34 protein-coding genes and 6 tRNA genes (1 of these 40 cut by a window edge) are annotated in these 41,180 nt (G+C 38.7%); 22 read left to right on the top strand and 18 right to left on the bottom strand.

Annotated elements, in window-relative coordinates; all coding sequences use genetic code 11:
* Positions 1-591: IS5 family transposase (locus ACINWC743_RS09505; protein ID WP_009584009.1), on the top strand; the 591-nt coding region annotated here is incomplete at its 5' end.
* Positions 592-762: 171 nt separating this feature from the next.
* Positions 763-2,976: a TonB-dependent receptor gene (locus ACINWC743_RS09500; protein ID WP_009585246.1), complete on the top strand. Its 2,214-nt coding sequence runs from the start codon at positions 763-765 to the stop codon at positions 2,974-2,976.
* 142 nt (positions 2,977-3,118) lie between these two features.
* Here ACINWC743_RS09500 and pta read toward each other — a convergent pair whose 3' ends face one another.
* The 3 genes from pta to ACINWC743_RS09485 form a co-directional block, all read right to left on the bottom strand.
* Positions 3,119-5,260 carry a phosphate acetyltransferase gene (gene pta / locus ACINWC743_RS09495; RefSeq protein WP_009585236.1) on the bottom strand — a complete coding sequence of 714 codons (2,142 nt, stop codon included), beginning with the start codon at positions 5,258-5,260 and terminating at the stop codon, positions 3,119-3,121.
* Between the two features lie 274 nt (positions 5,261-5,534).
* A complete protein-coding gene (locus tag ACINWC743_RS09490; RefSeq protein WP_004830154.1) occupies positions 5,535-6,752 on the bottom strand; it encodes an acetate/propionate family kinase in 1,218 nt (405 codons plus the stop codon).
* 695 nt (positions 6,753-7,447) lie between these two features.
* Positions 7,448-8,713, bottom strand: a complete 1,266-nt coding sequence (locus tag ACINWC743_RS09485; protein WP_005033719.1) for a glutamate-5-semialdehyde dehydrogenase — start codon at positions 8,711-8,713, stop codon at positions 7,448-7,450.
* 304 nt (positions 8,714-9,017) lie between these two features.
* Here ACINWC743_RS09485 and ACINWC743_RS09480 point away from each other — a divergent pair, with 304 nt between their 5' ends.
* The gene (locus ACINWC743_RS09480; protein ID WP_004830150.1) at positions 9,018-10,361 is read left to right on the top strand and encodes an alpha/beta fold hydrolase; all 1,344 of its coding nucleotides are present in this window, start codon (positions 9,018-9,020) and stop codon (positions 10,359-10,361) included.
* A gap of 59 nt (positions 10,362-10,420) precedes the next feature.
* Here ACINWC743_RS09480 and ACINWC743_RS09475 read toward each other — a convergent pair whose 3' ends face one another.
* Together ACINWC743_RS09475 and nagZ are read right to left on the bottom strand one after the other, a co-directional pair.
* Entirely contained in the window at positions 10,421-11,263 is an 843-nt protein-coding gene (locus ACINWC743_RS09475; protein WP_009585204.1) for a class I SAM-dependent methyltransferase, read from the bottom strand.
* A 255-nt stretch (positions 11,264-11,518) separates the two neighbouring features.
* A complete protein-coding gene (gene nagZ, locus ACINWC743_RS09470) occupies positions 11,519-12,538 on the bottom strand; it encodes a beta-N-acetylhexosaminidase (RefSeq protein ID WP_005033716.1) in 1,020 nt (339 codons plus the stop codon).
* Positions 12,539-12,734: 196 nt separating this feature from the next.
* Here nagZ and ACINWC743_RS09465 point away from each other — a divergent pair, with 196 nt between their 5' ends.
* Positions 12,735-14,918 carry a carboxy terminal-processing peptidase gene (locus tag ACINWC743_RS09465; protein ID WP_004830147.1) on the top strand — a complete coding sequence of 728 codons (2,184 nt, stop codon included), beginning with the start codon at positions 12,735-12,737 and terminating at the stop codon, positions 14,916-14,918.
* Between the two features lie 861 nt (positions 14,919-15,779).
* Here the strand turns inward: ACINWC743_RS09465 and dapE are convergent.
* The 3 genes from dapE to ACINWC743_RS09450 form a co-directional block, all read right to left on the bottom strand.
* Positions 15,780-16,913, bottom strand: coding sequence for a succinyl-diaminopimelate desuccinylase (gene dapE, locus ACINWC743_RS09460; protein ID WP_004830145.1), 1,134 nt, complete (start codon positions 16,911-16,913; stop codon positions 15,780-15,782).
* A 161-nt stretch (positions 16,914-17,074) separates the two neighbouring features.
* Complete coding sequence (locus ACINWC743_RS09455) at positions 17,075-17,215, bottom strand: entericidin A/B family lipoprotein (protein ID WP_004830144.1); 141 nt, start codon at positions 17,213-17,215, stop codon at positions 17,075-17,077.
* Positions 17,216-17,330: 115 nt separating this feature from the next.
* The gene (locus ACINWC743_RS09450; RefSeq protein ID WP_009585210.1) at positions 17,331-18,176 is read right to left on the bottom strand and encodes a DUF1853 family protein; all 846 of its coding nucleotides are present in this window, start codon (positions 18,174-18,176) and stop codon (positions 17,331-17,333) included.
* A 214-nt stretch (positions 18,177-18,390) separates the two neighbouring features.
* Here ACINWC743_RS09450 and ACINWC743_RS09445 point away from each other — a divergent pair, with 214 nt between their 5' ends.
* From ACINWC743_RS09445 to ACINWC743_RS09410, 8 genes are all read left to right on the top strand, one after another.
* Positions 18,391-18,783 (top strand): YbaN family protein, encoded by a 393-nt coding sequence (locus tag ACINWC743_RS09445; RefSeq protein WP_004830140.1) that lies wholly within the window; start codon positions 18,391-18,393, stop codon positions 18,781-18,783.
* A gap of 284 nt (positions 18,784-19,067) precedes the next feature.
* Positions 19,068-19,143 (top strand) — tRNA-Val (locus tag ACINWC743_RS09440).
* Positions 19,144-19,164: 21 nt separating this feature from the next.
* Positions 19,165-19,241, top strand: a tRNA-Asp gene (locus tag ACINWC743_RS09435).
* A gap of 42 nt (positions 19,242-19,283) precedes the next feature.
* A tRNA-Asp gene (locus ACINWC743_RS09430) sits at positions 19,284-19,360 on the top strand.
* A gap of 75 nt (positions 19,361-19,435) precedes the next feature.
* A tRNA-Val gene (locus ACINWC743_RS09425) sits at positions 19,436-19,511 on the top strand.
* An 8-nt stretch (positions 19,512-19,519) separates the two neighbouring features.
* Positions 19,520-19,596: transfer RNA gene (locus tag ACINWC743_RS09420), tRNA-Asp, on the top strand.
* A gap of 100 nt (positions 19,597-19,696) precedes the next feature.
* Positions 19,697-19,772, top strand: a tRNA-Val gene (locus ACINWC743_RS09415).
* 77 nt (positions 19,773-19,849) lie between these two features.
* Positions 19,850-20,317, top strand: a complete 468-nt coding sequence (locus tag ACINWC743_RS09410) for a DUF2750 domain-containing protein (protein WP_009585222.1) — start codon at positions 19,850-19,852, stop codon at positions 20,315-20,317.
* 29 nt (positions 20,318-20,346) lie between these two features.
* On the opposite strand, the gene ACINWC743_RS09405 is transcribed toward ACINWC743_RS09410, so the two are convergent.
* From ACINWC743_RS09405 to yccS, 4 genes are all read right to left on the bottom strand, one after another.
* Positions 20,347-21,132 carry a YdcF family protein gene (locus ACINWC743_RS09405; protein WP_009585257.1) on the bottom strand — a complete coding sequence of 262 codons (786 nt, stop codon included), beginning with the start codon at positions 21,130-21,132 and terminating at the stop codon, positions 20,347-20,349.
* 133 nt (positions 21,133-21,265) lie between these two features.
* Positions 21,266-23,908, bottom strand: a complete 2,643-nt coding sequence (locus ACINWC743_RS09400) for a PepSY domain-containing protein (RefSeq protein ID WP_035300840.1) — start codon at positions 23,906-23,908, stop codon at positions 21,266-21,268.
* A 166-nt stretch (positions 23,909-24,074) separates the two neighbouring features.
* Positions 24,075-24,635: a YcxB family protein gene (locus tag ACINWC743_RS09395; RefSeq protein ID WP_004830134.1), complete on the bottom strand. Its 561-nt coding sequence runs from the start codon at positions 24,633-24,635 to the stop codon at positions 24,075-24,077.
* Between the two features lie 99 nt (positions 24,636-24,734).
* Positions 24,735-26,909, bottom strand: coding sequence for a YccS family putative transporter (gene yccS, locus ACINWC743_RS09390; protein WP_080633136.1), 2,175 nt, complete (start codon positions 26,907-26,909; stop codon positions 24,735-24,737).
* A 146-nt stretch (positions 26,910-27,055) separates the two neighbouring features.
* On the opposite strand from yccS, the gene ACINWC743_RS09385 reads away from it, so the two are divergent.
* Together ACINWC743_RS09385 and ACINWC743_RS09380 are read left to right on the top strand one after the other, a co-directional pair.
* Entirely contained in the window at positions 27,056-28,270 is a 1,215-nt protein-coding gene (locus tag ACINWC743_RS09385) for a multidrug effflux MFS transporter (protein WP_005033703.1), read from the top strand.
* Positions 28,271-28,598: 328 nt separating this feature from the next.
* The gene (locus tag ACINWC743_RS09380) at positions 28,599-29,054 is read left to right on the top strand and encodes an ABZJ_00895 family protein (protein WP_009585254.1); all 456 of its coding nucleotides are present in this window, start codon (positions 28,599-28,601) and stop codon (positions 29,052-29,054) included.
* Positions 29,055-29,078: 24 nt separating this feature from the next.
* Here the strand turns inward: ACINWC743_RS09380 and ACINWC743_RS09375 are convergent, their stop codons facing one another.
* Positions 29,079-29,501, bottom strand: coding sequence for a hypothetical protein (locus ACINWC743_RS09375; protein WP_004830127.1), 423 nt, complete (start codon positions 29,499-29,501; stop codon positions 29,079-29,081).
* A gap of 551 nt (positions 29,502-30,052) precedes the next feature.
* Here ACINWC743_RS09375 and ACINWC743_RS09370 point away from each other — a divergent pair.
* From ACINWC743_RS09370 to ACINWC743_RS24465, 3 genes are all read left to right on the top strand, one after another.
* Positions 30,053-31,675 carry a mechanosensitive ion channel gene (locus ACINWC743_RS09370; RefSeq protein WP_009585211.1) on the top strand — a complete coding sequence of 541 codons (1,623 nt, stop codon included), beginning with the start codon at positions 30,053-30,055 and terminating at the stop codon, positions 31,673-31,675.
* Positions 31,676-31,756: 81 nt separating this feature from the next.
* Positions 31,757-31,921, top strand: coding sequence for a hypothetical protein (locus ACINWC743_RS24470; protein ID WP_009585208.1), 165 nt, complete (start codon positions 31,757-31,759; stop codon positions 31,919-31,921).
* Positions 31,922-32,071: 150 nt separating this feature from the next.
* Positions 32,072-32,224 (top strand): hypothetical protein, encoded by a 153-nt coding sequence (locus tag ACINWC743_RS24465; RefSeq protein ID WP_009585221.1) that lies wholly within the window; start codon positions 32,072-32,074, stop codon positions 32,222-32,224.
* An 18-nt stretch (positions 32,225-32,242) separates the two neighbouring features.
* Here the strand turns inward: ACINWC743_RS24465 and ACINWC743_RS09365 are convergent, their stop codons facing one another.
* From ACINWC743_RS09365 to ACINWC743_RS09345, 5 genes are all read right to left on the bottom strand, one after another.
* Complete coding sequence (locus ACINWC743_RS09365) at positions 32,243-33,442, bottom strand: NAD(P)/FAD-dependent oxidoreductase (protein WP_009585227.1); 1,200 nt, start codon at positions 33,440-33,442, stop codon at positions 32,243-32,245.
* A 74-nt stretch (positions 33,443-33,516) separates the two neighbouring features.
* Entirely contained in the window at positions 33,517-34,386 is an 870-nt protein-coding gene (locus ACINWC743_RS09360; RefSeq protein ID WP_009585206.1) for a 1-aminocyclopropane-1-carboxylate deaminase/D-cysteine desulfhydrase, read from the bottom strand.
* Positions 34,387-34,501: 115 nt separating this feature from the next.
* The gene (locus ACINWC743_RS09355) at positions 34,502-35,629 is read right to left on the bottom strand and encodes an HlyD family secretion protein (RefSeq protein WP_009585241.1); all 1,128 of its coding nucleotides are present in this window, start codon (positions 35,627-35,629) and stop codon (positions 34,502-34,504) included.
* Between the two features lie 74 nt (positions 35,630-35,703).
* Positions 35,704-37,356 (bottom strand): MFS transporter, encoded by a 1,653-nt coding sequence (locus ACINWC743_RS09350; protein WP_009585237.1) that lies wholly within the window; start codon positions 37,354-37,356, stop codon positions 35,704-35,706.
* Between the two features lie 11 nt (positions 37,357-37,367).
* Positions 37,368-37,916: a TetR/AcrR family transcriptional regulator gene (locus tag ACINWC743_RS09345; RefSeq protein ID WP_009585243.1), complete on the bottom strand. Its 549-nt coding sequence runs from the start codon at positions 37,914-37,916 to the stop codon at positions 37,368-37,370.
* 235 nt (positions 37,917-38,151) lie between these two features.
* Between ACINWC743_RS09345 and ACINWC743_RS09340 the strand changes: the two genes are divergently transcribed.
* The 5 genes from ACINWC743_RS09340 to ACINWC743_RS09320 form a co-directional block, all read left to right on the top strand.
* The gene (locus ACINWC743_RS09340; RefSeq protein ID WP_009585226.1) at positions 38,152-38,793 is read left to right on the top strand and encodes a D-Ala-D-Ala carboxypeptidase family metallohydrolase; all 642 of its coding nucleotides are present in this window, start codon (positions 38,152-38,154) and stop codon (positions 38,791-38,793) included.
* A gap of 70 nt (positions 38,794-38,863) precedes the next feature.
* Positions 38,864-39,502, top strand: a complete 639-nt coding sequence (locus ACINWC743_RS09335; protein ID WP_009585218.1) for a hypothetical protein — start codon at positions 38,864-38,866, stop codon at positions 39,500-39,502.
* A gap of 99 nt (positions 39,503-39,601) precedes the next feature.
* Positions 39,602-40,363 (top strand): class I SAM-dependent methyltransferase, encoded by a 762-nt coding sequence (locus ACINWC743_RS09330; RefSeq protein WP_009585230.1) that lies wholly within the window; start codon positions 39,602-39,604, stop codon positions 40,361-40,363.
* A gap of 58 nt (positions 40,364-40,421) precedes the next feature.
* On the top strand, positions 40,422-40,982 hold the full coding sequence (locus ACINWC743_RS09325) for a hypothetical protein (RefSeq protein ID WP_009585214.1): 561 nt from the start codon (positions 40,422-40,424) through the stop codon (positions 40,980-40,982).
* Between the two features lie 103 nt (positions 40,983-41,085).
* On the top strand, positions 41,086-41,180 hold the 5' portion of the coding sequence (locus ACINWC743_RS09320; protein ID WP_005033683.1) for an NF038215 family lipoprotein. It continues 85 nt past the right edge of the window; 95 of the gene's 180 nt are visible here — the first part of the coding sequence; the start codon lies at positions 41,086-41,088; the stop codon falls past the right edge of the window.

Raw genomic sequence — 41,180 nt, 5'->3', positions numbered from 1 at the left:
TTTGGACAACCGAACTCTATTTTTAAACGTTTTAATCGCTGGTCAAGTAGTGGTAAGTTACTCACTATATTCAAATTATTATCACTGAATACCGATATGGAATGGCTATTCATCGATGGTTCCCATATTCGTGCTCATCAACATTCTGCGGGTATTGCTGATCAGGCAATCTCTAAAAGTGCAGGAGGAAACTCCTCCAAAATACATTTAGTTGTAGATTCAAATGGGAATCCTATAGATTTCATTATTACTGATGGAACCACACATGATGTTAAGGTCGCACCTGATTTAATTTCAAAACTCGATTTAAATGAGGTAGAGGTTGTATGTGCAGATAAAGGTTACGATTCAGAGCCATTAAGACAGCAGATTAGAGCAACTGGAACAAAAGCGAATATACCTAAAAAATCCAATAGCCAATCAAACAATGACCATATGGATTGGTATTTATATAAAATCAGGCACTTAGTAGAAAACATGTTCTGTAGATTAAAGCAATTTCGAGGAATAGCCACACGATATGACAAGTTAAAACGGAACTATGAAAGTTCTGTTGCATTAGCTTGCATATTTTTATGGCTCCCCTTGTAGGTTAAATTATGGACCATAAATGTCAACAGACCCTAGTTTATTTCAAGAAAAATATGTTCAAATAAAGAGGAAATGGTCATTTATGTGCAGAGATTGATATATTTATGTAAAAAATTATGAAGAATTGTATTATAATGATAATTATTATCATTACGATTTTTTGAGGATGCAATGCGTTTTGTCAAAAAAAGCTTAACACTCATGATGCTATCAACGGGATGCCTGTTTGTTTCCACTCAGGCATTTTCTGATTCTGATACAGTTAAACAAGAACAAAAAACCAATACAGCAACACTTCCCACCATTGTGATTGAAGCAATGGCAGATGGTGACCCCATTAAAACCTATGTGGACTATAAACAGGCCAGTGTGACGCGAAATGGTTTGGATAAGAAAGATATTCCTCAAACTGTAGATACGATTGATGTGTCTAAATATAAGTTGTATGGCGCAAATGATTTAAGCGTGATGTTACAGGGAACACCTGGTGTTTCGACCAGTTATGACACGAGAAATGATGGAATCACTATTCGTGGATTCAATGCCGATGAGAATGATATCTATCGTGATGGGATTCGTGAAAGCGGACAATACCGACGCAGTACCGCCAATGTTGAACGTATTGAAATACTCAAAGGACCAGCTTCTGTGCTCTATGGACGAAGTTCAGGCGGTGGCGTGATTAATATGGTGACCAAGGTTGCCAATTTTGACTCAAAAAGTTCAATTGGTGCTTATGTTGGGTCTTATGATAACGTTGGTGGTGTCATTGATTTCAATAAGGTACTTAATGACAACTGGGCTGTGCGTTTAGTCGGTGAAAAGTCAGATACCAATAGCTTCCGCTCGGGAATAGGTTTTAATCAGGAAATGTTATCTCCAAGTTTGACCTATCGTAGTGATGACGAGAAATTACTTTGGACGACTGAATATACTTATGACAGTTTAAACAGAACGCCTGATCGTGGTCCAGTCTATAATGAGTTGCCATCAGGGGTTTCAATTAAAACGGGCTTTGCAGGTACAAATGATAATATTGTTGATGAAACCAAGTCATTTAGAACTGATCTGAAATATGAATTTGCACCAAATTGGAAATTTCATTGGGCATTGAGTCATCGTGAATCTTTTCAAGATTTTGATAACTTCTTTAGCGGTACATGGTGTTCAGCAGCAGGGTTACAAAATGATGGAAAAAAATGCGACTGGCAAGGAAAAATCCGTCAAAACTATGCTTGGCAGCAAACCACCAATAAAACATTGATGAATACCTTTGACATTACAGGTCAATTCAAAACAGGTTTTTTAGATCATAAAATTATGTTTGGTAGTGATTGGTCAAATGAAAAACGAGAACCAATTTTAGGGAATTATTCAAGTGGTAGCAGTGCTGGACTCTATTATCGTTATGTCAATCCATTTGATACGTCTGATAGTTATTTATCTGATGGTTGGTCTAAGCTCAATGGTTCCCGTCCAGCAGAAACTTCTCACAGTAAAACTGATGCAAGCTCTTTAAGCTTCTTCTTACAAGATCTAATTTCATTTAATGAAAAATATAAAATGATGTTAGGTGTTCGTTATGATAGTTATGATTTTGCGACCAATGATGTTCGTAATCAGCGTAAACGTTCGTATCGGGATGATAGTTTAAGCCCTAATATTGGTTTTGTTTGGCAACCAGTTGAAAGTCAAAGCTTTTATACCTCTTATAGTAAAAGTTTCTCTCCTTATGGTGGTCGAGGTTTGTTAGGAGTAAGTACGACCATCAATCCAAGCTTATACGATGCTGAACCGCAATATAATGAGCAATATGAGATTGGGGTAAAAAGTGATTGGTTGGATGGTCGTTTAAATACCCAGCTTTCTGTGTTCGATATTACTAAAAATAACATACGTTACCAGCCTGACTCTATGAACAGACCAAATGATTGGGAAGTAGGGCAGAAGCAACAATCGCAAGGTGTAGAGTTTAGTTTTATTGGTCAAGTCTTGGATAATCTTTATGTACGAGGTGGCTATGGTTATACCGATGCTAAATGGAAAAATGATAGCCGAACTACAGTGAAGGAAGAAGACAGACTTAAAGGTAAAAAGCTCGCAAAAATTTCTGAAAATACGGGCAACCTATTTGTACGTTATTTACCAACAGAGAAATGGTATGGTGAAGTGGGTGCGACTTATGTTGGCTCGTATTATACTACTGATAAAAATTTAATAAAAATGCCAGACTGGACTCGTGTCGATGCAGCAGTAGGCTATAAAGATGATAAATGGGGTGCAACACTTGCTGTGAATAATCTCACTGATAAAGAATATTGGCGTTCAAACTCTATGCCAGGGACACCAAGAAACTATCTGTTTCGTGTGAATTACTATTTCTAAGTCCTGTGAAATAACCATTGTTACGTGCCTTATATTGATTTGAATTATGGTGTTGGGCACAGAGCAGGGTGAGTTATAGGTACAACATAATAAAAAAACCCACGCAAATAATTTGAGTGGGTTTTTTATCTGTATAAAAAGCTTATTGCGTTGCTTGTTGTTCTGATTGAATCGCCGTCAATGCAATGGTAAAGACAATATCATCCACCAATGCACCACGAGACAAATCATTCACAGGTTTGTTTAAACCTTGCAACATAGGGCCAACACTCACCACATTGGCTGAGCGCTGAACTGCTTTATAGGTGGTATTTCCTGTATTGAGGTCAGGGAAAATAAAGACATTGGCACGACCTGCAACCTGAGAGTCTGGTGCTTTAGAACGCCCCACACTTTCCACAGACGCAGCATCATATTGTAATGGTCCATCAATCAACAAATCTGGGCGACATTGTTTGGCAATTTCGGTTGCTTTAGCCACTTTCTCCACTTCTGCACCAGCGCCTGAAGTCCCAGTCGAATAGGAAATCATCGCAATACGTGGGTCAATACCAAAAGCTTTTGCTGAATCTGCTGACTGAATCGCAATCTCTGCCAGTTGTTCAGCATCTGGATCTGGATTAATCGCACAATCTCCGTACACATACACTTCATCAGGCAAGAGCATAAAGAAGATTGAGGATACTAAAGAGTATTCAGGGGCTGTTTTAATCAGTTGGAAAGCGGGGCGAACAGTATTGGCTGTAGTATGTACTGCACCTGATACCAAGCCATCCACTTGATCTAATGCCAACATCATCGTCCCTAACACTACAGTGTCTTGAAGTTGTTCACGTGCCTGCAATTCATTGAGTTTACCTTTACGCAGTTCAACCATTTGCGCGACATAGTTTTCACGAATAAGGTCAGGGTCAATAATTTCTAAATCAGCGGGTAATTCGATGTTGCGGGCTTTGGCCACATCAAAAACAGCTTCAGGTTTTGCTAACAATACACATTGTGCAATTCCACGAGATTGGCAAATGGCTGCTGCCTGAATGGTACGTGGTTCATCACCCTCTGGAAGTACAATACGTTTTTTTGCTGCAATTGATTTTTGCACCAATTCATGACGGAATGCAGAAGGAGAGAGGCGAGGTTTATAATCACCATTGAGGATTTGAAGTAACCAGTCTTGATCGATATGACTAGAAACGAAACGAGTAACTTGATCTGCTCGCTCTGTATCATCTACAGGAATTTCATTCCCTAGATTTGCCAATTGTTGCGCAGTTTCAAAGGTACTGAGTGGTGTGTGTAAAATCGGTAAGCCATTTTTAATTGCAGATTGGCAGAACTCTAAAACCAATGGATTAGGTTCATGATGTTCAGTAAGAACTAAACCTGCAAGTGGAATACCATTGCTGGTGGCTAAGCTACTTGCCAACAGGACATCAATACGATCAGATGCACTGATAATTAATTCACCAGCAACAAACTTTTGTAATTCATGTTCAATGTTTGAAGCAATCAAACTGCTGTGCAAAACACGGCGTGTGTTGGCTTTACCTTGATTAATCCATGTTGCCTGAATCTGTTTTGCCAGATCAGAGATGCGGGGTACACTCAAGGTATCACTGAAAGGCACCAATCCAATGATTGGGAAAGCTGCTGAGCCAATGTGAGCATGTGTTTTCTGAATTTCAGTTTTGAATTTTTCGGTATCAGAGATTAAACGTAGACTTGGGTCAATGGTCACTGGAATTTGAGCAGATTCCTCTGGTAAGCCACGTGTACGCATAAACAATACACCTGCATTACGCGTAGATGAAGCACCTCCAAAGTTACGTAATTGTGCTTCGACTTTTTCAGCAGTATATTCAGGTCGATTGATGTCGGCATTGCTGACAAAGATAACTTTTGCATCTAGTGCTTGTGCCAAAGAAGCATTCAGATCACTTGCAAAAGCATCATGCGCTGTCGGGACTAAACCTTCGACAATAATAATATCATGTGATTTAGCCACTTGACGCTGTAAACTCACTGCTTCTTCTAAAAGCTCATCAGTTTCGCCATCATTTAACTGTTGAGTAATTTTTGCATAAGTAATCGGTTCAACAGTGTCTAATTTTGAAATATGACGATACAGAGCTGTTGTGCGATCTGGTTCTGCTTGTAATTCTTGTGAAAATGGCTTGACGAAGCCTGCTTTAACACCTTGGCATTCCAAAGCATAAACTAAGCCTAGGCATGCAGAAGTTAATCCGACACCTTCCCCAGTTGGAACCAACAGAATTGTTTTCATAGACTATTCTTTAATAAATTAAAAGATTGAAATTTGTATATACAGAGAAGATCACAAAGCAGAATACACTATTTGACGCAAAATCTTTATTCATCGATACATTTGAGTCAAATACTTAGAGTTTCTGTAATTAGCGACATGATTGTATGACTTTTATTCAAAGATTACAGGAACTCTAAAATGTATAATTTTTTGCTTTGTTGTAGATCATGCTTTTAAGAGTTTCATGATCTTACAATGGATCATCTTGGCTCAGATTATTGTTAACGACAGCTTAAGCTGTCGCAACATCTGATTCAGGCTTTTTTGCAGCCTGTTGTACCTCATGCTCAACCACATGCACTGTTTCTTTGGCAATACGACCTTCTTCATCCGTAGGAACAACCCAAATTTGCGGACCTGTTCCTGCATCGATACGACCTTCAGTACCACGTTTTAGACCATCATTTTGTTCTTTGCTTAAGTTAAAACCGAAGTGTGGTAGGTATGACACGGTTTTTTCACGAATATATGCTGAATTCTCACCAATACCACCTGTGAAGAATAAACCATCGATACGCGGTAAGCCACAGCTTAATGCCGCGAGTGATTTTGCTAAACGATAACAGAATACTTCTATGGCTAAAGTGGCATCTTCGTTGCCTTGTTCTGAAGCTTCAATCAAAGTACGCATATCGTTAGAAAGATCAGATAAGCCGAGCAAACCTGATTGGCTATTCAGCATTTTATCAATTTTATAAATATCCCAGCCTAGATTAGACGCGAGGAAGCTATGAATACTTGGATCTACATCACCACTACGTGTCCCCATCACCACACCTTCAAGTGGCGTAAGTCCCATTGAAGTATCTACACTTTGACCATTCCAAATTGCGCATGTCGAGCTACCATTACCCAAATGTGCAGTTAACCAACCACCATGTTTATAGCTACCAGCAAGTTCAGAACCACGTTCAGAAACATAAGCATGGCTAGTACCGTGAAAACCATAACGACGAACATTGTGTTGGGTATAAAGAAATTTTGGCAATGCATAACGATAAGCATGTGCAGGCATGGTTTGATGGAATGCAGTATCAAATACAGCCACCTGCGGTAGTTCTGGGAATAGACGCATTGTGGCATCAATACCGACTAGGTGAGCAGGGTTATGCAGTGGAGCTAAAGGTGTTGCTTCACGAATTTTTTCTACAATTTCAGGTGTAAGCAATTCTGCTTTGGTCAATGTACCACCGTGAACAACACGATGACCAATTGCCTTCGGTTGATATTGTGATAAACGACTCAAGATGGTTTCAAGAGCTTTTTCATGGTCTGCATGTGGAATGGAGAGTTCAAGTGGCTGATTGCCCGCAGTGATCCCTTTAATACGTGCATCAGCAGAGCCAAGGTTTTCTGCTAAACCAAAGATCCGATCTTCACGACGTTCAGAAACAAGCGCATATTTGATTGATGAAGATCCGCAGTTAATTACTAATACTGATGTAGACACGTTTTAATACCCGAAATTGTAATTTGAAAAAGTCATCCTGATTGATCTGATTACGCTTTATTTATAGGGCCAATTAGATCAGTAGTGATGTTGTACCATGTGTAGTTTTTTTGTCCTAGATAGACTTTAGGTGATTAGACTTTCGGACTATCGACCTGATATTGATTAATATTTAATATTTATCAGTTGATTATTAAAAACTATCATTCATCTTTATTTTAATCTATCTGCATTGTGCAGTTTCTTGTAAACAAACTTATATCCTTGTCTAGCAATTAATCTGTCTGGGCATAAAGCGGATCTGTTGGTTTTGTCATTATTATTGATGGTAGGCTTTCTTGCGAAACAAAGCTTAGGGATGTTTTTTTAAAGATTCAGCTTGATCATTTATAAAACGTTTATCGAACTCAGATTAAACAGGTTTGTGATGACGATACCTCACGATAGCAAGACCATCTATGATTCAATGAGCAAAATAAACGAATCACCTAAAGCTTATAAAAATTGGTATATAAAGATATAAGTTTTACTGGGGAATAAATGATTGAAATCATATCACTTGTATAAATAATCAGACGGTTTGGCTATAGAGATGTTACTGCACAAGAAGTTGTCCCTAATCTTCAGACAAAACTTATAAAAAAACTCAGCGCTGTAGGACACAACGCTGAGTGTTTAAAGTTTCAAAAATTCGATTAATGACGAATTTGACCGTCACCCAATACAATCCATTTTTGCGAAGTTAAGCCTTCGAGCCCAACTGGACCGCGAGCATGGATTTTATCGGTTGAAATACCGATTTCAGCGCCTAAACCATATTCAAAACCATCTGCAAAACGGGTAGAGGCATTGACCATTACTGAACTTGAGTCTACACGAGTTAAGAATTGGCGTGCTAAACTAAAGTTTTCAGTGATGATCGCATCGGTATGATGGGAACCATATTTATTGATATGTTGAATGGCTTCTTCAATCCCTGTCACAATTTTTACTGCCAAAATTGGACCAAGATATTCTTCATACCAATCTTCTTCACTTGCCGGTTTTACGATATTGCCTAAGATCTTTTGAACTTTGATACAACCGCGTAATTCAACCTGTTTTTCTGCATAGAGCTCGGCAATACGAGGTAAAAATTCTTCCGCGATGTTTTCATCGACCAATAAAGTTTCCATGGCATTGCATACACCATAACGATGTGTTTTCGCATTTAATGCGATTGGCAGTGCTTTATGAAGGTCTGCCTGAGCTTCAACAAACACGTGACAATTACCATCCAAGTGTTTAATCACAGGGATTGTTGCTTCATTGCTAATACGTTCAATCAGACCTTTCCCACCACGTGGTACGATGACATCGACATATTCAGACATCGTGATCAACTGACCAACTGCTGCACGATCAGATGTATTGATGACCTGTACACACGTTTCAGGTAATCCTGCTGCTTTTAAGCCGTGTTGAATGGCTTGAGCAATTGCCTGATTTGAATTCAGTGCTTCAGAACCGCCGCGTAGAATGATGGCATTGCCTGATTTAAGTGCTAATGACGCTGCTTCAAGGGTTACATTTGGACGTGATTCATAGATCATACCAACGACACCTAAAGGCACGCGCATTTTACCGATTTGAATTCCTGTTGGACGAAAAGCCAAATCAGTAATTTCACCAATTGGATCTACAAGACCTATTACATCTTTTAAGCCTTGTAACATGCCTTTGAAGCGTGTGGGGTTAAGTTCTAAACGATCAAGTAAAGCGCTATCTAAATTGTTGTCACGACCTTTGGTCATGTCAATTTGGTTAGCAGCTAAGATTTGCGGTTCACTATTTTCCAAAGCAGTATAAATAGCAGATAAGGCATTATTTTTTACAAGTGTAGTCGCACCTGCCAAAGCACCAGCGGCTTGACGGGCTTGAATTCCTACAGTTTGCATATACTGTTCAATTGAATCTTGCATAGCAGTTTATTTGATCGTTTAAAAATTTCCCTTTGATAGTAGCAGTCTAAGCAAAGGCAAGGAAGTATTTCATTGAAATAAACTTATTTACCCCGCGCATAGCCACTAAATATCTTGCAATGTTTTTGCCATTTAAACTGGACAGACGGTCAATTTAGCGATTGCGTATAAATCACACATCTGTAAGAATGAAACAATAAGGACATTGATGTGATACAGAACATATACGTATCACAAATTTGAAAGAATAATGCGGGTCGAAATCTTGCATATTAAAAGAATAAAGCAAGGATGGAGGAAGGATATGAATTCCATTATCCAAATGGACACAGAATCACACCAATCTTTATCAAGCTTTGGTTTTTTCGACATATACCATAAAAATAGTTTCAAACAGGAACCCAGGACAACTTGGATCGATGGTTGGAAAGTTGAGTATATGGCGATTGCTGATGCACGAACTATTCACAATACCCCGATTGTGATTGTAGGAGGGGCATTTCAAAATTTTAACTCCTATAAATATTGTGTTGAACAATTTTTTGAAAGTGGTCCAGTCATTCTCATTGATCTACCCTCTATGGGAGCGAATCAGCAAATTACCAATATCGATTCTGGTCTATCTGCGGGTACTTTGGAACTGCCTGATCTTTCACGTATGTTGGGTCAGTGGCTAGATATCGTGAATATTCAAAAAGTTGCTGTTGTTGGTATTTCCCTAGGATCGGTGATCGCCTCCTTTTTTGTTGACCAACGTCCAGAACTTGTTGAAAAGATGATCTTAATGGGCGTCATGCAGGAAACTCGTAAGAGCTGGCGCATGTTATTGGAAGAGTCTTTAATGTTGATGAAAGAGCAACGGATGGACGAATTTGGTCAAGCCGTTATTCTTTATTTGGTCAATCATGCCAAACTCGATAAAACTCGAATGTCGCCTACCGCGAAAAGATTGTTCTTTAAGCAAATGGCTGAGTTTTCAAATACAGAACAAGAACGTTATGAAATCAACTGCAATCGTTTATTACGTTTGAGCCACGTTCCTGTTCCACGTGTAAATACACTGGTGGCATGCGGTCAGTATGACAGTTTTACATTGCCCCATGAAAATGCTCATTTTGCTTTGCAATGCCCAGATATGCAATTTGCCATGATTGCCAATGCGGATCATGTGCCTCAATTACAACGCCGTAAAGAAACCATGAATTTATTTACGACCTATTTGCAAGGGAAATCTATTCAGGGATTGGATGGAATTATCAATTTAACACGCGAGCAAATGCACAATATTGAACGTCGTGGTGAGGCTCGGATTCATGTGCTTGATCCACAACGTCAATTAACGCATCGTCATTCTAATAAAGTGATTCCCGTTCACATTGTTGATTTAAATTATTTTGGACTTTTAATGGATCTTGATCATCTGCCTGATTTGAGTTTTGTGAATGAACATACTCGAGATTTGGCATTGAATCTGAGTGATGATGAGGGCGAATTTGCAATTGAGTGTCTAATTTTTGAAACTTGTGAAGATGGTGTTCGTGCACTATTTAAACATGGTAGTTTTGAAAATGCAGATCGTTTGTTACGCTTTATCACTCGCCAAACTCAAGCCCAAACCTATAGGGTTGAAGATACCGCTTTAGCTTAATGAGGCAATAAAAAACCAGTTGAATGTGAACTGGTTTTTTTTATTTTATTTCACACTTTTTATAATTGTGCATCAATCACCCACACTAAGTCGCCATGATGTTCTTCAGGATTTTGTTGATGATCTGGATTGAAATAAAGGCGAGGTTGAATCACTTCAACCTTTTTAAAACCTGCTTCAGAGATAAAATGTCTGACTTGTTCTGGAGAGATAAAATGAAAAGTAAAGGCACTTCTAGACATCAATTTCAGTAGTTTGCTGCTGTTCCAGATAACGGCAGCCAATTTGTTTTTGACAGGTTCAGGATATAGGTCGGTGAGATAGTGTAAAGCTTTAAAGCCTTGCCCATAATTTGCTATGGATTGGATCAATTGTTTTAAAAGGTCTTTGTTAAAGTAATTGATTAAACCTTCACTGATCACAACGAGGGGTTTCTGAGGATCAAAAACTTTGAAGGCATTTTGAAAGTCTTGGGTAAATAAGTCGACTGATAAAACCGCTGGGCTGGCGGGATCTATCTGTTTTAATGCTGCTTGTTTGGTTGTTGCCATCTCAGGCAAATCTAATTCACGATAATCAATTTGAGCATATTGTTGTCTAAACCACCATCCACGTGGAGATAATCCAGCAGCAATTTCAAGTACTTGTAAATCAGGGAGTTGTTCAATCAATTGATGTAAACGATTATCCAAGATGGTGTGGCGTTGTTTTAACGTAGTGCGCATACTGCCACCAACAAATTTTTCGCCCCAACTTTCGATGGGATGCGCAATCATAGCCAGTCTTTTGCCTTTCGCTGTTGCAAGCAAAGGATGGGAAATCCCCATTTGATACCAAATATAGCCTGTATAATGTGCGGTAAATGAAATATGACGATGTTTTGAAAGTTGTTGGTCTGACATAGTTTTCCTTAACTATTATTTTTTTAATTGGGACATCAAATATGGCAACACAAATCATAAATTCAACGGTTGCCTGATGCGTTCTTCCTGATTTCCATATAGGACTTTACAGTGCCTTTTAAGCCACACGAATAATGAAAAATATTTGCACACTATTCATCGTGTTATCTTAGCGAGCATAACGCAAGACTAATAAACTTAAAATGCCCTCCCTACAATCTGCTATGCGTTGTGGGAGGAACTTTATCTATCTTTTTAAAGAGAATTTCTAAATTCTTCAATGACTTTTTTGACAGTTTTCCATTCATCACCTAAATCAAATGATTCACCGATGATGATATTGGGAATTTTGCCGCGCATACGTGCTAAACGTGTTTGGTTTGGTAATGGTAAGTTCTCAATACCTGCCAAAGCAATACATGCGGATTCACGATTATTACAAACGAGTCCCATATCACAGCCCGCTTCGAGTGCTGCACGAATACGAGCATCTGCACCTCCAGCAACACAAGCAGCCTGCATACTCAAGTCATCTGAAAAGAGAACACCATCAAATTTTAAAGTTTGACGTAATACTTTTTGAATCCAATAAGCGGAGAATCCAGCAGGGTTTGGGTCAACTTTTTCATAAATCACATGAGCAGGCATGAGGGCATCCAATTGCCCCTGAAGTTGGATGAAACTCTGCATGTCATTGTCATAAATGTCTTGGTAATCTCGTTGATCAATTGCCGCAGCCACATGTGAATCTGCCTTGACCGAACCATGACCAGGGAAGTGTTTACCCGTGGTTGCCATACCAGCACGTTGCATCCCTTTCATAAAAGCACTTGCCAATGGAACAATATCTTGCACATTTTCAGCAAAAGCACGGTCACCAATCACATCACTGATGTCATTGATATCCAAGACTGGAGCGAAACTAAAGTCAATCCCAACAGCAAGCACTTCAATTGCCATCAACCAGCCACATTGCTCAGCCAATGCTATAGCTTTTTCAGGTTGGCTTAAGTAAAGTTGACCAAAATGCCCCATGGCTGGAAGCAAAGTAAAACCATTTTTTAAGCGTTGTACACGACCACCTTCTTGATCAACTGCAATTAAAATGTCTGGGCGAATTTTACGCATATGGTCAGTCAAGGCACGGACCTGAGCAGGAGATTCTATATTTCTTGAAAATAAAATCATGCCACCGACTTGCGGAGCGCGTAATAGTTCAATATCTTCTTGAGTAAGTTCTGTGCCTGCAATATCAAGCATCAATGCGCCGATCATAGGAATCCACGGTTGTATTTATATAAACTTGGAAACAATACCCGATTTCTGCAATGATTTGCTACATTTACTCAGTACAGATTATGCTAAAACTACACAACACACACAGATAAAATCGTTTAAGATGTTGAAACTGTTGAGTTCAGATTGAAAAACGATAGAGAAATTGGAAAACCCAAGGAAATATTAAGAATTTATGAAAATTCAAACTCTCGCTTGCGCTATAGCACTTGCAACAGGTGGTTTGTTCTTCACACATACCATCAATCAAGCAATGGCGGAAACCAATGCTACAAACGTTGCTCAATCGCTTCATCCTTCACAAGAACAAGCACTTGTGACTCGTCAATTGGCAACATTAATTGATCGTCAGCATTATTTAAACATGCGTTTAGATGCCAATACATCCAATCGTATTTTAGATATGTATATTGATAGTCTTGATCCTGAACATACGTTATTTTTAGCTTCAGAAATTGAACAATATAAAAAGCAATATGGCGCAACATTAGGTGCAAAACTAAAAGCGGGTGATTTGTCTGGACCTTTTGCCATTCATGCACATTATCGTGCACGTTTAAAAGAGTTTTATGAATTTGAATTGGCTGAACTGAAAAAAACACAAAACTTAAATCAGCCGAATGAATTTATCGATACAGACCGTGAAAAAGCTGCATTTTTTGGTAGTAAAGCTGAATTACAGAATTATTGGCGCAAAATGCTGGTTTCGCAGTTGATTAATCTCACTATTGCAAAACAAGAAGATCAAGCTAAACAAAAAGCATTGAAAGACGATCCAACGCTTGCCAACGGGCAAGATTTAGCTGCATCTGAAGATCTAACGCCTGTTCAGACCTTAACTAAACGTTATACACGTCAATTGGAACGAATCGGTCGGACTAAGAGCGATGATGTGCTTGAACGTATCCTCAATGCAATGACATTAACCTATGATCCACATAGTAATTATTTCCCGCCTGTTGATGCGATGGAGTTGAATCGCCAAACGACCTTACAACTTGAGGGGATTGGTGTGTCCATTCGCCCTGAACGTGGCAATGAAGACTATACGAAGATTGAAACCATCGTAGATGGCGGACCTGCAAGCAAAACAGGACAAGTGAAGTCGGGTGATCGGATTATTGGTGTTGCCCAAGATGGCGACAAAATGGTTGATGTGATTGGCTGGCCAAGTTCTGAAATTGTTGGTTTGATTCGTGGTAAACGTGGAACTAAAGTTTCTGTGAAATTACTCGGCGCTGGTGCTTCGATGAGCCAAGCTCGCGTTGTGACCATTACTCGTGATGTTATCCAAGAAGAGGATGCAGGTGTACGTTCACGTACAGTTGAAATCAACCGTGATGGGCAAAAACATAAATTTGGTGTGTTAGAAATTCCATCATTCTACTTGAACTATCGTGCTCGTCGTGCAGGTACAGAATATCGTTCTGTATCTGAAGATACCAACAAAGCATTAAAAGCACTGGCTGCTCAAAATGTAGAAGGGATTATCATCGACTTGCGTAATAACCCAGGTGGTTCTTTAGAAGAAGTTGCCAAAATGATTGGGCAAGTGATTAAAGAAGGACCTGTCGTCCAAATTCGTGATGGTAATGGCAATGTCAGCGTGTTTGAAGACACAGATGGTGGTGCACAAACCTATGCGGGTCCTTTGGCTGTATTGGTGAATTTAGCTTCTGCATCCGCAAGTGAAATTTATTCTGCCGCACTTCAGGATTATGACCGCGCCGTGATTCTGGGAAGTACCACCACAGGCAAGGGAACTGCACAAGTTCAGTTGGATAGTTTGGCTTATGGTCAAGCAACATTGACGCAACGTAAGTTCTACCGTGTTACGGGGGGAAGTACACAAAATAAAGGTGTGATTCCTGACATCAAACTGGTTGACATCTATGATGAAGAGTTCGGCGAGCGTAAAGCGAAGAATGCTTTGAAATGGGATACCATTCCAACAGCACCATTTAAGCGTGAAGGTTCAATTCAACCTTATGTGGCGCAACTCGATCAAAAATCTAAGGTGCGTGTAAGTCAGGACCCTCAATTTCAATATCTAGAAACACGTAAAGCAATTGCTCAAGAAACCAAAGATCAAAAACGTATTTCTTTGGATATTGATAAACGTAAAGCAGAGTTGGTTGCGCTTGAAATGAAAACTTTAGCTGCTGAAAACAAACGTCGTGCTGCGACAGGCTTGAAACCTTATTCGAATTGGGAAAGCTATCAAGCCAGTTTAGATGCATTGGCAGAGTCCAGAGCTAAAATGAAAGCAAATCAACGTCCAGCGCTGCCTGAAGAAGAGACTTTTGTGAATGAGGCTGCTAATGTGTTGCTCGATATGTCACATTTGAAAAGTAAATAATGAATGACCTTAAAATAGGTTGACAGTGATGTTATATAAACGCCCGATGAGCTTCATAGGGCGTTTATATTTTTAGAAGAATCTAATTTTTATATAGTCTAAATTGATGTTTTTATAATATTTTTAAATATCTGGTAGTTTGATTGATGGGCTAAATTTTATTTTTCAAAATATAGCAAAACCACCTGATTATTCATATAAAGATAAAGATTTTGATTTCTATCCTTGCAAATCTATTTAACCTTTAGGCGTAGAATATGACATTGAAAGCTTATATCATCTAGCAACGTATTCTTAACGTTCATTTTATTGATTAAGAGAAATGATATTTTGTTGTATGCATTTTTCAACAGATTGACTAAAGCATTCGTTTTACTGTCCAAGCATTTTATCTATATTATTTTGAAATAGTCTATCTGCCAAATAACATCAATTGTGATATTTCTGGTATAGCACCAGATATGGCTTAAACAGGATTCTAGATTTTGATCAACATGATCAATGAAAGGGCAGGATTTTGATATTTGGAGAAGCACTTTATTCAACATATGAGATCATGGTTTTTTTGACGATGTGCCTATTAGCCAGTTCTCGGTTTAGATTGTTTGTTACTTTATAGGTTGAGGGGCAGTTATACCATCCATCTGGAGTCATTCTGTTTTGATCAACATCATGACTCTCTGCTTTAGGATCGCTTGTTTTAGGATGTGGGTTTTTGATGTTACCAGTCATGATGGTCTATGGGTCAATCGAATAATCAAACTTTGCGCATCATGTTCAATGAATGATTCTATGATCTACACATACCCTCTTGTTACAAGCTGAAATGGTTTAAAATCTTGATCAAACAGTTTGAATGCGTTACGCAAGCAACTCAACCAAAATTTGTTCATAAATTTCAGCCAATGGCTCTAGTTCATCAATATTCACGTGTTCATTAACTTGGTGGATGGTTGCATTAAGTACGCCCAGTTCAAGTACTTGTGCACCAGTGGGAGCGATAAAACGTCCATCAGAAGTACCGCCGCTAGTGGAAAGCTCGGTGTCGGTACCTGTTACGTTTTTAATGGCAGTTCGTGCGGCATTCACCAATTCACCTACAGGTGTCAAAAATGGTAAACCTGAAAGTGTCCATTCAATATCATAGCTCACTTGATGGCGATCAAGTATCTCTAGCACACGAGCTTTGAGTTGATCTGCTGTGACTTCAGTGGAGTAACGGAAATTAAAGGTTACTGTCATTGTACCTGGAACAACATTGGTTGCGCCTGTACCTGCTTGAATATTAGATACTTGGAACGAGGTTGCTGGGAAGTATTCATTGCCGTTGTCCCAAACAGTATCGCAAAGTTCTGCTAAGGCTTTGGATGCGGTATGAATCGGATTAATTGCCAAATGAGGATAGGCAACATGACCTTGTTTACCTTTTACTGTCAAGACGGCATTCAATGAACCACGACGTCCATTTTTAACGATGTCACCAAGGGTAGAGGTGCTTGAAGGTTCACCAACCAGACACCATGTCATTTTTTCATTACGGGCTTCTAATGTTTCGACCACTTTGACAGTACCATTGATTGAAGGACCTTCTTCATCAGAGGTAATCAAAAAAGCAATAGAACCCTTATGGTCAGGGTGGTTTTTAACAAAACGTTCAGAGGCAACCACCATTGCTGCCAAGGCTGTTTTCATGTCGGCACTACCGCGACCATAGAGCTTACCATCGCGGATTTCTGGTAAAAATGGATCTGATTGCCAAGCATCTAAATGACCTGTTGGAACAACATCGGTATGACCTGCAAAGCAGAAAACTGGCGAGCTAGTTCCACGTCTTGCCCAAAGATTGTCTACATCTTCAAAACGCATATTTTCAATATTAAAACCAATTGCAGACAAACGATCTGCCATGATATTTTGGCAATTGTGATCTACAGGTGTCACAGAGGGTTGACGAAGAAGCTGTAAACTGAGTTCTAAGGTATCCGAACGATTCATGGACATTGATCAAGTAAGAAAATTGAACAATATAATAGAGGAAGATAAAACTGAATGAAAACCCAAAAGCAGAGAAAGTCTAAAAGCTTTTAAATAAGCATGAAAAAGCCTTATCTGTGGCAGATAAGGCTTTCCAAAAATCAAATTTTGGTGGTTGTGAATTACATCTTATTTTCAACTTTTTCTGCAGAATTCGTAACCGCATCCCCCGCTTTAGACACATCCTTACCAACACCTTTAAAAGTGTTACAGCCAGACAAAACAAAAGCGAATAACATTGAAACTGCTAAAATTTTTTTCATTACTATCTCCGTGTTTCACGCGTTAATTACATTTATACTATACGAAATTATTTGAAATATATCGTTATGCTTTTATGAGTGGATTCGTAAAGCACTGTATGAAAAACGTGAATAATTAAGTCTTTGTGTCAAGAGAAGACAATAAAGGTGCTTGGCGATACATATAAAATTGCTGGGTATGATGGTCATGGTACAAGCCATTGCACCACCATTGAGCAGTTGTTGAACTTTGTTTTAAATCTGGACAAATCCATTCATGTCGCTGTAAGCGATATAAACCTTGTTCAATGTGCTGTCCCCATTGTCCCAATCTACGTTGTTGATTAATCCATGAAGGGAGTGGGGCGGTGTGTCTAAAATAGGGGATATACAATTGTCCTTTGAGTACAGCGCATTTTTTTTCGATGTTTCGATCTAAAACTTGGCTAAATTGAAATTGTTTTTCAGAGAAATGATTTAATTTACGAAATAAAGTATCACTACGATTTAAGCCATACCAACGTGCTAAATGTAAATCTGCTTCACCTAAATAGTATTTTAAAGCAACTTCCCAATGCTCAATTTGTTGGGTTAGACGATTTAACACCAAAAAATCAATTTCTCCTTTTGTATGTTTCCCCTCAATGATTTGAATACTATGTTGAATGAGTTGGTAATGTGGATTGGCTTCATCTTGTAACCAAAACCAGAACAAATATTCAAAACGTAAACCTAAACGCGTACTTTTGAGTTGTTGAACAAACTCAATTAATGTTGTTGGATTTTGGTCCAATTCATCTAAACGTGTTTGATAGGCGAGAAATTGTTGTTGCCAAAACTCAGTATTATGTAATTCAAAATGATGGTGAATCTGCAATTCATCAGGGAGTGCTTGAATAATATTTGGACTGGCAATGCAAAAAGCCAATTGGCGGACAATCGGATGCTGATATTTCAACCAGGGTTCAAAATAATCTGTCATTGCATCACATCTCAGGTTGAAACTTAGGATTAAATAAAGAGAGCATAATGTGGTGATTCAAGCAAAGAAGCTTATCGAGATGCAAGTTTAATTTGTTGAGTATCGGAAATAATGAACAACATGATTCTAAAATAAAATGAGCAGTGCCGTTTGAAAATATACAGCGTATATCATTTGAACGTTATACTGGGTTGTGCGTAGATTGAGTGAAGCTATGAAAATTTTGTTTTGGCGAACATTGGTGGTGTTATTTATTGTGCTTGGATTTATTGGCGCATTATTACCTGGAATGCCAACCACAGTTTTTCTGATTTTAGCTGCATGGGCAGCCTCAAAAGGTTGGCCTCAAGTTGATGCATGGTTAATGAATCATCCTAAATATGGTGCAACACTTCGAGCATGGCGAGAGAATGGTACTGTGCCACGTAAAGCGAAATGGATTGCCAGTATCATGATGTTGATCAGTGGCATTATCATGCTCTTTACCAATGCACCTTTGGCCGTTAAAATTTTCACTGATCTCACGATGTTTATTGTCGCAGTCTGGTTGTGGTTACGTCCTGAACCTCGTTCTGTTTTAACGGGCAAGCAGCAGGACCAGCAGTGATTGGGTAGATTTTAAATATACCCAATCCTCTAAAAGAGTTTTTAAAGTTGTCATACAATAAAGCTGTAATACTGGAAATATCACTTAACCTACGAATCAAAGACAATAATAGTTGTTGAATGGATATTTGATAAATAGATAAATAATAAACAAAAAAGAATAAATTAAATTAAAATGATCTATTTTTTAATCACTCACGCCTAAAATACTTAAAACATAGAGAAAAGCGTTTGACACACAGTAAAGATTCTCTATAATGCACCTCACAAACGATGAAGTCGTTAGGGCGCTTAGCTCAGTTGGTAGAGCGTCTGCCTTACAAGCAGAATGTCGGCGGTTCGATCCCGTCAGCGCCCACCAAGCTTTAACGTTGAATTTAGTGCAGCGGTAGTTCAGTTGGTTAGAATATCGGCCTGTCACGCCGAGGGTCGCGGGTTCGAGTCCCGTCCGCTGCGCCATTAAATTCAAGAATCGTTTGTATCGCAATAATATGTTGAAGTGCAGCGGTAGTTCAGTTGGTTAGAATATCGGCCTGTCACGCCGAGGGTCGCGGGTTCGAGTCCCGTCCGCTGCGCCACTTTACAGAAAAATTGTGAACAGGTGTAATAACCTAATTAGAGTGTAGATAGATTTTTATTTATTGACTCGTTTAGGGCGCTTAGCTCAGTTGGTAGAGCGTCTGCCTTACAAGCAGAATGTCGGCGGTTCGATCCCGTCAGCGCCCACCATATAAAACGCAGCGGTAGTTCAGTTGGTTAGAATATCGGCCTGTCACGCCGAGGGTCGCGGGTTCGAGTCCCGTCCGCTGCGCCATTTATCTTGATATCCTGAGATTAAGATATCCAAATGTAAAATGATTGTTCTTTTTACATCTCATTTAGTTTAAGCAGTGCAACATTGTTTATTCTCCTCAGGGCGCTTAGCTCAGTTGGTAGAGCGTCTGCCTTACAAGCAGAATGTCGGCGGTTCGATCCCGTCAGCGCCCACCAAGTTTTCTTTCTTCTATTTATTTATTTTAAAATTTTGTGTAGAATATCTATATAATTATTTTAAAAATAAGTATCTTATGCGAAATCCATATCAACGCAAGGCTGCGTCTTCGGTACAGAAAAATACTGCTCAAGCGACAGATCAATATAAGGCATTTATCGAAAAAATAGTGTCTGATGCTAAAGTTTTTGCACTTTATGATGAAGGTTGGGCTTTATGTGCAACTCCTACAGGACAACAAGCTGTAGCAGTATGGCACAGTAAGAGTCTGGCGCAATTATTGGTCAAAGACAACTGGAGCCGTTTCGATGTTCAGGAAGTCAATTTTATTTCTTTTATCGAGCAAATGATTCCTTTTATTCAACAAAATGATACTTTGCTGTCAATCAATTTAACCCCTGAAGGGCAGAATATTTTGGTGTCAGGACGTAAGTTCTTGTTGGACATAAAAAGTTATTTATATCAGCTTTACATAGCTCAACCTGAGCTTTTTCGAGATCAAACCCGAATCCCTTTACCACGCAAGATTCGGATACATCCTTGATAGATGGAGTGAATGGCGTTGTATTTAATTTAATACTCTCCAAGTACCCAACCGCTGATATATGCAAAATATTCTCTTAACCATGCGTTATATCGAGTACTCAAGGGTGTTTCGGCCCCAATCGTGATGAAGTTGCGATAACCTTGTTTTTTTGCGATCGCCGCTGCACGTAGCGTATGGAAATCACTGGTGACAATTGCAATTTTTGAATTTAAAGACAAATCATGCTGCTGCAAAATAGCTTGGCTGTTCTTGAGGTTTAAATCTGTACTGGTACTTTTATTTTCTTGAAGAATTCTATAGGGTTGAATCTTATAATTTTCCTCTAAGTAGTTGGACATAATTTCAGCCTCAGTTTTAATCTCACCAAAATCTTTCCCACCACTTACAATAATCGATGTTTGTGGTTGTTGTTGTGCAATATTCCCTGCGCGATCTAAGCGCTTGGCGAGTGTAGGTGACGCTTTACCTTGTGTTATTCCACTACCTAAAACAATGATTGCATCTAAACCATTCTCAGCATGATTTTGTTGTGTTTTAAAATGGATATAGCCAAAAAAGCCAATGAGACTGATCAACCAAATTCCAAACACAGACCAGCCTAAACGCCAGAGTTTTTTAAGTTTGCTGTGATGTACCAGATATTGTTGGATTACCTTTCCCCATATGGCGGTGCAGATAAAGCCCAAACCAATCAATAAGGGTAAGAGAGTGCCTAAATGAATTTTTTTATACAGCAGCAAAATAAAGCCATCAAGAAATAATAATAAGCCGATAATGAATAGGCTTAAACGCAATAATTTATTTTTGTTCATGGTCTGTGATAAATAATGTCATCCAGCGTACATTGTAAACGATCTATAGCAATTGAGGTTAGTGAAAAACAAACCGAGCAATTATGCTCGGTTTGATGGGCTTATTTAGAACTGTTTAGATGCTATAAGTAGCTTAGTAAACATCACGTCGATAACGTCCATCTAGGCGTAATTGTTCAACTGTATCTTGCCCTAGAATATCAATCAAAGCTTGATCAACATCGCTTGCCATACCTTCAATGCTTCCGCAAACATAGATCACGGCATCATTGGCAATCCATTTCCGAACTTCATCAGCATGATCACGCAGTTTATGGTGAACATAGACTTTTTCTGCTTGATCACGGGAAAAAGCCAAGTCGATTCGTTGTAGCATTGCTGTATTTTGCCAAGCTTGAATAGTCTCTTTGAAGAAGAAATCATGTGCTTGCTGACGTTCACCAAAAATTAACCAGTTTTCCGTATAATCCAAGCGAACACGGGCATGGATTAAACTCATTAAACCTGCAATCCCTGTTCCATTTCCAATACAGATAATCGGGCGATTATCCGTGATTAGATGGAATGAATCATTATTGCGAATTCTTAACGCAACTTTGTCACGCAATTTTAAGTGTGAGGTCAACCAGCCTGAACCTAAACCAAGTTCACCTTGAGCATCACGTTGTTGACGAACCACTAAACGTAATACCTGCTGACTTGGAATACTGGCAATGGAGTACTCACGAGTAGGCAGGGTAGGCAACTGCTCAAGTAAATGCTCCATATTGGCAAAAGGCTCAACTTCGACAGTTAAGTCCCGATCCCAAAGGATATTTTTAATCGATTGTTGCTCATGTGAATCGACAGCTGTATCTGGATTAATTTGGTATTTATCTAAAAATTGTTGAATACGCTCAAGGCTATTTCCAGTTTGTATTTCTGCAATATCACCGGCTTGCCAGACTGTTTCATGACAGGCATGAAGTTCAATGTTGAAAGCTGGTGCGCCCAAGCTCTCTGGATTGAGTAATTCTCGTTTGCTCAAATGCCATTGATCAAACACTTTATCAATCGACATGGTTTGCAGGTCAAGTTTGGTGGCTTGAATTAAAGCTTTATTCCATTGTTGAATATCGCTATTGCTGCCATTATTCACTTCGATGGTCGTAAATAATTGCTGTGCGCCAGATTGTTTTAACCAGTGATCTATACGATGACCAAAACTACAGTAAGTTTCAGGATAGTCTTGCGAGCCTAAGGCTAAAACGGCATATTTGAGATGAGACAGATCTAATGATTTACTCATTAACTTCTTCTCAAAATGTGATGCTAAATCAGGTGCTTCACCAGTACCATAAGTGCTGGCAATCCATAAAACTTGTTTTGCTTGTTTTAAATCTTCTTCAGAAAGCTGTTGAGCAGATTTTACTGTAGTGGGTTGATGTGCTTCTTGTAGACTGATAGAAGTACGCCATGCCAATTGTTCAGATACACCTGTCTGTGAAGCATAAACAATTAACCACGGAGTTGCATCCGGATCAATTTGAATTGCTGAGCCAGATTGTTTTGCCGCAAGGGTTAATTTCTTTTGTTTACGACGTTTTAAGTACAACATCCATCCCGTGATAAAGAACAACGGCATTGCCAATGCGGCAAGCATAATGATGAATTGGAACACTGGACCAAAAAAGCTACCGCGATGAACAGGTAACATACTGCTCATGATTTTTTCATTCAGCGGTTTAACTTCATATAAATCAACTTTTTCAATTTGAGCTTTTTGATAATCATAAATCGCTTTGTTTCGTGCGCGCTCGTGTTGAGGAATTGCATCAACAAATGTCAGTTCGACCTTACCATCAGCTTTTTTAGGAATCGAAATTGTTAGGGTCGAATAATCACGTTTGATTTGTGAGTTAAAACCATTCCATGTTTGTATTAGGACTTGTTGAATCTGTTCAGGTTTTAGCCCTTCATTCGCTTCTCGATGACCACCACGCGGATGTTGATCACGTCCTTGCGCTGAAAGATTGGACGGTGTACGTGTTGGTTGCGGGTCTGCGGTATTGCTTTGGCGCCCTTTGCCTTCACCCATGCGAGGTGCTTGCATTTCGGGTTGAGGTCTTTCAACGCCCATCACCTTGAACATCCCGTCACGCCACCAGTCATATGACCAATACAACCCTGTACATGCTAGAAGTAAATAGAAAATAACAACCCAAGTTCCAACCACTGCATGCAAATCCCAAAGGAAATTACGACCTTTGAGTTTAGGCTTTATTGCAAACCATTGTTTGAAAGAATGTTTTTTTGGCCAGCGAAGATATAAGCCACTGAGTACAAAGAAGATCAGCATCAATGTACTTGCACCAGTAATCTGTTTGCCGACTTCGCCTACAGTGAGATTACGGTGAAGTTGCTGGATAAATTGGAAAAAATCTTTGCCTTTAACTTCAGGCAAGATTTCTGCTGTATAGGGGTTAACCATGATGGTATACCCTCTACGTGCACCTTCTTTAACAATATTAATATTTGACGCTTCTTCAGGTGCTTTGGCGACAGTGATACTGTTAATCTTCATTTCAGGATTTTGAACTTGAAAATGTTGATAAATTTCAGCAGGAGTTAACTTTGCATGATTTTCAACTTTTACAGTAAAACTGTCTGGATTTAACCATCTTTGAATCGGTTGTTCATAAGAATAGATTGCACCAGTAACCCCCATAATCGAAAGGATCAAGCCCGCTGTAATGCCTAAAAACCAGTGTATTTGGAAAAAAGTCTTTTTAAACATGGTGATGGAAAGGGAAGAATTGTTTGATCACAGATTATAGCTGAATATCTAGGAGAGATAATGAATTTTGCAGATAATATTTATTCTCATTATCATTTTTATTAAAATAGTCATCATAAATGTAAAAAAACCTCCAACGATGGAGGTTTTGTGAAGTTTTTACTGTTTACAGTGTTTTTGCTTCACCGACTGATTCTTTAAGATGTTTGCGTAAAGTCTCGAATGGAAAATTTTTGCTGTCCATACGCTTAGGTAAAATATACGCACCTTGCTGACCTTTTACTTTAAAATTCACAAGTAAAAATTCTGGTGTGTTATACCATTCATAAACATCTTTCCAGCCAATCGTACCGACACCTTCTTGTACGCCCATTTGCTGACGCATTACGATACCGCTTGGCTGTACACCGAGTTTGACACCTTTGATTTCTTGAACTGGAAACTCATTCATCTTACGTTTTACATACCATTCAAGCCCAAATTTGCGCACTAAAAGATAAATCGCCACACAGGCAAGAATGACCCAAAAAATAATGGTCGAGTAGTTTTTAATTAACGCAATACCCAAGATTGAAAGGACAACAGCGACACCCATGATTGCCCAAGCTTTAGTCCCAATTTTATTGGTACTGCGCCAAATCGCAAGTTGAGCACTACGTTGTTCGGCTTCCGATACTTCGTATGGAACTGGTTGTAAGGTATAAGCGTAAATATTCTTGGCAGTCATAGTGTCAGTAATGTATGTAAATCTAGTCAGAGTTTAGCACTAAATCCCAAGATTTAGTGCGCCTATTGTACCAAATATCTAGGCAAATTTTACGCTCTTTTATAAAGAAGCTAATTCTGTAGATTGATCGTCACGGGCATGGCTTAAATTTTGTTTGAGGCTACTCAATTGTTTGAGGATACTAAACATTAATGAAAGTTGTTGAAGAATAATCAATGACTTAGAGTCATCTGCTTCTGACTGCCCCAAACGGGTACGAATCGCTTGCAGCATATTATGTGCTGTTAAATCAGGCATTTCATCCCGTAACAAGGCACCACGGATATCATCCAAAGCTTGATCCAGTAGATTTAAAACTTGCTGATCCTGGATTTTTTCACGATGTGCACCCAATGCAGCGATATAACTAAGGAAGGTATGATTTAAGCATAAAAACTCAAAAGCCAATGTTTTTTGACTTTGGTCAAAATCTGGTTCCGTTGCTAAAGTTGAAATCAATGATGCAACTTCAGCATCCGTATTGTGGGCTGCTCGACGAACAATTCGATAGTTCAAACTGTTATTACGTCCCTGATGATATTGAGTAACAACATCAGCCAAATAATTACATTGCGCTTCCAGAGAACGTTGAATGGTTCTTGGCAAACGACGGAATCTCCAATCTGGAAAAATAAAGCTCACGCCAAACCATGCCAAGGCACACCCAATCACCGTATCAATCATACGGGGTAGAGCTGCTTCAAAGCCCAGCCCATCTAAGTTAAAGTTGATCAGTGCCATGATGGTAATGAACGCTGTAGCTTGTGCGTATTGTTTACTGCGGAGGTCGAAAAATAACACACCACTTATCACAAGCAACAACAGTTGCCCTTCGATGGAAGGTACAAAGAATAAGATGGCATAACCTAAAATAATGCCACCGAGTGTCCCCACGATACGTAATCTTAGGCGGCGTTTGGTGGCATTGAAATTTGGTTGGCTGACAAAAAGTGCTGTTAATAAGATCCAATAACCATATTGAATATTGGTCAATTGCACAAAAACGTAACCGATAAATAAAACCACAGAAACCCGAATCGCATGTCTAAACAAGACCGATTCAGGGGTTAAATTTTGTTTAATACGGATAACAATATCATCCCAGCCTTTTAAATCATCATCTTTCAGTTGTTGTTCAACATTTTTATTTTGATCATATTTAATATGACGTTCAGTCTCTAAGTTCTGTAATTGGGCATCAATAGATTTTAAGTTTTGATAAAGTGCAAATAATGAGTTGATCCAAATGAGGTCATAGTGTTCTTCTTTTCTGAGCTTATTTAAAGACTGTTTTAAATTTTTAAAGGCATATTCAAAGCGGGCATTATGTTGGTATGTGGTCCGATGTAAAATGCTATCACTTAAATCCTTACATGCTTTGCCTTGTAGTGCCAAAATACGTTGAAAGCGAAATAAAACATCACTATGTTCAAACATTTTTGCCAGTTTTTGATAATCAATGTGTGCTGAATCCGCACGCTCATGTATATCTTGTGCTACAAAGTAATATTGCAAACTACGCCGTGTATCACGTTGCCCACGGTCGCCTTTGAGACGGGTGAGTAGTGCTGTGCGCATATCGTTAAAAATGCTAATCAGCTGACCATTCTCCATGGACAGGCTAATCATGCTGTCTTGGTAACTGGTCGCTGTCATATCGACATCAAATAAGTTGGATTTGGAAAAAAGAAAATTACCCAATGATGAAAAACATTGGGACAGCTTGTCTTGGACCTGACGTACTGGGAAGAGCAAAAAACTGATGGTGGAAATGAGACCGTACCAAATCGCTCCAATCACTAACAGACTTGGTTGGATATACCAATGCTCAAAAAGATGAACGCCAAGCATAGAATAAACTGAAACGACCAAGCAGCCATAAGAAATGGTGGCATAGCGTCGTCCCAAAGAACCCAATAAAATCCATCCGATACAAGAAACAATTAAACCTAAAGCAAAAAGTACAGGATAAGGGAACAACAAACTCACTGAGGCAGCGGTGATAAAGAATCCAATATAGGTATAAATCAAATTCATGATCCGTACTGAAAAGCGATCATCAATATCACTCAGACCGGCTGCAACTACACCCAAGGTCAATGGAATGGTCATCAACTGCTGACCCAATAAATAAGGGACAAAAGCAGTGCCTGTAAAGGCAATGACCATCCTCAAGTTATACATGAAACTTGTGTTATAGGTGGCTTTTCGTAGTTTTAACAGCCATGTGTTCAAAGGAAATCCTTATTCAATCGATACGGTGTTATTGCTGGGGTGCTTGTTTTATTGCTGAGGTGATTTTTCACTTATCTTTGTGACACATCTTACAACGGACAGTGTAAACTTGTTCGCAATATTTAGTATGAAATTATAAACGATCTATGTCTGAAAAAAACGCTGGTCAACAGTATTCAACAGGTTGGATTATGCTTTTGGCACTATTTACCTCGTTAGGTCCTTTATCTATCGATATGTATTTGCCAGCACTCCCACAAATGGCGCAAGATTTTAATGTCACCACCCAACAAGTTGCCAATACTTTACCTGCATATTTCTTGGGCTTGGCTGTAGGGCAATTGATCTATGGTCCGATCAGCGACCGCATAGGTCGTAAAAAGCCACTTTACTTTGGTATGACCTTATTCGCTTTTGCCAGCTTATTATGCGTTTTAGCTCCTGATCATTGGTCATTGATTGCTGCGCGAATTTTACAGGCTTTGGGAGGTTGTGTAGGTGTGGTCATGGCACGCGCAGCCATTCGAGATCGTTTAGATGTTCAAGGTTCTGCTCAAGCTTTTGCCAGCATGATGATTGTGATGGGAATCGCGCCTATTCTTGCGCCATCTATAGGTGCTGCAATTCTGTATTTCTTTCACTGGCAAACAGTATTTGTTGCTTTATTTTTAATTGGCTTGATCTGCTTAGCCTGTGTTCATTTCTTATTTAAAGAAACTTTAGCGCCATCACGTAGACTTCAACTGAATTTTAGTCAGGTTTTTATTTTATATGCTGCTATTTTTAAAGATCGAAGTTTTCGCTTTCCAATGATGGCAGGTTGTTTTACAGGGGCTGCGCTATTTTGTTATATCAGCTCCGCAGCAGCGGTATTGATGGATGGCTATCATTTAACACAACAACAGTTCGCAATTGCTTTTGGTTTTAATGCTTTTGGTATTATTTTACTGTCCTCAATCAATAAACGTTTAGCCAATCGTTTTTCAGTGATCCGCCGTTTAACCATGGGGGGATTGATTCAGGTTGCAGGTGCATTAATTATCGTGGGAGCGGGTTTAATGTCTCACGCGCCGTTAGTGGTTGTTATGCTGGGTTTATTCTTGACTGTTTCAGGGATCGGCTTTACAGGACCTAATGCAATGGCACTCGCCATGTCAGAACAAGGTTCAAGAGCAGGTACAGCCAGTGCAATTATGGGCAGTATGCAGTTTGCTTGTGGTTTATTGGGTGGTGTGGTGTTGAACTTTTTAGTTTGGAATCACTTATTCAATATGGGGATATTGATGTTGGCTTTTACTGTCGCAGGATTCTTGGCAATTTTAAAAGTATCGCAACAACTTAAGCTCAAACAACTTTCATAAATTCCAAGCCATTTTTTACACAAGGCATAGAAAAGATCAAATATAAAAAACAAAAGCCGACGATTCGAGTGATGAGTAAATCGTCGGCCAAAATACTTCGTTTATAAAGATTCAGGCTGCTATTCTAAATCTTGAAGAAGCATAAGTTTTTAGTCTCTCTGGGGGAGTTAAGGTCTCCAAATTTAACTGCGGATGCCGTGCAATAAACTTGGTTGCTGCAGACCTTATACTTATATAACGACAACAGTTTCTGATTGGTTGACAAGAAAATGAAAAAAAATTTAAAAAATTTTATAATGTCGGTCTCATTGCAATTTAAGTTGACACTATGGTCTCTTTAAATAAATATTTTTTATGGTTTTTTCTACTTTGTTTAGTGTTAACAATGATTGCTGGCATATTGGCGGCAATTTTACCCAATGAGATTGCAGGTGTGTTCACTGCGCTACCTTATTTACTTGCCATGATTATTGTATTGTATCGTTTTCTTAAACAACAACATCGAGCGCCAACCGATCAAGAACGTAGAAGTTTAACCTTAGGTTTTACGCTCATTTTCTGGACTTATAATATATTGGGCGTTTTCGCGGGCGTCTGGTTTTTTTCTCGCAACGACCCTGAAATTTGGCAATCATTCATTGCCTATATGCAAAATATCCGATTTTTGAGCACGATACTTATTATGCTTCTTTTGCTTGCCGTTCCGCTCTTTTTAATTACTTATTGGTTTTATGGAACGCAAGCAAAACGAATGGCGGCAAAAATGTTTGAGAATGAAAATTAGGTTTGCTGGTGTGCTAGCTAAAGATCAATGCACAAACATATCCATAAATTCACGTAACTCCTGAATCGCGACTTCAATATCAGTGGTCAGCCAAGTGGGTTCAAAAATACCAGCATAATGTTCTAAACGATCTTGAGGCACGACCAGACGTATTGGACAGTCTTCTTCGAGTAAGCGCCAAGGAATAATAGGAACTTCATTGTCAAGAAAGGAGTTGATATTACGAATGTCAATGATCATGGCATTGATACATTCAGGGAAGGGCATTACTGAAAATTCATCAGTACGTCTACGGAAATATTCCAGATCTCCCCACTTTAAAATATAGCTAGGCTTACTAAACTCAATGATTCCGATTAAATGATCATCTCTAGATGTATGTAAGAAGCATTGATGAGTGACATCGGTGTCTAAATCGAGTGCGACACTTTGTCGTTGATATGCCATATATACAATAGTCAACAAAAATGGGGTACATATTATAGCCCATTTATCTGTCTCTTACCGCTTTAGATTAAAATTTACTTTTACTTAAAATATTTTACACAAAGTTGATGAATAGACTGATAGTATAAAAATACATCAAGTTGATGGAGGTGGATGTCATGAGACACGATTTCAATAAACCATCTTACGTAACCAGTAATGAAGAGATTACACATAAGAATCGCCTACCAATTTATATGCTTATTCTTGTGGGATTATTTCTTGTATCATTGCTTATTTATATGGCGGCCGATTGGCTCTAATTTAAAACTTATCAATAATTTAAACTATACATTAAGCAGAAACCCTAGTCAGCAAGCTAGGGTTTTTTGATTCTGCTTAGTATTTATGCTTTGTTTTGTTGTATTTATGCAGTAAAAATTGATCGTTATATAAGCAAATTATAAAGTAAAAGAGTAGTTCATCACGCTTTCTGTTGAAAATAAGAATGATGCTTGGAGTCATTTGAGCACACTCAAATTGTTATAAATCTATGACTTGAGGGAATAAAAATGAATGAAATTTTACACACTCAGGGGAATTTTGATGCCATGTATTATTGGAATCAATTTCACCCAATTTTAGCCGCTGTAGCTATCCTGATTGTCGGATGGATTATTGCATTGGTTGTCGCAGCAGGTTTTAGAAAAATCCTAGAGAAACTGGGAACAAATTCGAAATTATCTTCTGCCACAGGGCATCGTTCAAACATCGAAAGTATCCTTTCCAGAATTATTTTCTGGGTGGTCATGGTCATTGCTGTCATTGGCGCGCTTAATGTACTGAATTTGAACAGTGTGAGTAGCCCATTCAGTTTGATGATTCAACAATTCTTATTGTTTATCCCGCAACTATTGGCTGCTGTAGCAATAGGATTCATTGGTTGGATTGTAGCAAACCTCGTCAAGGTTGGGCTAAAAAAAGCTTTGGATCGTACTCAACTTGATGAAAAGCTAAGTGCAGATGTGGGTGTTAGCCCAATCAGTCATAACATTGCTGATATTGTTTACTGGTTGATTTTGTTATTGTTTCTGCCGATTGTTCTGTCGATCTTAGGCTTACAAGGATTATTAGTTCCTGTTCAATCTATGTTGAATGAAGCCATCTCTTATTTACCTAATATTTTCATTGCAGGTGTAATCATTTTTGTCGGTTATATTTTGGCAAAAATTGTGCGTGGGATCGTAGAGGGCTTAATCAGTAGCTTAAATTTACAAAGCCAAGCTGAAAAAGTGGGGCTATTTAAAAACTCAGATCAGGGCTTATCTAAGTTTTTAGGTTCATTTGTTTTTGCTGTGGTCATGATTACTGCTTTAATCGTGGCATTTGAAGCTTTAGGGATACAGGCAATTTCACAACCTGCAACAATGATGCTCGGTGAAATTATGTATGCGATTCCACATATTATTGCAGCGGGATTAATTTTAATCGTTGCCTATGTGGTGTCTCGTTTTGTGGGGCGTTTGGTTGCTGAAGTTGTTGCAGGAACTGGTGTAGATTCAATTCCTGCTAAATTAGATGTGCAACGCTTTTTAGGTGAAACTAAAGTTTCTTGCATCATTGGATATTTGATCGTGTTCTTTACTATGTTGTTTGCAGTTTCAGAAGCTGCGAATCGACTCGGTTTTGAGCAGGTCAGTGGTCTGATCTCGATGTTCATTCACTTTGGTGCGAATATTCTCTTGGGTGCAGTGATATTGGTTATTGGTTTCTGGTTGGCCAATATCGTGGCAAATATTGTACAACGTGGAGAATATAACAGCTCGAGATGGTTAGGAAATCTTGTTCGTGTATTGATCATGGGCTTAGTGATTGCAATGGGCTTAAAAGCCATGGGTATCGCAGACTCTATTGTCAATCTTGCATTTGGCTTAACCTTAGGTTCTGTGGCTGTAGCATTTGCTTTGGCATTCGGCTTAGGTGGTCGTCAACCTGCTGAACGTGTTTTAACAGATTTGATTGACAAAGCAAAACAACAAGCAAATCAACCGAATCCTCTAAATCAAAAAAATACAGATTCCGTTGTCCCTCCGGCAACAGATTCTAGTCAAGTCACAGCGGATACACCTACGATCGAAAATGAATATAAATCTTTAACCGATTCATTTAAAGAGGATAAAGATGACCCGAATTAACATGTAAATCCTTACAAAGATCGATCAGGATTAAAGCTTGATCGATTTTTTATTCTAAGGTCAAAAATAAGGGAGATTGAGATGTCCAAGAAAAAGCCAAATAATTTTATTGCTCCAATTGTGATCGCAGGTATTACGGTTGGTTTTTTAGCAAGTGCATATAAATTTGTTTTTGCAAAACCGAAGAAGCAACAAGCGGATTATGTTGAAAAACAAGATGAATCTCAAAATAAATCCCAACCGTGATTGATTAGGCATGTGTGAAGTTGTTTATATGATGTTTTTCTTGAAAAGAGATAGACATCGGCTGATTTATTGTCTAAATTTAAGTCATTCATATGCAAGAAGTAAAACACCAATCGAGCTGAATAAAAGTCATTTTTAAAGGAAATAGAAATGAAAATAATCCACTTTGTACAAAAAATTCATCAGTCTTTATTTGTAAAAAAAGATCGCCCGAATCAGATGGATTTAGCCATTCAGCGTGTTACGCAGAAGCAGCAAAATCAAAATCAGCTCATTTTATTTAAAACTGATTATTTAGAATAAGTTGTTTCGTGCGCTTGTTTAGACATATTCAGATGCGGCATGTGCTGAAGCCCATGCCCATTGAAAATTAAACCCACCGAGATGCCCAGTGACATCTAGGACTTCACCAATAAAAAACAAACCTTTTTGCTTTTTACTTTCCATGGTTTTGGAAGAAACCTCAGTAGTATCTACCCCACCTAAAGTCACCTCAGCTGTTCGATAACCTTCTGTACCCGAAGGTTTGACCTCGAATTGATGTAATTGCTTGGCGATGTGCTCAAGCTTTTCATCACTGAGTTGTCCGATGGCTGTTTCTGCCCATGTTGACCAAACCAGATTTTGTAATTCAATCACCACACTTTTTGGTAAGTGTTCAGTCAATAATGTTCTCAGCAAAACTTTAGGCTGAGTATGTTTTTTTGCCTTGAAGAAATCCAACAATCCGAAACTTGGTAAAAAATCGATATTAAAAGTCTGCCCTGCATTCCAGTAGTTGGACAGTTGTAATGAACTTGGGCCACTTAAACCACGATGGGTAAACAATAAGGCTTCAGTAAAACTGTTGAGGTCGTTGGAAAGTGTTGCTTCAACCGCGTTACCACTCAGACGTGTGGTCACTTCTTTAAATTGATCTGAGAATGTAAAGGGGACTAAGCCAGCGCGTGTTGGAAAGATGTGATGACCAAACTGTTTAGCAATTTCATAGCCAATCCCTGAGCCTCCTAAAGTGGGTATAGATAAACCACCTGAAGCAACCACAACAGACTCAGCTTGAAAATAGCCTATATTGGTTGCCACCTGAAAATGATCTTCCGCACTACACGTTACCGCTTTGACTTCACAACTGGTTTTAATGTCGACCAAATGAGTTTTTTCACATTCCTTGAGTAGCATGGCTAAAATTTCTTTGGCGCCATTCAGGGTAAATAGTTGTCCGTGTTTACGTTCTTCATAGTCGATGCCATATTCGCAAACCAGACCAATAAAATCCCAATTGGTATAACGACTAAGGGCAGAAATAACAAAATGCGGATTATGTGAAATAAAATTGTCAGGTTCGACATAAAGGTTGGTGAAATTACACTTTCCACCACCAGACATGAGGATTTTTTTACCGACTTTATTGGCTTTCTCTACGACCAAGACTTTACGCCCACGTGCAGCAGCTTTGGCTGCAAGCATTAAACCTGAAGCACCTGCACCAAGGACTACCACATCGTATTGGTTCGAAGACATAACACACTCATGAAAATGACAAGCAGGGGATTATAGACAAATTTAGGCAATTTTTCAGAACAATTGTTAGTGTATTATATTGTGAGACGCCCTTGTAAACCGCCAGTATGAATCAACAGAATTCTGCTGTTTTCGACAAAATAGCCTTTAGAGATCAGATCAAATATCCCATAGAACATTTTACCTGTATAAATATGTTCCAATGGTAATTGATACTCTTGCTCAAAATTATGAATGAATCTGAGTAGTTCTGGTGTTGTTTTGGCATAACCACCACAACAATATGCATCGGTAAGTGACCAATTGGTTCGCTGGGTCCACTGTTGGATCTCTTGTTTAAGAAAATCTCCTTTTAAAGCTGAGAAGCCGAGAATATGTTGTTCAGGCGCGCTGCACTCAATAATGCCTGCAATTGTTCCGCCTGTACCGACAGCACAGCAAATCACATCATATTGAGTGCCGTCCTGAGGCTTTAAAATCTCCTGACAACCTTGTATTGCCAAAGCATTTGTACCGCCTTCAGGAATAATATAGGTATCGGGATACTCAACTTGGAGTTGCTGATTAAATTCAGGATCTTGCTTTAGCTTGTAATTTTCACGTGAAACAAATTTAAAATCCATGCCCATTTGTTGAGCAAGCATGAGGGTGGGATTATATGTTTTACTGGCTAATTCCTCACCACGAATGATTCCAATACTTTTAAAGCCAAATAATTGTGCTGCATAAGCTGTGGCGGCAATATGATTAGAGTATGCACCACCAAAAGTCAGAATTTTTTTAAAGCCAAGGCGTTGAGCTTCAACGAAATTATATTTAAGTTTAAAAAACTTATTGCCAGAAATATTTGGATGAATTTGATCAAGACGTCTAACCGTGAGTTGCACAGAACAAGCTAAGTTTAGGTGCTGGTCAGAAATTGTTTGGGCAATAGGATCAAACATCGTCATTTTAAGTACAGGAAAGTGTATTTACAGGCTAGTTTAACCAAATCTGCCCAGAGGAATAAAGAATTGAGTAAACATACTTGGTAAAACACTATTTAGTTATCTCTATTGACTATGATTGTGTATCAACAGAAGTCACTACAGACATTCCAGGTCGTAAAAACTCTAGACCTTTTTGATTTGGATCAATCGCAATCCTGACTGAAATACGCTGTACAACTTTGGTGAAGTTTCCAGTGGTATTGTCGGGTTTCAATACGCTAAATTCAGCACCGGCAGCAGGCGAAATTTGTTCAACGTGACCAGTAAATTTTTGATGCTTCATTGCATCCACCGTAAAGCTTGCCTTCTGTCCAATACGCATATCCGCGATTTGAGTTTCTTTAAAATTGGCAATCACCCATGTCTGTTGTGGAATCAGATACATTAACTGTGTTCCTGCTGAAACATATTGTCCGACACGAGGTGTAACTTCACCTAACTGCCCATCCATTGGCGCTGAAATTACACTATAGTCTTTAGTCGTTACGGCTTGGTCAAATTGTGCTTTGGCATTGGTCACTTGTGCTTTGAGCCCTGATTCAGCAACTTGTGCTGTTTTTAAGGCTTCTTGAGCGACTAAAACGTTTGCCTCAGCCTGCTTTAATAATGCCAAATTGTTTTTTACATCTGCTGCGGCTTTGTCCTGTTCGGTTTTAGAGGTCGCACCACTGTTGCCTAATTGTTGATAACGACGAAGTTGTGCTGTAGATAACTCATAGCTTGCTTTGGCTTGTTCCACTTTGGCTTGTGCCGCCACAATATCAGCTTTGCGCTGTTCAATCGCTTGGCTTTGATTGGCTAAAGTTGTATTGGCTTGGTCAACACCTGCTTCAGCCTGAGTAACTTTTTGATCATAAGTGGTGGTATCAATATGCATCAATGCCTGACCTTTTTTAACATGATCAAAGTCAGTGACCAAGACATCTTTGATATAACCATTAATTTGAGAAGATAGAACAGTCGTTTTACCCTTGATATAGCTGTTATCAGTTGACTCTATTGCACTGTCAAATGGACCAATTTTCCAAGCACGCATAATTACCGCGATCCCGACCAACAACACCAAAAACATAATCAATAAGGTTCTTTTGGCGGTAGGAATTAATTTACTGGATGGCGGTGGCGTTACAGCTGCTGCGGATGCCTGCTGTGCAGGTGCTGGCGTTGCTGGTTCAGTTGGTTTTTGATCTTGTGACATAAGATTTCTCAAATATTTTTAATGCATAGAATGACGTCATGGGGTATTGAGTTGATAAAACTCATGAGCGTTGTCTAACTGCTATTGAGGGCTTGTTGCTTTTTTTTGAGTTGGTAACGTGTCCAAGTAATATTAAAACTACTCCAAATCAACAGTAAAATGGCAAATATTCCATTTAATGCAATCACATCATTATACGCGCGTACCTGAGCTTCACGTGTCACAATCTGGTTAAGGTTACGATAAGCTTGATTCTGTTCTAACGCTTGATCAATTGTATATTTATTGGCAGATTGCTGATACAAAGCAAGACGCTGTACAACTAAAGGGTCTGTTGGCGATAAATCACTGACGATTTCTGCACGATAATTTTGTGTACGCAATTGTTGATAGGTTGAAAAGAACGAATTTCCAATTAAGCCACCAAAACTTTGTGTTGCTGAGAATAGCACCACAAAAGTAACCATATGCGTTGGACCTTTTTGTAAGACACTGATAAATCCTGTCAATAATAAAGGACCAATAAACATACCACTGGCAAAACCCACGATAAACTGACTACGATAGAAGTTTTCTGGTCGCACATCACTGGTGAGGTGATAATCCAAAGCACAAGCGATCAGGACCAAAATCACAGCACCGACCAAATGCCATGAAATTCGTTCACGTTTAAAGGTCAATGCACTAAAAATAGTCCCCGAAGCAATTCCTAAAAAAATCACGCTATATAGTGTAACGAACTGATCTGGACCCATGCCCATGGTCTTTAAGAAATTCACAGCAGCATAGCTTTGCTCTGACATCAGTAAACGAATTGCCAACGCACCAAAAACAAATTTTACTGTGCTCGCTGAACCCAGCCAACGGGTAATAATCAATGGATTAACCCGGTAATGTTCATAGGTCAGCCCAATAATAATTAGGCTAAATCCTGCAATGAGAGCATAACCCAACCATTTAACTTCAAACCACCAAAGAATAGGACCTTGGCTAAGTACGATACAGAGTAGGGCAAATCCTGGGGCTAATAGGGCAAAGGTCAGGAAATCTTGCTTTTCAAATACTTCAATTCTTAAACTACGCGGCAGTTTTAAAGAGACCACCATCGCCAAACAACAGATCGCCAAACCCAGCTCAAAGGTATATAACACCACCCAGTCATTGACATCGACCAGTGATGGAGAAATGATCCAAGCCAGTGGAATGCCCAACTGTTGGAAGCCCAGTGCAAGATAGATTCCACGTCCGAAATTTTCCCGTCGAAAGGCTTGCATAATGTAGTACATACCCAATGAGCTGAGTGGGGCTGCAACCAGACCACTGATGACACGAACAAACAGTGCCATTTCAAACGTATGAACAAAAATATGTAAAACCAAAACGCAGATAAACAAGACCAATCCGATTTCGGAAAAAAGCCGTAGACCATATTGTTGTCTTGCTTTAAACAAAATCATGTTGGAACTGATATTTGCCATGACATAAGCCGCAGGAATCCATGCAGCTTCTGACGGAGTGAGCGAATATTCACCTTGAATCAGGGGGAGGTTTGCGGTAATAAATCCATTACTTAAACTTCCTGAAATTGCCACAAATAAGCCAATAAAAAAATAAATCAGTTTTTTATAAGTTGGATGTGCAATAACAGCAGGCGAACCGGGTAAGGTTGGACGTTCTTCAGGCGTCCAATCGGGTGCAGGTTCAAGTATACGTGGTGATTTATCCATAGCAGTCCCAATTACGCCTTGATACCATCAATCAGCAAATCAACAGCTCTTGTGGCAAGTTGCACTTGTTCCTCATCAGTGAGACCTTGAAATGAAGCACGCAAAATTCCTGTAATCAGTGCATAGTCTTTTGGGGTGAGATCAGGACGGCAAATTTGATGTGCAATTGCTTGGTCAATCAACGGTTGTAAAATCGCATCTCGCCGTTGGTAGATATCCACCATCACTGGATCATTACGATCTATCACACGCCAATATTCCATTAAGGCGGTCAGATAAGGTAAATTCTCAACATGATTACGAATCAAACGAATCAGACCGTCTGGATATTCGGAAAAACTTTTTGCCCGTTCATCTAATCGAGTCAGAGCTTGTTCCATTAACGCAACCACCAGTTCTCGACGATCTTGAAAGTTACGATAGAAAGTGGCTCTGCCTACTCCAGCCTGATCAATCACTAACTGTAGAGGCGCACGTATCCCTTGTTTGCGGAAAATTGTGAGAGCAGCATCGAGTAAATCCTCACGATTTTGTGCTGCCTGTTGTTGGCGTTTACGCATAGCGATAGAGAGAGTTAATTTTATAGTGATATTTAACGGACATTTTTGTCCGTTGTAAATCATTATCTGTGTGATTTTTTGTAAAGTCAGCGCTTATTGTGGATGGGATTGGTTAGAATATCTTTGTGATTCAAATCATAACTAGTCAAAATCCAAGTTTTTATTTATTTATTTTTTAAAATAAAACAATACGTGTGCTGTCATTGTGAAAAATTCTAAATTAATATTCATCATTATGGGCTGTATCAGTTGGGTGACTTTGAATGGCTGTACACCATCTGAAAAAAATGCTGAACATTCATCGTCTTCAAAAAAAACATCAGAACAACAAATTGAACAACAATTCAAAGTTTGGAAGGCTCAACAAGACCCTCATTTATTGGCAGATTATTATCAATTTATATCGCAGTATCTAAAACATCCGCCAAGCTTAATGGAACTTACCACGACTCGAAACTATATGCCTGAACAATGCTATCCCAAACGTTTTGCTGTTCCTCCCAAAGCTTATTGGAAAAACGTGGTGAGTAGTTTACAACTGGTGGAAAAGTTAAATCGTAATGGATATTTTAAAACCTATACCATCACAGCGATCTATCGTGCACCTGAATTAAATAAGTGTGTTGGCGGTGCAGGGAAGAGCAAGCATTTAAGTAATTATGCGGTAGATTTTCACGTATTGTCTCCTAAAGAAACAGTTGAAAAAGATCGCGAATTATTGATTAAAAAAATGTGTCATTTTTGGAAAGTGGAAGGCAAAAATTATAAAATGGGGCTAGGGGTGTATGGGAATAACCGCTACCATATTGATACCCAAGGCTATCGAACTTGGGGGAAAGACTATAAATCGAAAAGTTCAGAATGTTTAAAAAATTAGAATAGTATTTTAAAATCAAGCATCATGAATGTGTTTATATTTAAAAATGCTTGAACTTTAGGAAAGTGATATGTCAAGAATAATAAAGAATTGTGTATGTATACTGGGTGTTTTCACTACGACATCTATCTTTGCGCAAAACAATGCTGCTGTAGAAGTTGATATTGAACAAAGTCAGATTTTGGGACATGCAGGAAAGGTGAAAATTAAAGCAGAATCATGTGCTAAGGACAATTATATCTGTGATTATGTACTGTATGACGCCAAAGGCAAGCGTGAGGTATTACTAGAACAATGGAGTAAAACCGCACATGTTTATCAGTTTAATCCCAACTTAATGGGTTTCCTGATGGGAGCAACGGGTGGTGATCATAACCTTATGGTGGTGAATGATAAAAACCAGCAAAAAGATTATGGTAGTTTTCTTGCTATGAATGCCTCACAGAGCTGTTTTGTCACCTATGAATCAAATTTAAAAAATATGCCAAATTCCTTGGTTTTTTATAGTGTTCCTGATTTTCGAGTCCGTTTAGTGCTCAACAATAAAGTGCCTCAATTCAAACAATTCAGTTATCCAACCACTGCAAATTTTAATGATAATGGCGATTTTTCTTTTAATTATAATATTAAAATTGAAGGTGAAATGGGCGTGCAAGATGTCATTATTCAAAACCCATGTCAGTCCGATTATCGGGTCATTATGAGTTAGGGTTAATAAAATAAAGTTATTAATTTTATTAAAAAGCATCATTTTTATTTTTGAATCAAGTTGACTATTGTAGATTTATTCAACCAAAAGGAATCTATTATGGTCACTCAACATCAAGTCAATCAAAAACAATATCAAACTAAATCAGAAGCTTATTTAAATAGTGCTGTACATGCTCAGGGGGACGAGTTTGCAAAAATGCAAAACTTAATCCAACAACATGACTTTAAGCGGGTCTTGGATTTAGGTTGTGGGGGTGGGCATGTGAGCTATCAAGTTGCACCCATTGTAGAGCAAGTAATTGCTTATGATATTACTCCCGAAATGGTCAATCTTGTGACCAAGCAATCGCAACAAAAGGGATTTGATCATGTGGTTGGACAGGTTGGTGCAGCAGAACAATTGGATTTTCCTGCAGAGCATTTCGATTGTGTGATTAGTCGCTATTCTGCACATCATTGGCAAAATATCACGCAGGCACTCCATGAAATTTACCGAGTATTGCGTGTGAATGGCAAAGTGATCATGTTTGATATTATTGGTAACTCCAATCCTGTCTTAGATACCTTTATTCAAACCATTGAAATGATTCGAGATCCAAGCCATGTTCGAAACTATAATTTATCTGAATGGATGGCTTTTGTGGAACAGGCAGGCTTTAAAGTCGAAATCATTGAGAAACAAAGTTTAGCGTTAAATTTTCGTAGTTGGGTAGAGCGGATGCAAACACCTGAAGATGGCATCAGCACGATTCGCTATTTGCAATCTACAATATCAGATCATGTACGCAAATATTACCAAATTCAGAAGGATGGCACATTCACCAGTGAAGCGGTATATTTGGTATTGAGTAAAATTTGATTTATACACCATGTCAAAAATAACAATGAAAAGATGTTTAATCATAATATTGAGCCTGATGTTTTACACAGTAAATAGTCATGCTGAAACATTTAAACGTACTGTGGCAAACATTGGGCAGTTTTCTGTTATTCAAGAATCATGTGATGAGGATGCCAATAAGCATTGTGATTTTGTGCTGTATGAAGGTGATGATTACAGACTACCTTTGGTTGTGGATTGGGAACGAGGTTTAAATTTTGAACATCAGACCAACGATTTTTTGCATTTAAGTTATGGGTATACCTTCAATCTTCATCATAGTTTGTTTATCTCCAAAGATGGTGTAGTTCAAGCCTTGAATGATGTTGTTGCGGTAGATGAAAAGTCGGGGTGTATTGCTCGATTTGAGTTCAAAGATGAACCTACAATTATTTTTCAGAAAATGTTTCGCTCGACAGCACTCAATAAAATACAATTAAAACCTAATGAATATCCCCAAGCCGAATCTGTATGGGTGGATGCTTCGCAGTACTTTAGTGATATGAAATTTGATGAACAAGGACGTTTTAATTATCGTTATGCCAATAAAAATGCTGATGAAATCACTGCTTACTTGAAACACCCTTGTAAAGAATAAAGTTTTAGACCAATAGAAAACATTTGAAATAAAAAAAAGCTGTATTTTTAATCAAAACTGTTATGCTCAAAGGATAAGTAAAACAAAAAGTAGAGGAGATGCTATGAAAAAGCTATCCATGGGTTTGAGTGCAATATTGGTGGTGTTGTTAGTTGGATGTGAAAAAAAACCTCCTACACCGACCAAGACTGAAGTTCG

It is taken from the genome of Acinetobacter sp. WC-743 (genome assembly GCF_000335555.1).
GTDB classification, from domain to species: Bacteria; Pseudomonadota; Gammaproteobacteria; order Pseudomonadales; family Moraxellaceae; genus Acinetobacter; species Acinetobacter bereziniae.
Note: the sequence above shows the minus strand (reverse complement) of the source record. Positions and strands in the feature narration are given on the sequence as shown.

What these genes read in the sequence shown, in the direction of transcription:
- ACINWC743_RS09455 (WP_004830144.1), bottom strand. Translation starts at nt 17,215, where the DNA reads ATGAAAAAAATTTTAGCAGTTTCAATGTTATTCGCTTTTGTTTTGTCT.
- ACINWC743_RS24465 (WP_009585221.1), top strand. Translation starts at nt 32,072, where the DNA reads ATGAAAATAATCCACTTTGTACAAAAAATTCATCAGTCTTTATTTGTA.
- ACINWC743_RS09405 (WP_009585257.1), bottom strand. Translation starts at nt 21,132, where the DNA reads ATGAACAAAAATAAATTATTGCGTTTAAGCCTATTCATTATCGGCTTA.
- ACINWC743_RS09370 (WP_009585211.1), top strand. Translation starts at nt 30,053, where the DNA reads ATGAATGAAATTTTACACACTCAGGGGAATTTTGATGCCATGTATTAT.
- ACINWC743_RS09350 (WP_009585237.1), bottom strand. Translation starts at nt 37,356, where the DNA reads ATGGATAAATCACCACGTATACTTGAACCTGCACCCGATTGGACGCCT.
- ACINWC743_RS09325 (WP_009585214.1), top strand. Translation starts at nt 40,422, where the DNA reads ATGTTTTACACAGTAAATAGTCATGCTGAAACATTTAAACGTACTGTG.
- ACINWC743_RS09375 (WP_004830127.1), bottom strand. Translation starts at nt 29,501, where the DNA reads ATGGCATATCAACGACAAAGTGTCGCACTCGATTTAGACACCGATGTC.
- ACINWC743_RS09410 (WP_009585222.1), top strand. Translation starts at nt 19,850, where the DNA reads ATGCGAAATCCATATCAACGCAAGGCTGCGTCTTCGGTACAGAAAAAT.
- ACINWC743_RS09485 (WP_005033719.1), bottom strand. Translation starts at nt 8,713, where the DNA reads ATGCAAGATTCAATTGAACAGTATATGCAAACTGTAGGAATTCAAGCC.
- ACINWC743_RS09335 (WP_009585218.1), top strand. Translation starts at nt 38,864, where the DNA reads ATGTCAAGAATAATAAAGAATTGTGTATGTATACTGGGTGTTTTCACT.
- ACINWC743_RS09345 (WP_009585243.1), bottom strand. Translation starts at nt 37,916, where the DNA reads ATGCGTAAACGCCAACAACAGGCAGCACAAAATCGTGAGGATTTACTC.
- ACINWC743_RS09500 (WP_009585246.1), top strand. Translation starts at nt 763, where the DNA reads ATGCGTTTTGTCAAAAAAAGCTTAACACTCATGATGCTATCAACGGGA.
- ACINWC743_RS09465 (WP_004830147.1), top strand. Translation starts at nt 12,735, where the DNA reads ATGAAAATTCAAACTCTCGCTTGCGCTATAGCACTTGCAACAGGTGGT.
- ACINWC743_RS09340 (WP_009585226.1), top strand. Translation starts at nt 38,152, where the DNA reads ATGGGCTGTATCAGTTGGGTGACTTTGAATGGCTGTACACCATCTGAA.
- ACINWC743_RS09360 (WP_009585206.1), bottom strand. Translation starts at nt 34,386, where the DNA reads ATGTTTGATCCTATTGCCCAAACAATTTCTGACCAGCACCTAAACTTA.
- ACINWC743_RS09330 (WP_009585230.1), top strand. Translation starts at nt 39,602, where the DNA reads ATGGTCACTCAACATCAAGTCAATCAAAAACAATATCAAACTAAATCA.
- ACINWC743_RS09480 (WP_004830150.1), top strand. Translation starts at nt 9,018, where the DNA reads ATGAATTCCATTATCCAAATGGACACAGAATCACACCAATCTTTATCA.
- ACINWC743_RS09400 (WP_035300840.1), bottom strand. Translation starts at nt 23,908, where the DNA reads ATGTTTAAAAAGACTTTTTTCCAAATACACTGGTTTTTAGGCATTACA.
- ACINWC743_RS09365 (WP_009585227.1), bottom strand. Translation starts at nt 33,442, where the DNA reads ATGTCTTCGAACCAATACGATGTGGTAGTCCTTGGTGCAGGTGCTTCA.
- ACINWC743_RS09380 (WP_009585254.1), top strand. Translation starts at nt 28,599, where the DNA reads ATGGTCTCTTTAAATAAATATTTTTTATGGTTTTTTCTACTTTGTTTA.
- ACINWC743_RS09395 (WP_004830134.1), bottom strand. Translation starts at nt 24,635, where the DNA reads ATGACTGCCAAGAATATTTACGCTTATACCTTACAACCAGTTCCATAC.
- ACINWC743_RS09385 (WP_005033703.1), top strand. Translation starts at nt 27,056, where the DNA reads ATGTCTGAAAAAAACGCTGGTCAACAGTATTCAACAGGTTGGATTATG.
- ACINWC743_RS09355 (WP_009585241.1), bottom strand. Translation starts at nt 35,629, where the DNA reads ATGTCACAAGATCAAAAACCAACTGAACCAGCAACGCCAGCACCTGCA.
- ACINWC743_RS09475 (WP_009585204.1), bottom strand. Translation starts at nt 11,263, where the DNA reads ATGTCAGACCAACAACTTTCAAAACATCGTCATATTTCATTTACCGCA.
- nagZ (WP_005033716.1), bottom strand. Translation starts at nt 12,538, where the DNA reads ATGATCGGCGCATTGATGCTTGATATTGCAGGCACAGAACTTACTCAA.
- pta (WP_009585236.1), bottom strand. Translation starts at nt 5,260, where the DNA reads ATGAAAACAATTCTGTTGGTTCCAACTGGGGAAGGTGTCGGATTAACT.
- ACINWC743_RS09445 (WP_004830140.1), top strand. Translation starts at nt 18,391, where the DNA reads ATGAAAATTTTGTTTTGGCGAACATTGGTGGTGTTATTTATTGTGCTT.
- ACINWC743_RS09450 (WP_009585210.1), bottom strand. Translation starts at nt 18,176, where the DNA reads ATGACAGATTATTTTGAACCCTGGTTGAAATATCAGCATCCGATTGTC.
- ACINWC743_RS24470 (WP_009585208.1), top strand. Translation starts at nt 31,757, where the DNA reads ATGTCCAAGAAAAAGCCAAATAATTTTATTGCTCCAATTGTGATCGCA.
- dapE (WP_004830145.1), bottom strand. Translation starts at nt 16,913, where the DNA reads ATGAATCGTTCGGATACCTTAGAACTCAGTTTACAGCTTCTTCGTCAA.